Raw genomic sequence first — 57671 nt, forward strand, 5'->3', positions numbered from 1 at the left:
TTCACCAAGGAGGACGACGAGGATGACTGACTCTCTGTTTGAAGCGGTGGCCCATGCCACCCGTGAGCTGACAAAGTATGGTTTCTCCACCCAGGAATTTGCAATGCTGATAAAAGAACTCATTTTTTCCATCCCCGCCCCTGATCTTGCCGAGGTGTATGCTGCCAAATACGATGACCTTTCCCCCGAGAAGAAAGGCCGGGTGGTGGATCAAGTCGCTGCCTTTATTGGCACGCTGAAAGATCGAAAGCCCAAAGACACCGGGCACCTGATCCTGGGCATCTCGTTCGTCGATGACAACGAAGACGAGGGCCGTCGTGAATTCCTGGACGCCTGCCTGTTCAAGAAGGATGACCTGGACGCCCAGTTTGACTGGGATTCGCCGCTATCCAAGGTCACCACCCTGGAGGGCCTCACCGACGACCAGGTTGAAGAGTTGGCACACACCCGTATCCTCCCTGACAGCTACGCTTATGATCTCTCCCCTTGGGAGGAGATCCTGGGGTATGAGGTAGATCCATACAACATCCTGGAGGTGGGGCCCATCCCTCTTGCCGTGGCCGTCCTATGGGAGATGACCTTTTTTGGTTTCGACGAGTCTCGTGTGGACGCTGAGCGGGAGGAGCTGCACCGGCGTGCTGAGGAGTTGGACGAGATCCTGAAGCTGCCCAAGGAGGAGCAGGAGAAGCACTTCATCCCTGCCGAGAAGGTCTTTGCGGAGCTTGGCATCCCGGAGCGCACCGAGGAGGAAAAGCTGGCTGACCACCGGCGGATGAGTCGGGAGATCGCCGAAAACGGGTTGCGGAAGTACCATGCCATGCGAGCATACTTAGAACGGAAAGTTGACTGAATGGAAAAGAGATGAGACTACGCATTGATGCGAGAGAAAACTCCCTGTGCGGCGGGTCGTGTTTATAGCTCCATCCATCATAAACTAACCAGAAAACAGTCCTGGGGCAATGATCCCTGGGGCTGTTTTTTCAGTTTGCCCGTCACATAGCTCCGCGGAGCAGGATTATGTATACTCCCCTATCCAATGCAATTACCATGTTCTTAGCCCAGGTGCTGCTACGGAATGGGCTGCCCTTTGTGGTTTCTCTGACAGCCGAGGATGATCAAGTGATCATGGATCAAGTCTATGAAACCCTGCACAGTGTCAATAACGATGGATACTATGAGATGGATCCGGCCGATGGACAGCTGAGCCTGGATGATGACCCGGAAGTCCCCTGGGACGAGGATGAGGACGAAGAGGGGGACGGTTGTGCTTTCTAATTTGGATGCGATCTTCCTGCCTGCGGTCTTCCGCCTGGCCGCAGCATTCAAGGATACAGAAAAGCTGTTTCTGAAGAAGCTGACCGCCAGCTGGATTGCCAGAGGAGTCTGCGAAAGATATTTGCAGGAAGGTGTTTTGGAAGACTTGGTTCGCATCATTTTAGAGAAGAAGCTGGCGCTGATTGCCAAAGCTAAGGCGGCGGATGAGGTAGAGCGTGCAATCCGGCAACCCCGGCCGCGGTACCGCTTCGGGACATGGGAGGATGACCCTTTCTGCTTGCCGGAGGAGGAACTGGTGATGTGGCTTATCGCCTCTGCGAACAATAAGCTACGGCCGGAGGCTGTGGAGCGTTGTATGGAGCTGTTTGACAATATGATGGGCGGTGGGAACCCCATCCATAGCTGATACGAAAAAAGAGGAGCGGGCAAATGCCACGCTCCTCTTGTGTTACGATCGCTGTCCTATGGAATCCGTAATTGGCATCATCAGACCGGCTTCCCTAACTTACACAGATAGACTTCCACATTCTCATACTTGACCCCATCGACTATCTTAGACTCTCCCCGGTACAGAACCGACTTTGCCATGATAGGACCAAACCGGTGTTCGGTCTCGGCGCACTTCTGTGGATCGACCAGATGCCGGTACTGGGCCGGCACGATCTCCGCACTGTGCTTGATTTCAAAAATCTCACAGTTTGCCGCAGCTGGGTCAAAGACAACCATGTCGAACTCGCCCACCGGGAACTGGAGGACGAACACCTGCTTGTTCGGATTGGCCAGCTTAGTTTCCAGGAGGACGATATCCTCCATCATCCGGCCCATGATCTCAGATAGGATACGCTCCTGTACCGCGTTGCGCTCAGGGAGAGACAGGGCGCTGAATGTTTCGTCCAACAGCAAACTCTGAATCAGGGCGGACGCCTGGGCGTACCGGAGACCGGGCTGGGCGATGGCTGTACGGGAACCCTTCTCGCCCACATGGGGCAGGTGGAGTACCTCAATGTCCTGGGTTAGGTCCAGTAGATCCAGGTATTCTTTGATCTCCGCGGCATGGATATCATCGAGCGGGACGGTCTGTTCCTCTTTATTCCGGATTTCCAGCAGGGCACGCAGGTTCTCCGTCACGGCGGCCACATCGACCCGGTCCAGGATGTCGGTGGGGTTGACCCGGTCACGCCGGAGGTTGCCGGCCGAGATGCTCAGGTCGTTGGATTTGAAGTTGCGGGTGAGCACCTCCAAGGTGAATCGGTGGTTGATATCCTCTACCACCCGGTTGATGGCGCTGGTCAGCTCACCGGTCTCATACAGATCCTGGAGGTGTCGGAAATGGCCCTCGTTCTGGTAGCAGCGCAGGGAGTGCTGGATATTCCGGGCGATGGCCGTATCTACATATTCGTCGGCCCGCTCTTTGGTGGCAAAGGAGGAGGCTTCGTTGTAGTGGACACCGCCCAGGCTCATGGTGCCTCCGTAGCGGATATATTCATCGATCCCACGGATGCCAAGCACAAACTCAAACTCCCGGTAGGGGATGAAGGTTGTGTGCAACAGAATGCAGCGGTCATAGAGCTGCTCATCCTCGGCGAAAAGAAATCCCAGGGAATCGGTGCCGGAGAGGACGATTTTCATGCCACAGGCGGCGAAGATATCGGAGAATAGGGCGGCGCCTTCAATGAAATCCTCAAGCAAGGTGACCTCGTCCAAGAACACATATCGGAAACCCTGTTCCTCCAGGCGGCGGAGATCTCGGTTCACCTCGGACAGGGTGTTTTGGGGAACTACCTGGATAAAAGCCGCCTTGGATAGCTCAGCGTCAGACATCTCAGCGAAGAGCTGACGGATTAGGGTGGTCTTCCCGGTACGGCGCAGTCCGTAGAGGATCAACACCTTGTCCTGGACAGGGCCATAGATGTAGTCGTGGAGCTGCTGGAAGCACTCACGCTTTCGGTACTGCCGGACGCCGGCGGCAAAGGCGAGGAGCTCCTTACCGGTGCGGATCATGGCCGCATACTCCTGAGAGACCGTAGGGGGCCGTTTGGGGAGCTGCTTCCGCAGGGCTCTCAGTTGCTTTTCCAGGCTCCTTCGCTGCTTGATCTGGTCCTGGAGGGCCGGGGCATCCTCGGCGGGGACATACTTCTCCTGACGCTTCCCAGCTTCGGATCGGCGGTGGTAGAAATATTCCTTGTCATTGACCTTTTTCTTAGTGATGGTACCTTTGGGTAACAGCGCAATCTGCTTTTCCAGACGAGCAATCTGCTCCTGGAGGTCGGCTGTGTCCATGGGATCACCCCCTTTGTGATTATTATACCCCTTTTGGCACGAAAAGAAAAGGGGATAATGGGGGGTAATTATATTTTTAGCGGTCGGGCACCCGGCGGGGCAATGAAGGGGTGTATCCAAACTGTGGCGCATCTTTGGGCAGCCGGGGTCTTTTCTACGGAGAAAAGGAGGGCGGATTTTGTTGGGCTCTCTGGCCCTGCGGCACGCACCACTCGCCCCGAGCACCCCCGCAGCCCAGCTCCGCCTGGCCTGCTCTGCACGATGCCCGGCGGATGGAAATCTATGTTGCCCACAACCCCCAGCTACCCCAGCGGTCAGCTACAACAAACAGTCTGGGGCTGCCAAACCCGGCGAGCCTGGCAACCCGTCCTATCCCTCCTCACTCCGACCCACCTGCACCGCCCATCCACATCTACGAGCCCTCTACTCTCCGCCATGCGCCCGCCATAAAACCCTCATATAAACATCATGTAAAACTCCAAAACCGTTCAATATTTCACCCGAAATCCGGAGTTGATATCGCAGTCACCCTCAATGTCCCCCGGCAATCCTCCAGTTTCCCTGGGGAAACCATGGTTTCTGACCCATCCAGTGGTGCAGCAGGTAGTTTTAGAGTAAAGCTACGGATGGCAGCCAGTCCCAGAGTAGAGCCAAGGCAGGCCCGCAGTTCCAAAGCGAAGCTAAGGCGGGCAAGCGTCCATAACGGTTGGTCTCCATGGTTGGAGCCAACATAGGAAGCTGGCCGCCTGGAGGTATAGGCCCAGCAGGGGAGAGGGGCACGGCGGGAGCTAAGGATCAAGCGCCATGCGGAGGCTGAGGCAGGCATTGGAGGCAGTGCAGGTGGATTGGCCGCGCTCATATGGGGCCCATGCATCAGCGATGCGGTGGAGAAGGGGCACAGGGCAAGCACAGTCACAGCCAAGCTAAGGCGCTAAGACGGCCCGGAGGCGGCTGTGCATACCAAGAAGCCAAGGGAGCTTTGAGTTGGCGGCCCAGGCCGCAGGGCCAAAAGGCGAAGAGCGAAGCAAAGATGCTCCTGTCTCACCGGCTGGGCATGGCATAGAGGGCTGGTAATCAGACGGCCCAAGATTCTTTTCGCTCTGTTTTAGGACAGCAGGGAAGGGAGCTTTTCTTCATCTCTATTTCTGACTATTATTTGACTATTATCGAAATATTCTCCGGGGAAGCCCACTGCCCGGGACAGCCGCTGGAGTCCCCGAATCCCAGGGAGCCCGGCTCAATAACCCGCCTGCATAGCCCGCCCCAGACGCTTCTGCCCCTGGGTCTTCCAGGTGTTCAGCTATTCTTCGCTCATTTGCGTATTATCCCCCTATTATCCGCCTATGGTATGGATATATTCTGCGCATGAGATGCACATGGAGGTATCTTGCTGTTATATAAAACGCATATTATTCGTATATTTTTCAAAGATTAGATGCGCAATAAATGAATGTTGGATGCTTATTGGAATTTGAGGAGTTGGAGCAGGTGGGAGCTGGTTGGCCTTGAGGGCCTGGGCGTGGCGCCGGGGCGGATGGGTGGCTCGGCCGGGGAGGTGCGGGCTGAGGGGCCTCGGAGTGGGGTGTTGCCGCCAGAGGCTTGGCTGTGCGCCTGGGGTTTCTGCGGTGGGCGGGGCAGTGCCGGAGCTGTTCTGGCTGGTTCCGTGCTTTGGCTGTTAGGCGCACCTTGGGCACCCCGCCCGGACTGGTGGGTGCATATGGGGGTGTTCAGGGGAGGGCGGGCCTGCGATGGGTTGGCTGCCGGCGTCGAGGCATATCCTGCTCCGCCCGGGCCAGAAGCCTGGGGTGTGGTGCGTGACCGGAGGGTCTTGGGCTGTGGGGCCGTACAGCTGGGGCCTGGTTGGCTGGAGCCGGGAGTCCGGTTGTCTGTCCAAGCGGGAACCACAGACGGGCGGCATCGAGCAAGGGGGCTCGGGACGAGTAGTGCGAGCCGCAGGGCCAGATACCGGGATGCCCCCGCCCCCTCCTTTTCTCCGTAGAAAAGACCCAAGAAGGCGTCACGCCACAGGCGCGGGCAGGGCAGGGATTCTTCGACACGAGCACATGCCAACAAAATGATGAACAGAAAAGCAGCAACAAGCCCCCTCGCCATGAAGGCAAAGGGGCCATGCTCGCTATTTCGCGGTTGAAGTATCATTTCCGGAGGTTTGTTCCTCCAACAGTCGCTGGAGATCTTCCTTGCTGGGCAGCACCGTCTGATACTTGCTGGCGAATATCTGCGCGTTATCCTCTGGCAGGGTCATCTCAACCACTGCATTGTTCTTGTCCTTGCAGAGGATAATCCCAATGGTCGGGTTCTCATCCGGCAGCTTGACCTTCCGGTCGTAATAGTTCACATACATCTGCATCTGGCCGATGTCCTGATGCTTCAGCTCTCCAATCTTCAGGTCGAACAGGACGAAGCAGCGGAGCAGGCGGTTATAAAAAACCAAGTCTACGATGAAGTGCTCCTCGTCGAAGGTGAAGCGCACCTGCCGGCCGATGAAGGCGAACCCGGTCCCCAGCTCCAGAAGAAACTGCTGCAGGTGGTCGATGATACGGCTCTCCAGCTCAGTCTCGGAGTAGGCGGGGAGTTCCGGGAGGCCCAGGAACTCCAGAACATAGGGGTCCTTGACCGCATCCTGTGGGGATTCGATGACCTGCCCTTCCAGGGCCAGGCGGTAGACCTTGTCTTTGTCAGTGCTGAGGGCGACCCGCTCGTAGAGGGAGCTATCGTACTGACGCTTCAGCTCGGCCAGGCTCCAATTGTTCTTGGCGGCTTCGATCTCATAGAAGTGCCGCTCGTCGATGTTGTCGATGCGCATCAGTTTTAAGTAGTGGGACCAACTCAGAAAGAATTTGCGGCCGGCGCCGACAGATGGTAGATTTTTGAATTGGTCAGACACTGTCTGACCAATTTGGTCCTGGCAGTATGTTAGGTAGAATTGACGCATCTGCTTTAGGTTTGTCACTGAGAAGCCCTTTCCAAATCGTTTATTCAGGTACTCAGAGAGCTTCTGGATCATATAGGCCCCGTAGTCAGATCGCCCATTTCCCCGCTGTTCCTCTTCGACGATTCTTTGCCCAATCGCGTAGTAGGCGTAGACCATGGAGAGGTTGACCGCGGTCTTAGCCCTCTGGCGGGCTTGCTCAAGAATATCTGAAACGCTATTCAGAAATTCCTGGTCGATATTTTTGGCTGGCGTATCCATTGCCTGCGCCTCCCTGGTGATTGGTTGCCTATATTATACTGTACAGCCGAAGGCCGCGTCAACGCAAATGCTCCGACAAACTTTGCGCTTTCCGGATCAAAGTGGATGATCCACGCTTTGGTGCTATCTTGGGTTTGCCGGGTCTTTTCTACGGAAAAAAGGAGGGAAGAGATTCTCTGGCTGGATTGCGCTGCTGTCCGCGCCACCCGCCCCGAGCCCATCGCAGGCCGCTGCGCTTGGCCTGCTTGGCACGACACCTGTGCCATGAAGTTATTTGTTGCACACGACAATTAGCACAAATCCTGCCACGGAGGCATCCCGTAGTAGGTATTTTCTGCACCCGGCGCCAGGGCCCGGGCCGCCCCGGATCAGCAGCTCTCCAGCGGCGCCCGGGATGAGCTTGGAATCTTCCGTGCTGGCCCTGGGTAGCTCCATCCGCCGGGTGTCGTGCCCGGGGCTCGGAGCGTGTGCTACGGGCGGCAAGGCCAGCGGCCGAAAGAAACCTCCCCGCTCTTTTCTCCGTAGAAAAGACCGCGCCTTCGGTACTGAATAAACAGCAAGGACCCAGGCGGAATCTCGTCTGGAGCCGTCATCGGATAGGGCTTTCAGGGATTCCTGTATGCCGACAAGAAATACATCCGCAGTCCACGGTCAGCCTCGCCCACCTCATTTTGCATCTTGGCCGGCAAGCGGCGGTCGTGCAGGTAGCATTCCCATTCTTTGAACTTCTGCCCGCCCAGCACAAACAGTTCATAAGCGCTGCACAGGCTGCGCCTCAGTTGTTCGGCTGGCATGGAAAGATCATGCGCAATCTGGATGGGCGCTGTTGGATCTCTGGAAGCCAAGCTGTCTACAAAGCGGATCAGGTCAAACGCCGCTCCGTCCAAGTCTTCTCTCCGCTTTTCCTGGACCTCATCCAGCACAGTCAGCAGATTGCGGTACCGGAGGGGTAAAAGGAACAGAGCCGCTTCTCCAGCCCGCAGCCAAGTGTACAGTTCCCGGGGCCCATCCTCATAGCGCATACGATCCGTGCAAGGCTGCCGGCCGAATACCGCATCCATGTTCAACAGCCCCAGATCCATGGCCTGGATGAGGATTGCCGCTGTCTCGTACAGATTCAGATGTCCCCGCACTGCGGGATAAGCATCCTCCTGGGCGTACAGCTTCTCCAGCAAGGTACTGATGGAGTGCGCATCTCCCCAGTTCGACATGGCGGCGTCGGAGAAGAACAACCCGGATCCGTATAGAGTATAGGCATTCCGCTCCGCCTCCAGGCTGATTTTGGCAAGCGAGTCCTCCAAGCATTGGACCATCGGTGAGTTCTCGGTCAGTTCAGCATCGCCGACCGGTGGGGGCACATCCATCCAGGAGGCCGAAATGGGCTGCCCATTGGCGGCGTAGGCGGCCAGGTACTCCCCCAGCGTTCCGGCGGGTTCCCAGTCCCAGAGTTCCTGCAGCGCAGAGAGAATGTCCGCCTTGGCCTGATCCGCTGGGCCAAAAGCTCGAAAATTGCAGACCAGCGGCTCCAGGTCGATGCGGTCCCCATAGGCGGCCGCAATTTGCTCCGGGCTGATGCCCTTCACCTCCTGCAAAAATTGTTTCAGCAGCCATGTGCTGAGCACCAAATCCGTAGTTTGGCTGAGCCATGTTGCGAGCAGGGGAGCATCGCTGTTTGTTTCATCTGCGAGCACGGGATCCAGCCGCCCCAGGAGAGCTGCGAGTTCGTGCTTGCCGCCAGCCTGTGCCTCCTGCACGAGCCGGTTGTGCAGCTTCAGGAGACTCCCCCAGGAGATATGATCCAGAATCATATGGGGAACAACATACAGGGTCTGGCCGTCTTCTCTGTGGCCATGCTGGCAGCGCACTGCACTGATGATCTGCGGCTGGGCCGCGCTTGGGTAGGAATAGAGCCAGGTTTCCTGCTTGATGTTCTGCAGCTGCGTGCAGACCCGGGTAAATGTGGAGCTACCTGGGGCCTCGGCGGCATGATCCTGCGCCTCTGGAGCAGGGAAGCAAATAAACCGGCCGGTCAGATGAGCGCCATAGATGGAGGCATACTGAGTATAGGCAATAGAATAGTTTCTCCAGGCTTGGAGCGGAAGCTCAGTGCTAGACGGATTGTCCCGGTTCAAGATTTTCTGATACCTGGGGAGCAGCACGCTAGAGCCGGCAAGCCGATGGATGACGCGGATGTGCAGCTTCCCAAGGAAGGCGTTTTGGATGGGCGCACGGGACTGGGCCACAGTTCCAACCTTCTCCGCATAGAGGGCCTCCGCGTGCAACAGTCGCTTTTCCAGACCATACAGGAAGCCGTTGAGCGCCCGGCCGTGGAGAGGCAGTTCATCCACGACGATCAGACGAGGGAAAATACCGGTCTCCAGATAGTGCTGGGCCACATCGTACGCCATTGCCCAGGCGGCGGCGCCCGTGATAACGCAGTCGTGGAAGATCTCTGCGAGGTTCTGAAGCTCCTTGGGTGTGCAGCTTTTCCAGGGGGCGGGGCGGTTGGTATCAGGGTCATGGGCGCATTGGCGAAGTATATTCAGGTATGCAAAGAACATGGCCAGACCGCGGTTAGATACAACCACGATATACGCAGGACATGCCTGATCCTCCCGGCGGCTTTGATTTGCTTGCCGGAGGACATCCAGGAAAAACCGGGCGAACTCATCAGAAATTGCTTTGGAGAGCATCTGGTCTGGAAGCTGTTTTTGGTTTTGTGGCATAGTTTGGACACCTCCGGGTTATGATGTCCGGATTATATGAGGGCTCGCGGTGCGATATCGGCCGGTGGTGGCCGTAGGAAGCTCTCCGGAGGACCTGGGTCTTTTCTACGGAAGAAAGGCGGGGAGGAAGTGTTCCTCTTAGAGGGCGGCGGCACACACCACCTGCTCCAAGCCGCCGGGCCCGATGCCAAGGGGCTTGGCCGCCAGATTCGTTTCATGTTTTGCGCAACAATTAGCAGGCTTGGCCAAGCTGGTCCCAGGGGCGGCGCGTGGAGTGGCCCGATATCTGGTACTGGTAGCCGGCGCCGGGGCCTATGCTGTGCCGCCCGGGCCAGCAGCTCTCCGGCGACTCCAGCGGCGCCCGGGGAGAATCTGGGGACCTACCGAGCTGGCCCTGGGAGGGCCCCATTCGCCGGGTGTCGTGCCCGGGGGATCGGAACGGGAGACACAGACCGCGAGGCCGGCAGCCTAAAAAACCTCCCCGCTCTTTTCTCTGTAGAAAAGATTTGGGCCGTAATACACACCAGTTGTAGCTCAAAAATAGATAAAATGAGGTACAAAACAGGGCCACGAGGGCACAACAGGCCGGATGAAACTGCACAGGGGTCGATTTAGTTTGAATATAGAACTATTCCAGACGATGGCAATTAGAGAGTCCCTGCACCTGCATAAAAGGCTCAGGATATATACCACTAACCGAAAGGAGGCGCGGGCGGCCGCACACACAAGCAGCCGCCCCAAAAGAATGGACGAAAAGAAGGCCAGGGAAGACCACTCCCAAGAGGAGCCCAAGCCCAAGAAACACAAGAAGCTCCGCTACATCATCATCGGTGTGATTATCCTGTTGCTCCTGCTGCTGCTCCACTGCTGCGGGCAGAAGGAGAGCTATGGGGATGTCCTCCTGGGCGAGATCGACTGGGATGAGCCAGCCAGCCTCCAGGAACAGGTCGATGCGGCCGTAGCCGCCGGCATGACCAATGTGTTCATGAACACCAACATCTATCTGGAGGACGGGAACTCTGAGGCCAACCTGCTGATTCAGAACGCGGAAACCAACCCCGCCCCGATCCAGGTGGACCTGATCCGGGACGACACTGGGGAGACCCTGTACGAGTCTGAGGTTATCCCGGTTGGCTACAAAATCGAAGAGGGCAAGCTCCTGCAAGACCTGGATCCCGGTGAATATGGTTGTACTGCTGTATTCAGCATCCTGAACCCAGATGATGCCTCCGAAGTCATAAACCAGGTGAAGCTGAATGTCACTGTCACAGTGAAAAATTGATCCTGGCAAATGGCGCCGACTCAGCCAAACGGGCTGTGGCTGCGCTTTTGCATATATATTTTCTCTACGAGGAGGAATGGTACCTATGAAAACCCATAGATCCATAGCTGCTATGGCTTTGGCTGCAACGATGCTGGCCAGCTCGATTATGCCGGCGGCAGCGGCTGTGCAGCCTGTTCAGGTGGACAACGACCTGCACATCACGGACGAGGACTGGGTCCAGGAAGCTGACGGCTACCAGGGCAAGACCTCGGTGACCTTCGAGGTCGTGAACGAAGGCGGCGGGGGAGAGGGCCCCGGTCCTGGCCCTGGTGGAGATGAAGACCCAACCATCTTCTCGGCCTATGTACCCACCGTGCTGCCCATCCTGATGGACCTGGATGGTAATGTGGTTGCCCCCACCAACGCCAAGGTGATCAACGGCGTGGAGGACCGGGCGATCCAGGTGGAGGGCATGGAGGCCACGGAGGCTGCCCCCGACGAGAAAGTCTTCGGTTTCTCCCTGGCCGGTGAAGATATGACCGGCGATATGGCCAGCCTGCCCATCCGCATCGAGGCAGATGGTGAGCTGGACCTGGACATGCAGGCCGAGATTCCTGCCCAGTCTGAAGTGCGGGCCGAGTCTGAGATCGCCACTGTCCTATTCGCCCTGGACTGGGCGGATGGGTCCGGTGAAGATGTGAGTAGCTCCCTGACCGTGGATTGGGAGAATGGACTGCTGATCCCTGGCTCCAACAAGGAGGCCGTGTTCAAGTGGTCTTCCACCGACTCCAACGATAAGCTGGTGAGTGTGGAGTCCAGCAACCCAGAGATCGCCGATGTGGCCGATATCATGACCCTCTCCGCCGGGGAGTACACTGGCCAGCTGCCGGTTACCGTTAACGCCAAGAGCCGCGGCACCACCACAATCACTGGCGAGCTGCAGAGCGGCGAAACGGCCAGCTTCAAGGTGGAGGTGTCCGAGTACAACGCCAGTGGCGAGCCCTCGGTGGATATTGACGGCGAGCTCAATGAAGGCGATACTCTGGAGCCCGGCGACATCACCGTGAATGTCCCCATCATCACCCCGGACGGCGAGGAGGACACCATGCCGGTAACCCCGGATGAGCTGCCCAGCACCGAGCTGAAGCCCGGCGACAATGAGATTGAGCTGGAGGTGGATGTGAATGGCCAGACGATCACCATTATCATCCACATCAATATCGTCTCCAGCAATCCCTCCAATGGCCTGACCCAGAGCATCCAGGAAGCCCAGGCAATGGGGTTTACTTTCAGCTCCTATGAGGATGGCCTGCAGATTGACTCGTTTGAGAACCTGCAGTTCAAGAGCGAGATCAATGTGCCAGAACAGATCGGGGACTTTAAGGTTCTGAAGATCGGGGACGATGTATTCAAAGACGAAACAAATCTAACTAAGATTACATTGCCTGATACGGTTACTATTATTGGGAGCTTTGCATTTGGTGGATGCACAAACATAAAAGAAATAAAGTTGCCTGACGGGGTAACATCTATCGGATCTCTTGCGTTCTCAGATATGCCAAACCTTAAATATGTGAATATCCCAGAAAGCTGTACAACATTCGGGTCTCTTGCATGGAGCGAAGAAGCTGCACCTGGTAATGAGTCAAGCGTGCTGGATATTCAATCTATTTCACTTGTCGAAAAAGACTACTCTATCAGAGATAAATCTCCATTTTCTTCTTGGAAAGGGACAATCATTATCCCAGAAGGTGTAACAAAAATAGGGGAGGACTTCCTTTACAACTACAGCTCTGCTGGATCCCCTGTTACAAGCGTCATTCTACCATCTACAGTAAATTCAATCGGAAACAGCGCTTTTAGAAGTTGTTATGGGGCTACAATCAATCTTCCGGAATCCGTGCAAGAGGTTGAACCCATGTCTTTTACTGGGGTACCTTGCTTAGAGATGTCCCGTGAACAATATGATAAATGGGGCTTTTGTGGTGCAGATGGCGTTACTATTGATGGCGCAAAGGGTATTGAGTTGACCGCGGATAATATGAATTTGATTGGGCTTACTGGGGAAGAAACTACACTTGACTTGACTGCGCGTTTTAATGGCACAGATGGACATGACTATTATGTGGTTAATATTGGAGATGATGCCTTCAAAAATAATAATTATTTGGAGACATTAAAAATTGGGGGAACAGTGTTATATACCGGTGAAAGTAGCTTTGAAGAGTGCCAAAAGTTGAAGTCTGTAACAATTGTTGACGGGTTAGCTACCTTGGGGAATTATTCATTTATGAACTGTTCATCATTGCAAGAGGTTTCTTTGCCAAATAGTCTAACTTGGATTTGGAATGGTGTGTTTCACGGATGTACCAGTCTTGCTGACTTGGTCATCCCTGATAGTGTCACAACTATTTATTCGAGAGCCTTCTATGGAATACCACATATAACATATCACGGAGCAGCAGAAGGTTCCCCATGGGGAGCACTGTCCATCAACTAATTTTTCCACACAAAAACTTCAGCGGCTCTGGTCTTTGACCAGGGCCGCTTTTTATTGTGATCCGGTCGGCGTGATACCCCACAATCACCGCCCACAGCATTTCTTATACTTCTTCCCGCTCCCGCACGGGCACGGATCATTCCGCCCTACCTTTTTGTTCTTCCCAGGCCCAGTCGCCGCCGCGATCTCACCCAGCAGGCTGGCCCGCAGATCCTCGCTGGGCAAATCCATGGCCAGTACACCCTCCCGCAGCTCCGCCGCATTCATGGCTCCGGAGGCCAGCGCACCGCGAAGGTTGGGCCCAAAGGACATCGAGCGGGGGATGCGCTGCTCCAGCGGCTGCATATCCGTCATCTCATTGGGGGTATAGCCCCGGTTGCAATGCATCCGCGTACTGTTATGAAATTCCTGATACAGCTCCGCGAATTTTTCAACATCCCTGGCAGTCCGGAACCGAATTCCAAACTTTTCCAGATGCTGCATCAAATCCTGAAAGCCGGCGCCCACGCAGCGAGCGTTATACAGCAGCCCCTGGAAGACCTCCTCGGTTTTCTCCGCGTTGAGGCGCAGGCCGGTAGCCAGGAACTTTTTCAGAGCCATGACCGCCGGTGTCTCCTTGCAATAGAGGGCGTCATCGTAGAGCAAGAGTTCTTTCTTGGAAGGGGCATAGTAGGGCTTGCCGCGCTGGATCTCCTTCGTCTGAGTATACTGTTCCATGTTGCCTTCGACCAGCAGGGTGTCTATGATCTCCCGGCGCATGGGCTCCACGGGAGCCCGGTTGGTATAGATGTCCTCAGCCCCCAGGATATAGTAGTCCTCGACCTCATGCCGGGCGATCTCCGCGAATGCCAGGAACTCCTGTTCGGTTACCAGGGTCGGATTCTGCTCAGAGATGATCTCGTAGGCCTTTTTCAGGGGAATGATGCCGTAGAGGTTGGCCATGGCGTTAAAATACTTCCGGAGCAGGCGGGAGGTGGTGTCCTTGAGGGGGATCTCCCGGTAAAGGGCGTTCAGTTGGCGGCGGGTATAGGACTCGGGGATGGCAACATATCCAGCATCATTTCTTTTTCCCATGAAGATGTGGGACTCCTTTCGGGTTCGGCCTTTGGGGTGGGGATGTGGGGAGGGTTTCCCTGCCTTTTCTACGGAGAAAAGGGAGGGGAAGAGATTTTGGGTTGTGTTGGGCTGCGGCCGGGGCTACCCGCTCTGAGTCCCGGGCTCGATGACAGGGGGAATGGCTGTCGGTCGGGCCACTGATGGAGGCGCCGGGTGGGGGCTTGTGCGGCGCTTGCCAGGCGGTGGGGCGCGGTCTACTCAGCGTTGGATACAACATCGAGCCGTAGACTCAAACCGTATGTCGGCATCCTACACTTGAGCCGCCCATGGAGTAGCCCCAGAGGATGGATGTAGCCGCTGCACCTGGTTGGGAGCCAGACTTGATCCGAATGGCCGGCTGTGGTAAACTGAGACCACAGTAGCTTTGCAATATCTTGGAATCTGAGCGGTTAGGAGGTATCGAGCATGGGGTACAGGTTTGGCTGGGCTTTCCTCAGCGAAGTGGAAGAAGATCCAGATTTGGTTAGCCTGAAACTAAAAAGGGGCGGCCCCATGGCGCTCATTGCAAACGACAAGGTCTTGGCCGTCATGCTCTCGGAAAACGGATACCAGGCCCTGCTGGAGAAAGAACGCCCCCAATGGACCCCGGCCGCGAGGTGTGCAAGGTTGGCAATTTTGTCCGCAGCAGGATTGAGAACCTGATTTCTTCCGGTCGGCTTCCGGAGGATGAGACCGAGCGGCTCTGCGACCGTGCCTATTGCCGGGCCGTATTTCAGATAAGTTATCCCGTGCTGCAAGAGGTTTCGGACGCCTGTGCCCAGGAAACAAAGAAACTCCGATACTGTTGTCGTGATGCAAACGGACACCTGCGATACTATGTCAAGGCGTACCAAATCCACGGGAAATCGTTCATCCTCAGCAACGGTTGGAGAGAACATCCCCATCGCAATAATTTCCAGAAATGGCTCCAGAAATTCTATGAGAACTGAGCAGAAATGCCCTCGCTGTGCGGCGGGGGCATTTTTCTTTGCATGAGCAGCGCCCCAGGCGGACGGCCTGTCAGCCCAGACGGCAGGCCTTCTCTGAAGGCTTTCTGGTGGCGCAAGTGGCGCTGGATTGAGCGCCTGGATCGCCTTCTCATCCGGGCGCCGTGCCAGGGGAGTATGAGCAGCCGGGCGTGCTGCAGGGAAGATATGGTGTGGCGGCCTATGCGCTGCTTGGTTGTACATAGGGGCGCGATGAGCTCTCCGTTGGACATAACAGCGATCCTCAGCTCCGGGCAGCATACCAGGCGTCCAGCTCGTTGCCCGGCTAGGGTGGACCGCTGGAGCTTCCCGCTGAGCCTGTGCGGCAGCCGACGGAGGACATGGAGGGTGTCGTGGCTGCCCCTCAACAGCCTGGCCGCTTAGGCCAATCGGGCGAACGGGAAGCCGTGCTATGATTCCGGGCAGCGCAGAGGACTCATCCGGGCCGTCCATGGGAACTTCATCACCCGCCGGGCATCGGGCACAGGGGCTCGGAACGGGTGTGCGTGCCGCCGGGCCAGAGAGCAAAGCAAAATCTGCCCCGCCTTTTCTCCGTAAAAAAGACAAATTGGCCACGATTACAGCGCTCAGGAGCAAAAAGCCCCATATAGGGAGCCGACACACAAATTGGCGATTCGTGTACTATGGTGGAAAGCCAATAGCGCATCTCCTATATGGTAACTATGAGCACAGGACAAGCCAATCTGCTGCGTCAACAAAGAGAAAACTCACAATGCAGATCAGATAGGCAGAGGGAAACGAAGGGAGCATATCAGCAAATCGGCGCCGCCTGCGGGAGAACTCGTGATTCCGCCTAAGCTACTGCAGAGAAGGGAGCCCGCCCACCCATCTCAGTTCCAGTATCCGGCTGCTCCTGAACCGCCCGGGTGCTCGTCCTGGTCGTCCCACCCGACACATACACCTTCCCGCACTCTGGGCATATAGCCGTATGATAGGTCACCGACTGGGAAACCACCTCCCGGCCCTCCCGCCGGGCCTCAGCCTGCTCTCGGACAACATGCTCCTGCTCGTGCCCCCGGACCGCCAAGGCCGCCAGCTCCGGCGCCACATTGGTCGGGGTCTTGAAGGACACGCCAGGGTCATCCGAACCGTCCTGGTATTTCCGCTCCTTGCAGGTCTGGCATTCAGCCTCTGCCATGATCTCCTGGGCGGACTTGGAGTTGACGATTTCCGCCTCCAGCTCCTCCGGGCTGAGATATTGGATACGGCTGCGTACGGACAGCTCCACCGGGTCAGTGCCGGGCTGGTACCGGAACCCGGACAGTCGGACGGCGCTGGGCTGATTCCGGTCTATTACAGGTGCGGCCGATACCGGCGCCACCGGTTGGTCTGCCGCTTTGGGCAGAGTCCGGGATACCATGGCAAACCGGTTGGCAGCAACTGGCCTCCAATATTGGCCGGGCCCGCCCAAGCTAACCCCGTATATTCCAATCATCTACCTCGCCTCCCATCCAGTACAGGGTCCCCGGCTGTCTCGGTACCCTCAGAGGAATCCTGTCCAAGCCGGGGCACCGGGGTCACCATCGCCGCGGCCTCCAGAACAGCAACCCAATCCTGCCCATATGCCTCTGCATCTAAACAGTCCGCCTGCCCGGGGACATGAACAGATTTCCCGCTGGAAAACAGATAGGCATCATACTCGGAGGGAGCCAGCTCCAGAAACGCCTCCTTGGACAGATATCTCTTCCCAAGAGTAAGTTCCGGCAGCTCCTGGAACTTGCCCTCGAAGTACCACCGGGGCAAATACAGAGAAGTCGCACCCAGTATGGCTTCAACCATCCCCCGCCGGCTCTCCCGCCAATCCACGATCTCCCCGGCCCCGACCCGAGCAACTAGGGACGCGCATTCGCCGCCGTCGTCGCAGAGCTCTAGGTCGTAAACGACGCCCTGGTAGGCGTGGGCCTCCCGGGATATCGCCTTCCCGAATGCCTCTCCCATGCCATATCCCCTCCTGCACGCAGAATTCTAAACCCAATTATACCACGGCAACCACCCCCGTCAACCATATCTATCCAATAGGCATTTATTATTCTTTTAATTGCCGAACAATATCTGAATAATATGCGTTTTATATACCCCCAGAAAGTTCTCATGTGCATCTCATACGCAGACCATAGCCGAAACATAGGCAGATAATACGCAGAGAATATGCAAATTGGGATTGAAAAGCTGGATGGACTGGAGACAGGGGAGATGGGCAGCTTTACCTGGGGGCAGGGCGGTGGAGGAGTGCCCAAATAATAGGCAAATAATATTTTCGAGTGAGGCAATAAAGTCCTTCAGACTTTGATGGACTGGAGGGCGGGGTGGATGATTGGGTGGCCAGTGATTGGCTTGCTGGGAAGGCTGCCGCATGCAGCTCATGATGGGGTTTCTGAAGTCTTTTCTACGGAGAAAAGAGAGGGCGTAGCAGCTTCGGGCTGTTTGGCTCTGCGACACGCACCACCCGTTCCGAGCCCCCGTGCTCGATGCCCTGAATAAAAAGGCGTATCTTAGCCATACATGGGCTGCTCGGCGGCTGACTGCGACTGCTTGCAAAACGGCTTTTGCTCTCCAAATATCACCCCTGAGCCCATCTCTCCCATGCTTGATCCGCTGCTCTGCACTGATGCTGCGGGGCAGCTTGAATAATTGTCCCCTGCGGGGCCTGAAACGGCCCATGGAGGGCGCTTGCCCGCCTTAGCTCTTCTTTGCGGCCCCTTGCATCTTAGCATTCGCTGTCTGGGTTGCCGCATCCCATGATGCCCTGGGTGTAAACTGCGGGCAATCCTTAGCTTTGACGGGGATACACCAGCCGGCAGCTCCAAATCACTGTGTTTGGCGGCAGCGTATAAAGCCTGGATGGATGATTTCGCCGCGGCTGAAGCTGGGACATATGGACTGGGCGGCCGTCGTATGGGGGTTGCCGGTGGCATCAGCACAGCTTGGAGAAGCAGGCGGATACTTTGGCTGGATACTGAAATATGGAAAACGGTTTGGGAGTAATTTTGACTATTATCTGATGGTTTTATGATGGATGCTGGCCGCGGGGCAGACGGCTCGGAGATGAGAATTGGCAGGGCAGAAGGGCTGGAGAGAGGAGGGATGGGCCGAGGTGGCGGGCTTTGGGGCGGGACGGGCTGTGTCATCTATTTGTTGGAGATAACGGCGGGCCGGGCCTAACTTGGCGTTGTGTGCAACGCTGGGCAAAATCCCGGCCTCTGGTGGGAGTGCGGGCTGCATATCATGATCCTATATTGCAACGGGAAGCGGGCCCCTGTATAATGATATCTAAGAAGGCGAACCTCATGGGACAAACAAACCCTGAGCGGCTCCCCATCTTCCTGAGCTATCTGATCCGCCACGCTCCCCAGGCGGCCGGCCTGGACATGGACTCCCACGGCTGGGTTTCCGTAGCCCAGCTGATCCAGGGCGTCAACGCTACCGGGAAGTATCACCTCGACCGGGCCGCCTTGGAGGATATCGTTGTCACCGACGACAAGGGCCGGTTCCGCTTCAGCGAGGATGGCCAGCGCATCAAGGCCTGCCAGGGGCATACGATTCCTTGGGTGCAGCCGGAGTTGGAGATATTGCCGCCACCGCGATTCCTGTACCACGGCACCACCACTGCGGCTCTGGAGAAGATCATGGCGAGCGGGGAGATCAGCAAGATGTCCCGCCACGCCGTTCACCTGCAGGCGGACGCCCGGAAGGCCTGGCAGTCGGCAGTGCGCTGGAAGGGGAGGACTCCGGTGGTGCTGAAAATCGACGCTTCGGCCCTGGCGGAAAATGGAGTCGAGTTTGGGAGGACGGAGAATGGTGTGTGGTGCTGCGAGGCGGTGCCGGTTGGGTACATCGTGGAGCGTATATATACGGAACCGGAATGATGGCAGAGGGCTTGCCCATATGGGGGCGAGTCCTTTGCTATTTGTTGAATCCAACATAGGAGCTTTCCGAGCGGGTGTCGTGCTGAGCAGGCCGGTGGGCCCGATGCCACCCTGATGAGGCTGCAGGCGCGGCGGGGCCGCCCGGCTCAGTGTTGAATACAACAAATAGCTTGGCATCTTACGCCGCCCCGCCGGGCAGGAATCCAAATCCGCCGGGTGTCGTGCCGAGCAGGCCGGCGGCCTGCGGGGGTGCTCGGGATGGGTGGTGCGTGCCGCCGTGTCTGAGAGCTTAGGCAAAATCTCCCCTCCTTTTCTCCGTAGAAAAGACTCCTAGTGCCAATCATCGGCCTGAACGCCCGCCAATCGTCGGATTCGGCTTGCCCCTACTGCTTGCAGAGATCCCCAACAGCCAAGACTACGATGCATTTTACAGAAATATGTCGATTAAAATTGATATACTTCGGATGGATATTGACATTCTTCCGAATGGCATTCATAATACAATCAGAGAACCAGATCGGAAGGAGGTCAACACAATGGTAAACTATATGAGCACCAAAGAAGCTGCTGCGCTCTGGGGTATCGGGGACCGCCAAGTGGCTAACCTTTGCAAAAATGGGGATATCCCAGGGGCTGTCAAGCAGGGGCGCAGTTGGATGATTCCAGCCGATGCCAAAAAACCGGCTGACAAGCGCATTAAGACGGGTGAGTATATTCAGTCTGCGAAGCCGGCGACCCTTCCGCTGCCCATTGGGATTAGCGATTACCGCCTGGCCTCCTCCAGCTACTATTACATTGACAAGACCTTGATGATCAAGAATTTCCTGGATGAACGCCCCATGGTTTCCCTGTTCACTCGCCCCCGCCGGTTTGGCAAAACACTGAACATGGACATGCTGCGGGTTTTCTTTGAAAAGTCGGAGGAGGACACCTCTGTTTATTTCAAAAACAAGAAAATCTGGACCTGCGGGAAGTATTATCGAGATTTTCAGGGGAAGTATCCCGTGATCTATGTGACCTTTAAGGATGTAAAATGCGACTCTTGGGAGGATACCTACGACCTGGTCTGTCAGATCCTCCGCAATGAAGTTCAGCGCCACCGGGAATTGCTGAACAGCGACCGGATCTCCACCTATGATAAAAAGTATTTAGAGGAAGTCCTGGAGGGATCGGCCAGCGAATCGGATATGGCCATGGTATTTCTGAATTTGTCCCGTATACTCCATGCCCATTACGAGACCGCCCCTATCATCATCATCGACGAGTACGACACGCCGATCCAGCAGGGCCATACGCTCGGCTACTACGACAAGGTCATCGGATTCATGCGCAACCTGTTTTCCGGCGGCCTGAAGGATAACCCGCATCTCTCCTTTGGTTTCCTCACCGGCATCCTCCGTGTTGCCAAGGAGAGTATCTTCAGCGGTCTCAATAACATCACGATCAACTCCATCCTGGATAATAAGTACAGCTCCTACTTCGGATTCACTCCGGACGAAGTGAAGGAGATGGCATCGTACTACGGGGTGCCAGAGAAGTATGATGAAATCTGCGAGTGGTACGACGGCTACCGGTTCGGCAAATCTGAGATTTTCAACCCCTGGTCCGTGATCAACTACTTCAACTCCGGCTGCGAGCCCAAGGCATTCTGGCTGTCTACCGGTAGCAACGAGATCATCGGCGAGGTCATTGCTCAGGCAGACCAGGATATTTATGAGAAGCTGACATCCCTGGTCTCCGGCAAAACCATTGTCTCCTATGTTGACACCAGCGTGATCTATCCTCAAATAAAGCAGAACCCGTCAGCGATTTACAGCTTTCTTCTGGTCGCCGGTTATCTGAACGCCGTCAAGGTCGATTCTTCCTTCGGTGACGACTACATGTGCGAGCTGGCGCTGCCCAACAAGGAGATTTCCTTTGTCTACCGCAAGGAGATCCTGCAGAAACTCAACAACATTATCCCACAGTCCACCGTGATTGCCGTCCAGGAGGCTATCTATTCTGGGGACGGGCAACGGATCCAGAAGCTGATCCATGATCTGCTGCTCCAGTCGGTCAGCTGCTTCGATACGGTCGGAGAAAACTTTTATCACGGCTTTATGTTGGGGCTCTGCACCATGTTGAGCGGCTCCTATACCACATCTAACCGGGAAGCGGGGGAGGGGAGGTATGATATTCAGATCATGCCGAAGACGCCGGCACTGCCAGGGATATTGATCGAGTTGAAGGCCGAAAAGCAATGCTCACAGGAAAAGCTGGAGCAGCTTGCGAAGGCGGCGTTGGAGCAGATCAATGAGCGGAAGTATGAGGTGGACATGGTGGCCAGGGGAGTTTCGGTTATCTTCAAGTACGGGGTAGCGTTCAGTGGGAAAAATGTCGCGGTAGCGGTAGGCTAAGGCTCTATGACCGATGGCCGCGTCACTGGGTCTTTTCTACGGAGATAAGGAGGGCTTGGATTTCTTCTGGTTGTCGCCCCTGCGGCTGGTGCCACCCGCCCCGAGTCCCCACGCAGACCGCTCCGCTAGGTCTGCAGTGCCCGATGCCGCCATGATGAGGCTGTTGGCGCGGCGGGGCCACCCGGCTCAGCGTTAGATACAACAAAGAGCGCTGGTCCTTGCGGCGTCCGCCGGGCAGGGGCCCAAATCCGCCGAGTATCGGGCTGAGCAGGCCAGGAGCAGCGGCCTGGTGCTGGCCTGCTGAAAATTTGCAAGGAATATTTTGTATTTCATGGAATATTTTTTGCGCACCAGTCATATAGTTGTTCAGTTCCCAATTAGGCTTTACATCATGCTGGATGGAGAGTATAATCGGAACGAATACGGGTTTTGTTTTGCAGACCGCCAGCCAAATGGGGGACTTCCTAATATTTAGGAAGGTTTGGCTGGCACCCCGAAGAGCCGTCTCATTATAGCGGTTCTCCTCTAAGGGCTCCTGGCTTAGCCAGGGGCTCTTTTTTACCCAAATCCACGAGGGGAGGGGCGGGAATTGATTCTTTGGGATTGGAGCGGCGGCATGCATCACCCGCCCCAAGCCCCCCCCGGCTCGATGCCGCCCGGATGAGGTTGCAAGCGCAGCGGGGCCGCCCTGCTCAGTGTTGGATACAACAAATAGCTTGGCATCTTGCGCAACCCCGCCGGGCAGGAATCCAAATCCGCCGGGTGTCGTGCTGAGCAGGCCAGCGGCCTGTGGGGGTGCTCGGAGCGGGTGGTGCGTGCCGCAGGGCCAGAGAACCGAGCAAAACCCGCCCTCCACTTTTCTCCGTAGAAAAGACAAAAAGAAGCCCAGCTCCTTGTGGACTCCAACTGTGGCGATGATCCCCCAAAAGACGGGCATAAGATATGTCCAGAACACTGACTGCTCCCACCTCTTACGAAGTGGGCTTTCCCGCAGCTACATCTGTAATGGGAGGTCACCCAAATGGTAACATCACCACAAAAAGAGATCGAAAGAATCCTGTCCCCATTTGTTGGCTCAGTCTCATACCGTCCCGGTCCGCCTGGAAGAGACGATGATGCCAAGAAGGCCCTGCTGGAGACCCTGAATATCCTTCAGCAATACGAGCCGCCCAAGGCCGAGTTCCGGGATGGTTGCCATAACCATGGCTACGGCCACTACCTGTTTCTGCAGAAGCTCCAGCACATCTTTCTTGAGCTCGCACGCGGGCGGTATGCCCCCGCCTGCAACGAGGTCGACACCTATATTTATGAGTACCCCATCGAGGAAAGGAGGATCCATCACGGCCTGGTCATGCTTCTGGAGAAAGTCCAAACTGGAGAGCTCTGATCGCATCAGCCTGTTTCCAGGGTACTATGCCGCTGATCTGCGAACCCTCTGCTCCAACCCCTATTTCAAAGAGGCGCCTGAATACACCAGGCGGCGTTTCCTGGACTTCGCCATTGAAGTCGTGAAGATGGATCTCCTGTGCCCGGTAGATCCCGCAATCTGCTGCCTGAAGGCAGAGCGGGCCTATCATGCCTCTTCTTGCCGCGTATTGCCAGAAGTGGTTCTATTCCAGGATGCTCGACGAAAAGCACCCCGATTGGTCTGTCACGCAGAAAAAGAATCAGGCCAAAGAAGACCTGGGCAGCCAGTTTTACTACTACACAGAGGAAGAGCGCATTACTGGGTCTGCCATGGTTCAGGCTGCCGCATGGCTGGCCGGCGCCGACAAGCTGAGTGACCTGTCCGATCACGACCAGCAGATGCTGATCGCCCATGAGCGGAACCTCACCATGAAGGCCGCCAATGGATTTGTTAATGAAACTGACGAGGAAGTAGCCCGGTGGGTAGCCAACTCGGTCGCCGCTTACGCCGAGGGCGAGTACGGCCAGTGGGAAGCGTATATTTACTACCCTGGTGGCAACCTTCAGCCTATCATTACCGTGCTCCCTCCTGGACCTATTGACGAGTTTGAGGGCTGGATCAAGATCAAAAAGACCGACCTCAGCGGCAACAACCTCGCCGGGGCGACCTTTGGGATCTATGTTGATTCTGGTTGTCAAAGTGGCACTGAAGTAATGACATTCACAACGACAGGCGATGAATGGACTTATGTAGATGTTAAAAACATCATGACCTCCAGCACTCAGACCTTCTACCTCAAGGAACTTTCCGCTCCTGAAGATTATGTGCCCAGCGGGAGCAGCTACAATGTTACCGTCAGCTCCACCAACAACTCCACCAAGGAAACCGCGGCGGCAGTCAACGGCGGCGTGGCCATTAAGAATGGTCTGCCCCAGCCTCCGGAGGGCGTGGTCAACAAGGTAGACCAGGATGGCAACGGCATTGGCCCCGCCACCTTCCATTTCAAGAGCCTGACCAACAGCGTGGACGCTGACTTCGAGACCGACGAGAACGGCGAGCTGCAGTTCCAGTGGACGGATCCGGACGGCGAGGACTATATCCAGCCGGGCGAGTACACCGTGACTGAGGAGATTGCCCCTCCGGGCTATGAGCATGGCCATAAGGATATGCCAGGTTGGTTGATTTTGACCAGCCAAGTACCCTGAGTTTCACACTGTCCACACCCAGCACGCCCGGGGCAAGGTTCTTCCGCACCAATTACTCAGACACTTCGCTTATCCCGTCAGAAACATAGATTGATTTTATAAAAGAATTGCAATATAATCGCTACAATAGGAGACAGGTATGATGGACATTAATGTAACTTTTCGTATAGACGCCGAGACCAAGGCCCAAATGGAGGACATCTGTGCTCAAATCGGAATGACTACATCCGATGCCTTTAACATTTTTGCCAAGGCATTCGTCCGCGCAAAGGGGATACCGTTTCCGGTTAATCTTTACGCACCACTTGAGGCGACTCCAAGTGAGCAGATGCTGGCCGATGCCAGGCAGACCATTTTTGACTCTGGCACGGATTGCCAGAGGATGGCGGAATAACTTTTCTACCTGTTGTCGTGCCAAGGGGGCTCGAGACGGGTGGCGCAAGCCGCCGTGCCAGACAGCCAAAGCAAATCCGACCGCCTGCTTCTTCTTGTAGAAAAGATAAAAGGACGGGCTGATATCTCCAAGAATCAGGAGCTTGCGGCTTTTCGGCGATGCTTTGCGGAGCTCGCTTTCAAGAGCACCTAAAAATGCTGAGCGAAACCAGAAGAAATAAACCAGCACAATAATAAAGGAGAACGGATTATGCCAGAACTTTGTAGGTTTTACGATATTGCGATTGAGATGGTTTACAGTGACGATGCCCAGTTACAGCGTCCACATTTCCTTGTGTACTACAAAGAATATGAGGCGTCAGTGGGGGTTGATGGAGAGCTCTTGTCCGGTAGCCTCCCCATCAAGCAGCTGAAGATGGTTCAGGCCTGGGCGGTAATCCATGAGGACGAGTTGTACAGAGCGTGGAACAATGCAGTCCGAAATATGCCTGCCGGCGAAATTGCCCCGCTGCAGTAAGGAGGAACTCTATGTATATCGTCGACGGTATCGCCTATGCCGGTGATCGGAAACCCGTTATTAGAATCAGAGGTGTGCGCCCACTAGAGGACTATAAGCTGTGGCTGCGATTCAACACTGGCGAGGCAAGGGTATTCGACTTTAAGCCGCTGCTGAACGAACCAGGATTTGTCCCGCTCCAGGATCCGAAGGTTTTCTGCGGGGTGTATATCGACTATGGCGTGACCGCTTGGAATAACGGCAATATCGATATTGCGCCGGAGTATTTATATGAAAATTCGACTCCTGCGGAGGATGTCGTATAGCGCAGAAGATGAATGCGAAGGAAATTAGGGGAAATAGAGCGGGTAGAAAGTAGCGGTTCAATCAGGATAACTTTCCAACATTTTTCCAACAAGGTATCGGAATGGGGTAAAGTGTAGAGGGATGAACAGGGACAAAACAGGAAATACATTCTATATAACCATTGCGGCGCAAGGACTACAAGGGATATAGAGGGATGAATGGGTATTCCGTAAAATAAGCCCTGGCGTATTGGTAAGGATGAGGTCGGCGGTTCAAATCCGCCCAGCAGCTCCAAAAATCCTCGAAAACTTCGGTTTTCGGGGATTTTTTGTTGCAGAAAGTTGTTTTACGGTGTGGCTCAAAAATTCCGACCCACACCGTGACCCACACGCCGAAACGGCCGGAAAGGACAAAAGAGCACCGGACGGGAAGATCTGCCTTCCCGCCCGGTTTTGCTGCTGTTTACTCGGTTATATAACCTGTCCCAGGACGATGCCCATGGTCTGGGCAGCCTCGTCCTGCTTCTGCCGCGTGGCGTGGGTGTAGGTGCGCAGGGTAAACCCGGCGTCGTAGTGCCCCAGCATGGAGGACACAGTTTTCACGTCCACGCCATTTTGCAGGGCTGTGGTGGCGAAGGTGTGCCGGAGATCATGGAACCTGATGTGCTCCAGCCCAGCGTCCTTCAGGATCTTCTTATGCAGGTTGACTACCGAGTCCGGGTGGTACATCTCTCCGGTAAGGGGCGAGGGGAACAGGTAGGGGCTGTCCGGATGCTTCTCATGCTCCTGGAGTAGCAGCTCTACCGCTGCCTGGGGGATAGACACCAGCCGCACTGAGTTTTCCGTCTTGGGCAGGGTCAGCTCCAGAGAACCGTCCGGGTTGCGGACGTACTGCCTGCTCACCGAGATCGTCCTGCTCTGGATGTCCACATCCTCCCACCGCAGAGCCACCAGTTCTCCCTTCCGAAGGCCGCTGGCCAGCTCCAGATAAAACATGGGCAGGAGCCCCCGCGCCCTGGCGGCCTCCAGGTAGGCGTGGATGTGCTCCGGTGGCAGGATCTTCATGTTCAGCTTCCGGGGCTTGGGTACGATGCAGTCCTCAGAGGGATTCCGTTGGATCAGCCGCTCCTTCACGGCCCGGTCCAGGGCACAGTGGAGCATCAGGTGGACGCTGCGGACGGTGGTGGTGCTCAGTCCCTTGTCCTGGTTCTTTCCGATGTGTATTCTGCCGCCCTCCAATAACTCTTTGTAGAGCTTCTGCAGGTGCCGGGTGGTCAGTTTCTTCAGCTTGACACTCCCGATGCGGGGAATAGTGTAGTGCTCAATGATCAGCTCGTAGCGGTTGGCCGTGGCAGTGCGGACATTGGGCTTGGCGTAGAGCTCATACCAGGTCCGCAGCCAGGTGGCCACGGTGTAGTCCTCAGAGCGGCCTACATCGATGCCCTTGACCTCCTCCAGTGCCGCCTTGAGCTTTTCTTTGACCTCCGCCTGGGTTTTGCCAAGTACATTTCGGATGATTCGCTTTCCGGTCTTGGCATCGTATCCGGCGGTGTAGCGCCCCTCCCAGCGGCCGTCCTTTCGCTTGCGGATGTTCCCTTCCCCGTTGGCCCGTTTCTTTGCCATGGTGATCGCCTCCTTTGCAGCAACACAACATACCACACCTTCCTGTGGATAGCCATACCCAGCGGCCAGAGTTATCAAACTGTTATCAATTTGCCCAAGAGGAGATCTCTTTGTCAACGGTGTATCACTTTCCACCCGGGGAGAAAGCCGTTCTCTTTGTTTTATAGCGGCGCAGAATTTGAGTGGGCAATCCCTAAAGAAGCCAGTCTCCGCACCGAATTTTAGTGCGGAGACTGGGCTTCCATCAACCCATCTGCTGACCCTGCTCGTGATCATCGGCCTTGTGGCCCATAGCAATCTTCTTTCTCTGCTCCCTGGCCAGGGTCTTCCGGTCGCCGTGCTGACGGCGCACGGTGGCGTCAACCACATCCTCGCCGGGATTACCCTCCAGCCTGGCCAGCAGGCGGAGGATGTCCTCGGTCACGTCAGCAGCCGACAGACCAGGATGCTGATCACCACGACCGCCGCCGCGGAACTCAGGATGGTGCGGGCAGCCCATCTCCGTAAGGTGTTCATCAACTCTGCGCCATCCCCTCGAAATTCCTTGGCCTGCTCGGAGAGCTGCTTCATAAATTCTTCGCGCCGATTCCCATCCTGTTTCTGCTGTTCTTTCATTTTTGTGAACGCCTCTTGCAGCGTCAGGCGGAACCTCTGATGAAGGCGGTTGGTCTCGCTCAGCCATCCAGTCAGTTGCTGCGAAGTAGCAAGTGACTTCAGGCTCTCCTTGGTGGCCAATAGCTCCATGTCTGCCCGGATCGTCTCCTGGAGCGCCAGGGTTTTCCGCAGGACATCCTCCAGCCGCTCCACAGTCTGGGGCGGCATGGTGTAGAGGATGTTGGGCTGCTGCTCCATCAAGGTGGGCGGCCCGGCGGAGATCTTCTGCCTCTGTTTCAGCATGTCTAGTGCACTGTTGTGCTGCATGCTGCCGGATTCGGAATTCATGCTCCATCTTCTCCTTTCTGAATTTTTCCTCGTGCAGCCGGTCGTCCCGGCACTTCATCCCGGTGGGAGTGGTGTAGGTGATACACTTCCGGGTGTCCTCCCAGCGCACCCGGTAACCCCGCCGCTCCATTTCCCGGATGAACTCCTCCCGGCTGCCGGCCAACTCCATGACCGCCTCCACGGTGGTGATGAGCCGGAACTTCCAGCTCTCTCCCCGCACCGCGGCCCGATACTCCCCGGTGCGGAGCCCCTTGGTGCGCCGGTTCTGCTGATATGGTTTCAAAGTGGACAGACCGTGCTCCAGACAGAGCTGGTCACTGACCGCCCTCATCTGCTCCAGGGTTTTGGGCGTGAAGTGGAGCTTTTTCCCCGTGTCCGGGTGGACGGAGTTGACCACGAAGTGGGAGTGGGGATGTTCCGCATCCACATGGGTGGCTACCAGCACCTCACAGCCGGGGAAGAACCGCTCCGCCAGCTCCAGGGCGATCTGGTGGGCTTGTGCCGGAGTCACGTTTTCCTGCGGAGAGAAGGACTGGACGTAGTGGTAGAAGAACGTGCCGCTGGCCTTGCCGTACAGATTCTTGGTGGCCATGAAGCTCTGCTGTGCCACCTCTGCCCCGCAGTTGACGCCGGAGAGATACTTCTGCCCGTCCAGATCTACCGTCTTTTTCTCCTGGGACACGTAGTGGAGTACCCGGCCCATGGCCCCGGCGGTCTGCTTATGTTCCCGGATGAAGCTGCACGTTGCCACAGGAGATCACCCCGTCTTTCTCTGTCAGCAGCCGGTTTACCGCCTCGTAGGTCTTGCCCAACACCTCCGTGCACTCGCGCAGATACACCGTCTGCACCCGGCCGGTGTGGGCCAGCACTGCCAGCTGGTTCAGGTTCCGGCCCCAGCCCCGCAGCTCCGCCAGGATGGGCCTGAGCTCCTCTACCACGCAGATGGGTTCCTCCAGGGCGGCCCGGAGCAGATATGCCTGTTGGCTCAGGCCGGACTTGCGCACCTTCCCTTCGATCTGCCGCCGTTCCGCTTTGGTCACCCGGAAGGCAACCACCTGGCTTCTTGTCCTCTCTGCCATGAATTTCACCTCCGTAAAAAGATCTGGTATGGCGTACCCCCATCACTGGGAAGCACACCATACCAGATCTTTTTGTGGATAGCCAGTGTAACCGGCCACTGTTATCAGATTGTTATCAATTAGCCCCGTGGGGGGCCCCCGACGGGAAAGTGGGTGCGGGCTTCTGCCCGCAAAAATGCGTTTGGCGGCCGCTTGCGGCAAGCCAAATGCTCTGCTTGCCCCACCCGAGGGTGGGTAAAATCTGCTCCCCAGGCCGTACAAGTACCGGTGACCCAGGCGTTCTCCGCACTGCGGGGAGATGTGTAATTAGGGGTTATCCTGCTTCGTCCTTTGCCCCTTGAGGGCTTCCGAAACCGGCCTGATCCGGCCTCAAAAACCTCGGGAGGGGGGGAGGCTCTGAGCTTCCCCAATCGAGGCACACAGGGCTTACAGCGGGGCACACGGGTCGCTTGCTGGCTGTTGCCTGATTCCACTACCGCGCGTCATCTGTTCCCCTCTGTGTGCTTCTCCACCCAACGATAGGACTCAGAACAGCCCGAGCGTATACGCGGCAGGACAAAGCGATCATATTGCGGTTTCTTTATCCGGGTGATAAAATATGGTAAATACGACAGGGGAGGCGGCCCGCCATGGAACAGAACCAACTCTATACGGCCATGCGATTTTATTTTCTCTATGTGGACCGCTATGTCTTTGGTGCGGGGTGGGTCTTTCCGGACAGCCACCTGCCCTACGCCATGGTGCGCTACATCCTGAGGGGCAGCGCGGAATTTGTGGTGGACGGCCGGTCCTTCCTGGTCCACGAGGGACAGGTTGTATACCTTCCCGACGGCTGCCGGCTGAGCTGCCACACCATGGACCAGACCTTTGAGTTCTATTCCATTCGCTTCAAGTCCGCCACCCAGCTGGGCGCGGAGGATCTGCTGCGGGATCATTTCCACATCCGGCTGGTCAACGACTGCGCCGGGGACGCCTCCATCCTCTCCTATTTTGACCAGGTGTACCGCAGCGCCACCTCCCAGAACCCGGGCAAGGCCTTCCGGGTCCGGGGCAATCTGGAGCTGATCATCGCCTGGCTGGTGGAGCAGGCCGGGGGGCAGCCGGCGCGGAGCAGCACCGTCCGGGAGGACACCCCCTTCACCCTCCGCTACGATCTGCACCTCAACCGCCTGCCCCAGCAGGATCCCCGCATCGGCGCCCTGGTGGACTACATCGTGGACCACCCTACCGAGCAGTTTACCACCGAGTCCCTGTGCCGAACCGCCAACCTGAGCCCCTCCTCCCTGCGCCGCCTGTTCAAGCGGTACACCGGCAAGTCCCCCGGCGCCTTTATCCAGGATCTGCGCCTGATGGTGGCGGCCCGGCGGCTGCTGGTGACCGACGCGCGGATCTCCGATATCGCCTATGAGGTGGGGTTCGAGGATCCCAACTACTTCTCCCGGATGTTCCGCCGGAACTTCGGCGCGTCCCCGCAGGAGTATCGGAGAAATGCACAATAATTTGTGAAAAATATCACAAAGCATAGACGGATTTCGCAAAATAAAACGCCCAAATTTTGGGCGTTTTATGCTATCAATGATCGCTTTACGTCCTTGTTTCCGATCAAACCCGGAAGTATACTTTAGATGTAGTCAAAACTACTAAAAAGTGAGGTAAGGAGGATCCCAAATATGAAAAAACTGCTGTCTCTGTCCCTTGCAGCGGCCCTCTCGGTCTCCCTTCTGGCAGGATGTGGAGGCGGAGGCGGAACGGCCGAAACCGACAATCCGCCCGCCAACACCAGCTTCCAGCCCGCCGGCGAGGCCGGCGAACTCTCCGGCGAGATCACTTTCTGGCACTCCTTCACCCAGGGCGCCCGCATGGAGGCCATCCAGGCGGCCGCCGACCAGTTTATGGCTGACAACCCCGGCGTGACCATCAACATCGAGACCATGGCTTGGGGCGACTTCAACACCAAGTGGAACGCCGGCATCACCACCGGCGATCTGCCTGACATCAGCACCGCCCAGAACACCGGCGAGGTGGTGGAGATGCTCAACGCCGGCGTGCTGGTCCCCATGGACTCCACCATCGACGCCATCGGTCGGGATCTCTTCTCCGAAAACGCCTTGGCCGACATGTCGATGGACGGCGCTACATACGGCATCCCCTATTACTCCCACGCGCAGGTCATGTGGTACCGTACCGATCTGTTGGAGCAGGCCGGGCTGGAGGTACCCACCACCTGGGACGAGTTCTATGACGCAGCGGTGGCGCTGACCAACCCCGACGAGGGCCTGTACGGCTGCGCCGTCTCCTGCAGCCCCAACGACCTGCTGTGCACCCGCTACCTGAACTACTACGTCCGCTCCGGAGGCGGCAGCCTGCTCAACGACGATCTCACCGCCAACCTGACCAGCGACCTGGCCATCGAGGGCATCAACTACTGGGTGAACATGTACAAGAACTGCTCACCCGCCGAGACCATCAACTACACCGTCAACGACCACGCCACCCTGTACTATCAGGGCACTACAGCCTTTGACTTCAACTCCGGCTTCCAGATCAGCGGCGTGGAGTCCAACCGCCCCGACCTGCTGGACTACATCTCCTGCGCGCCTCTGCCCAAGATGAACGAGGACGACCCCTACTACAGTGCCGAGGCCACCCACATCCCGTTGGTGACCTGGGCCAACTCCGAGCACCCCGAGATCTGCCAGGCCTTCATCGAGTATCTGTATCAGACCGACAATTACCTGGACTTCCTGGCCGCCGTACCCGTGGGCATGCTGCCCTCCATCAAGGGCATCGACCAGAATGAGGAGTATCTGTCCAACCCCACTGTACAGCAGTTCTCTGACGAGGCCGCCATCATCACCCAGGCTGTGGAGGAGGGCACCGCCATCGGCTTCGAGCACGGGCCCAGCGCCCAGGCCGGCCTGCTGACCAGCCAGGGTGTCATTGAGGAGATGTTCCAGGACATCATCACCAACGGCACCGATGTGGAGACCGCCGCCAAGGCCGCCGAGGACGAACTGAACGAGATCTTTGCAACCATGGTCGCCTGACGGCTGAACCACCTGGGGGCGGAAGGGTTCCTTCCGCCCCCTCCACATGAGACGAAAAGGAAAGGGAGGGTTGGCATTGAAAATTCCCAAGCGTACCCTGCGCTCCGGAGGGATCCAGGGAAGCCGGGCGACGCGCTGGATCTTTGTGGGACCGGCCATGCTGGTGGTCATCTGCCTGCTGATCTATCCGCTGCTGTCCACACTGATGTACAGCTTCACCAACAAGACCATGATCCGGAACGACTTCGATGTGGTCGGCCTGCAAAACTACATTGATATCCTGACAGACGGGGATTTCTACTCCGCCTTCGGCCACACACTCCTGTGGACCCTGTTCAGCGTGCTGGGGCAGTTGATCGTGGGCTTTATCGGGGCCCTGGCTCTGAACCGGGTGCAGAACAAGGTGGCCAAGAACCTGTTCCGCATCTTCGCCATCATCCCCTGGGCATTCCCGGCCATCGCCACAGCCATGACCTGGAAGTGGCTCCTCAACGGCATCCATGGATTTGTCCCCACCCTGCTGCGGGATCTGGGCATCACGCCGGAGTTGATTCAGTTCCTCAGCGACAAGAATCTGGTTCTGCCCACGCTAATTTTCATCAACATCTGGTTTGGCGCTCCGCTGATCATGGTTAATGTGTACGCCGCCCTCCAGACCATCCCCCAGGATCAGTACGAGGCGGCCCAAATCGACGGGGCCAGCAGCTGGCAGTCCTTCCGATACGTCACCGCCCCCCACATCCGGACGGTGGTGGGTCTGCTGGTGGTGCTGCGCACCGTGTGGGTATTCAACAACTTCGACATCATCTACATGATCACTGGCGGCGGCCCGGCGGGGGCCAGTACCACCATGCCCATCTTCATCTACGACACCGGCTGGACCGGCCGGCTGGTAGGCAAGGCGTCGGCGGCCTCCATTCTGCTGCTGCTCTTCCTGGTGATCCTGTGTGTGCTCTACTTCACGGTGATCAACCGCTGGGAGAAGGAGGACAAGTGAGATGAAAAAACTAAGACGCTTCTCCCCTGGCGGGTGCTTCTCCTATGTCTATCTTATTGTGCTGTCGGTGCTGTGCATATTCCCCCTGATCTGGCTGCTGGTCTCCGCCTTCAAGTCCAGCGGGGAGATGCTGGCCAATCCAACCAAAATCCTGCCCATGGAATGGACCCTGGAGAACTTCCACACGGTGCTGGTCACCCTGGGCTTTACCACCAACATCAAAAACAGCCTGATCGTGGCCCTGTGCACCACGGTGATCGCCACCTTTATCTCCGCCCTGGCGGCCTATGGCATCATCCGGTTCTTCCCCAAACTGGGCAACATCATGACCAAGATCCTCATCACAACCTACATGTTCCCCTCCATCATGCTGGTCATCCCCTACGCGGTGGTGATGAACGTCCTGCACCTGACCAACACCCGCATTGCCCTGGTGCTGGTGTACATGTCCTTCAGCGTGCCCTACGCGGTGTGGATGCTGGTGGGCTTCTTCAAAACGGTGCCCATCGATATTGAGGAGTCGGGGCGCATTGACGGCGCCAACCGCTTCCAGGTATTCACCCGCATTGTGCTTCCCCTGGTACGGCCGGGCATCGTCTCCACCGCCATCTATGTGTTCATCAACGCGTGGAACGAATTCCTGTACGCCCTGCTGCTGGTGAGCAGCTCGGAAAAGACTACCCTGTCCGTGGCGGTCAAGACCCTGGAGGGCGCGGACATCCTAAACTGGGGTTCCATGATGGCTGCCAGCGCCATTGTGGTTCTGCCCTCCATCATCTTCTTCTGCATCATCCAAAATAAGATCGCCGGCGGTCTGGCGGACGGCGCGGTGAAATAAGGGAAAGGAAGGATTGGAACGATGAAGACCATCGGATATGCAATTGTAGGTACTGGTTATTTCGGCGCCGAGCTGGGCCGGATTCTCAACGAGCAGGAAGGGGCCAAGGTGGTGGCCGTCCTGGATCCCGAGAACGGCGAAACCATCGCCAAAGAGTACGGCTGCGATGTGGAGACCGACCTGGACGTGCTGTGCGGCCGTCCGGACGTGGACGCGGTGATCGTGGCCACCCCCAACTACCTCCACAAGGGCCCGGTGCTGGCTGCGGCCAGGCACAAAAAGCATGTGTTCTGTGAGAAACCCATGGCCCTCTCCTACGCCGACTGCGACGAGATGGTGCGCACGGCCCAGGAGAACGGCGTGATCCTCATGGCCGGCCACGTGATGAACTTCTTCCACGGCGTGCGCAAGGCCAAGCAGCTTATCGCCGAGGGCGCCATCGGCCGGGTGCTCTATGCCCACTCCGCCCGCAACGGCTGGGAGGAGCCCCAGCCGGAGATCAGCTGGAAAAAGGTGCGGGCCCAGTCCGGCGGCCACCTGTACCACCACATCCACGAGGTGGACTGCATCCAGTTCATCATGGGCCCAGCCACTGAGGTGACCATGACCGGCGGCAACGTGGCCCACAAGGGTAAGCAGTTCGGCGACGAGGACGACATGCTCTTCCTCAACATGGAGTTCGGCAACAACACCTACGCGGTGGTGGAGTACGGCTCCGCCTTCCACTGGCCGGAGCACTATGTGCTCATCGAGGGCACCGAGGGCGCCATCCGCATCGACATGTGCAACGTGGGTATGACCGTCAAGACCAAGGACGGCAGGGAAGAGCACTACCTGGTTCACGAGACTCAGGAGGAGGACGACGACCGTACCCGGATCTACCACTCCACCGAGATGGACGGCGCCATCCAGTACGGCCATCCGGGCAAGAAGCCCCCCCTGTGGCTGCATAGCATCATGAAGAACGAGATGAAGTTCTTCAACGGGGTTCTCCACGGCGAGAGCGTCCCCGACGAGTTCAAGCCCCTCATGACCGGCCAGGCCGCCCGGGCGGCCATCGCCGCCGCCGATGCGGCCACCCTCTCCCTGAGGGAGGATCGCAAGGTCCGGGTGGAGGAGATCACAGGAGGCCATGCAGGCCAATAAACTGATTGTTTATCCCCGATGATCAGAATTGCGAGTGAGTACCCGGTGAGCAGACTGACAAACCGCAGTCCGCCCACCGGGTATTACCCTTTGGGACCCGTGGAGCCTTTTTATTGTTTATACCGGCGCAATTCCTGAGCAAGCGATTTAAAATCGTAGCCGAGTACATTGCATAACCTTATATTGTTGTAAAAGCTCGATGAATATAGCATACTCAATATAGGAAAGCATCAAGGACAGTGGTGGTATGGCACGGTTTGTACTCCATATTTGGGATGTGGATCGAGCAAGGGCGCCTATATTCATCGCCAAAGCCGAGAAGCGGGATCTGGAGGCAGCGATGGCCGATCCATGGCAGATGGATTGGACCAGCAATATATCACTACGAGCGCTTTGATCTGTATGCGCTCAAGACTATGGAGGGCGCGCTGGTGGCTCTTAGCGCCTATGAGGTTAGGGAAGAAAATCTGGCCGTCCATATCATCTATATGGAGAGCGAGCCGGAGAGCAACCCAACCCGCACCGCCGTATCCAAATATCGGGGTGTCGGGCAGACGATGGTAGCTTATGGCATCCAGTTGTCTGTGGACGCCGGATTTAACGGTGATGTAACCCTGAATGCGAAGACGCCGGAGCTGGCGAGACACTACGAGCGGGATTTCGGAGCATTCCGGGTGCCTGGAAGAGCGACGGGATGCGGCACCCAGATATCTGATTTGTAATGAAGCCGCACAGATGATATTTACAGCCTACTTGGAGGAGAGCTGACTATGGACGAAGCCAGGTGGTACTTTACCCGCGAGAGCGAAGAAGACCGGCTGTGGTATCAGACGTTCTTCTCCATGTGCAGAAAGTTTGGCGTATCCTGGCCCAAGACCACTCCGGCACAGGGGGGTGTTTATTGAGGAGATTACCCGCATCAACTACGAGCGGGAAATGGTGAAACGGGAACTTCAGGCGTAGCCAGTCCGTTTTTTCGACGATGAGGTTTCCAACTGACCCACACCGTGACCCACACGCCGAAAAAAGCGGACGGAATCAACGGACACAAGAGTACCGGATAGCACGGCGCTCCGGACAAAAAAAGAGTAAAAAGGCCCCAAAAGCAGCCGACCTCACCCTCCCAATCAGTTGGTAAGGATGAGGTCTCCGGTTCAAATCCGGATAGCAGCTCCAAAAAACCGCTTTTTTCGTTTGAAAAGGGCGGTTTTTGTCTTGCTTTTGTGACTTTCTAACGGTGTAACATTGTGTGGTCAAAGAGTTGACCACACAACAAGCCACAGACAGAAAAAATCAGGCCTCCGGAGTGTGTGCTCCAGAGGCCTGATACTTTTTAGCTGGCTTTCTCTGTTGCGATTTCCGACTTCATCTGCCTGATGAGTTCCGCCAGCTTTTTCTCGCATTCTGCCTCAGTTTTGGCATAGATGTTCCGGGCCATGCGCCTGCCGTTGACGACGGGGGAGTATCGGCCCTCCCAAAGGTGGTCGTTAATTTGGCTGATGCAGCCGGTACCGGGTTTGCGTCGTTGTCCTTTGTAGGGCTGAAAGGTGCTGGGGGCAGGTCTCCGGGGAGTATTTTCTGCTTCTGCCGTTGGAGTTTTCTTACCAATGCCCTGATCAATCTTTGCTGCCGCAGTCCTCTGCATTTCGTTTGTGACATGGGCGTAGATATTCAGCGTGGTGCTGCTGGACACATGGCCGATGATGGTGGAGAGCGTCTTTACATCCATCCCGTGCTCCAGGGAGGCAGTGGCGAAGGTATGCCGCAGATCAGGAAGTTGTTCATAACCACCAAGACGAAAAGAAAGAAAAAACCAGGCAGTTACCGTAAAACCAAGACCTTGTGACAAAATTGAACATCCAGAAAAAAGCACGATTTGACAATCGTGCTTTTTTCTTTGCCCAAAAGGAGGAGCCGACCATGCCAGAGGCCGCAATATCGGAATATTTTTATGGCGACGAGGCGGAACAGTTTATCTATTTCCGCATCCCCCGCCAGCTTATCACAGACCCCCGTTTTAAGCACCTATCCACGGACGCCAAGCTGCTGTACGGTATGCTGTTAGACCGTATGAGCCTGTCCGTCAAGAACGGCTGGTACGACGAGGACGGGCGCGTGTATATCTACTACACCGTCGAGGAGATATGCGGGGACATGAACTGCGGCCGGGATAAGGCCATGAAGATGCTGGCAGACCTGGACACCAAGAAAGGCGTGGGCCTGATCCGCCGCGTCAGGCAGGGCCAGGGAAAGCCAACCAAGCTCTATGTAAAACGGTTCACCACCGGCGCTGTACCCTCACAGCCAGCCCCGCCGGAACAGCCTCCTTTTACGCCCTTTCCAGGGGTCGATTTTTCCGGCGTGCAGAAGTCGATTTCTCCGACGTCAGCAAGTCGGGAAAGCCGACGTGCAGGCGTCGAGAAAACCGACCCTAATTATACTAATCAGAATCAAACTGATTTTAGCTATCCTGATCCATCCATCTATCCCCCCAGCCCCCCAGCGGGGGGCGGATCGGAGATGGAGCGATACGAGCAGAGAGAGCAGATCAAAGCGAATATTGATTATGACTATTTGAGCCGTCAATGTCCCTATGACGATGTGGAAAGTCTTTTGGAGTTGATCGTGGACGTGGTGAGCAGTACCGCCTCCACCATTCGCATCGGCAAGGAGGTTTTACCAGCGGAGACCGTCAAGCGACGATTTTTACAGCTGGACAGCTCCCATATCGAGTATGTGATTGACTCCCTCAAGCAGACCACCACAAAAATCAATAATATCCGGGCCTATCTGCTCACGGCATTATATAACGCGCCGGTGACGATAGGCCCTTACTATTCCGCCGCTGTGCGGCATGACTTCGGCTAGAATTGAATCTCACCGTGAGACACAAATCCGGCATAAGGCAATTTTGGGGCCGGAAAAGAATCAAATCTCACGGTGAGACGCAATTTTAAGCAATTATTTTAAGGAGGAAACCCTATGGCAGATGAACCCAGCAAGACCCCCGGCACCCCCGCGGAGCGCCCGTCATCCCAAATCATCTCCCTGTCAAAAATCCATGACCTGCCCGGCGTATTTATCGCCAAGCAGCCGGACAAGAGCTACGGCGGGCTGGTGAGCAGCATCCAGGCCAGCGGCGTCAAAGAGCCGGTCATTCTCCGGCTGCGGGAGGACGGCGAATATCAGCTTGTGGCTGGATACCGCCGCCGCCGTGGGAGCGAACTTGCCAAGAAACAGGATATTCCGGCGTTTGTCTACGAAATGACCTTGCAGGAGGCAGTGGACTACCACCGGCGGGTCCAGAACCAGCCTGCTTTGCCAATCCCCGGCAAGCTGGTCAATCCCACCGCTGAGAAGAAAACGGAACAGCCCGCCCCTGCCACTGTGTCAATACCCAAGGAGCCAGCCATGGGTAAGACAGAGGGCAAACCAGACGGCAAGACTGCCGACGCCCCCAAGGAGACAACTCCCGCCAAGGACGGCCCTACCCCCAGGGAGAGCAAGGAGACACCAGCCACCCCCGCCGCCGGTACTCCCAAGCCCAAGGAGCAACCCGCCGAGGGCAAGACGGAGGCCAAGCCGGACGGCAAGGCCGCCGACACCCCCAAGGAGAGTAAGGAGGCGCCAGCCACCCCCGCCGCCAGTACTCCCAAGCCCAAGGAGCAGCCCACCGAGGGCAAGACGGAGGCCAAGCCGGACGGAAAGATCGCTGACACCCCCAAGGAAACCGCCCCCGCTAAGGATGGGCCCGCCCCTGCCTCTGATACTCCCAAATCCAAAGAACAGCCCGCCGTGGGCAAGACAGAGGCCAAACCGGACGGCAAGACCACCGGCATACCCAAGGAGACAGTCGCCACCAAGGATGCCCCTGCCGCTACACCCAAGCCCAAAGAGCCCGTGGAGAGCAAAATAGAGGTAAAGCCCATCGTGACCGGCCCCACCGCCAAGGGCCCCGCTGGGACACAGATCACCCAAGTATTCGAGGACAGACTGGCGCCCCCGGACGAAAAGGCGCTGAACGACCTGCCCAGCCCCAAGGAGGGGGAATCCTACTTTATCGTCCTCCACCCCGGCTATCTGGAGAAGTCCAAATACAACACGATCACGGTGGATCGAAACAGCGAGGACTACCGGGAGTTGAAGAAGTCCATCGAGTTCAACGGCGTCAAAGACCCGGTCCTGACCCGTATCAACCCAGAGGGCGGCGGTTTGGAAATCGTGTCCGGCCAGCGCCGCCACATGATCGCCAAGGAATTGAACTACCCTGTCCCCGCCATCATCCAGAAGCTCGACGACGCGGATGTAAAAATTCTGGTCAATGACGGCAACCTGCATCGCCCCCATATTTCAACCTATGACCTTGCCAGGGCCCTGCGCGGCAAGATGGAGGGCATGAAACAGAAGGCCGGGCGGAAGAAGAAAGGCGCTCCCACCGCCGAGGAGCTGAACAGCGACGAGAAGCTGGCCCAGGAGATGGGGATGTCTGTCAGTAAGCTCAACCGCATCATCCGTCTGTCCGAGGCGTCCAAGGATGTGTGCGACCGGGTGGATGACGGGAGCCTGCCCCTATCTGTCGCATCGGCCATCTCTTTCTTGAAACCAAAGAATCAGGACGAGGTGCTGCATCTCAACGACCTGGGCTATAAACTTTCTACCGAGCGAATTGAATACATGAAAAAGGTGGAAAAGGCGGGCAAGCTGGACGAGAACTCCATGCGGTTAGTGCTGGAGGGAGAAAATGTACTGGAACCGCCCAAAGTCGTCCCCATGCCCCAGCCCGCGCCGGGAGCTCCCGCCCAGAGCCAGGTCGGAACAAAACCCGACACCCAGGGGGAACCGCCCCTGCCGCCCTCCCCTGACCCGAAACCACAGCCGGAGCAGCCCAAGCCCGCTACCCAGGAATCGCCTACCCAGGCCGCTCCCGCACCGGCCCCGGTGGAATCAGGCAAAAAGCCAGAGCCAGTCAGCAAAGAGGCTGACGGGCGCAAGGGGGAACAGGACCGGCCTGAATACACCAAGGTCATCCTGGCCGGGGACCGGCTGCGGAAGTATTTCCCCGATGTGACCATGACGCCCCGCGAGATCGAGGAGAGCATCTACGACGCTCTTGAGGAACGCCGCCAACGTTTGGAGAAAAAAGAGCAGAAGAAAGATATTTTCAAGAAAGGCCCAACCAGGTGACAATATGGAATTTACTGCTGTAATCGCCAACCTGGGCAAACACGCCGCCGGGATCGTGGCAGAGACACCTCTCTCTTTTCCCACTACCACAGAGCAGGTGCAAGCGGCCCTGCGCGCCATCGGTGTAGACGGTGTACGCTATGAGGAAGTGATCGTCAAGGACTACTCCATCGGGATCGACGGGATCGCACCCCTCCTGGGTGAGTACGCCCACATTGACGAGCTGAACTATCTGGCCTGCCGCCTGGAGCGCCTTTCCCCGGAGGAATTGACAAAATTTATTGCCGCTGTCCGGCACGGAGACTACTGCAACGGCGTACAGGATTTAATCAATCTGAGTTATCCCTGCAATCTGGAACAATACACCCTGTTGCCGGAGGTCCAAACCTATGAGGACTACGGCCGGTATCTGGTGGACAGCCGGCGGGACTTCTCTCTGCCGAAAGAGGCGAGATTTTATTTTGACTATGCGGAGTATGGGGAGACTACCGCCATCAACGAAAACGGGGATCTGACGCCCCAGGGCTACATCTTCCACCACCGCTCCGCTACGTTCCAGGAAATCTACGACGGCAAGGAAATCCCGCGGGAATACAAAGTGTTCCAATATCCCCCGCGTGTCAAAGTCAAGCGCCTCAACCCAAAGCATGGCCGGGACAGCCCCCGGCACAAGCGCCAGTGAGGGCGCTTTTTTTGTATCTATTTTCGGAAAGGAGCGGATCGACCATGCGTGTCCTTATGGTGGAGCCTGGAATGGCCCCCTATGAAAAGGAGATCAACGGCCTGGAGGAAATGCAGGCGGCGGTAGGTGGACACATCAGCGCCATTTATCCCTTTAAGGAACCCGTTGCCCTGGTGAGCAACGATGAAAGCCTATTTCTGAGTATGCCTTTTAATCGGAGTGTGGAGGGCGGCTACGGCGGCATTTGGGGCCCGTTCTTTGTCTGCGGACTGGACAAGGATAATTTCTGTTCCCTGACGCCGGAGCAAATGGCCCGGTATAAGGCCAAATATCATCATGCGGAAATCCTGCTGGGTGCACGGGGCAACGAGCCGGTGACGATCAAGGTGGAGCCACAGCCTAAACGGGGCCCGGCCCCTCCGCAACGGAAAGGGCCCGGAAGGTAGGCCATCCCTTAAAACGGCCCTTAGAAACATCGGGAATGAGAACTACTTTATTCATAAGGAGGAGTGCCTTTGAGCGAGTATGAGGAACGAAAACAGGCCCGGATTGACCGCTACCGCGAAAAAGCGGAAAAGGCAAGACAGGAGCGCCGACAACTCTCCCATGAATCCATTTCCATGCTTGAGCATATCCCTCCCGGCCAACCCATTTTGGTAGGTCACCATTCAGAACAGGGACACCGAAATCTACTGAAACGGTCAGACCAGAAGATGGAGAAATCCATCGCCGCGTCGGAAAAGGCGGCCTACTACGAGCACAAGGCAGAGGCCGCAGAGCGCAATACCGCAATCTTTTCGGATGACCCGGAGGCCCTGACCAAGCTGACGGAGAAGCTGGAGAGCCTGCAAGTGGCCCAAACCCGGATGAAACAGATCAACGCCTACTACCGCAAACACGGCACCTGCCGCGGTTTTCACGGTCTGTCGGATGACCAAGCGGAGAAGCTGGACGACCGGGTGCGGAACGGTTACTCCTGGGAGAAAACTCCCTATCCACCCTATGCCCTCTCAAACAACAGCCAGGAAATCCGCCGACTGCAAGCGCGAATCAAACAGCTCACCGAGGCGCGGGAGCTGGGCTACCAGGGATGGGAGTTTGAGGGTGGCAAAGTCGTTGCCAACGCGGAAAACAACCGTCTGCAAGTTTTCTTTGACGAAATCCCCAGTGCGGAACTGCGCCAGGAAATGAAAAGCCGTGGTTTTCACTGGGCCCGGAGCGAGGGGGCGTGGCAGCGCCAGCTCACCGATAACGCCATCTATTCCGCCAGCCGGATTACAGCCATCCAACCTAAGGACGGCACCGATCCCCTGAAAATCCAACCCAAGCGAAAGCCCAAAACGGGCCCGACACGATAGGAGTGATTGAAAATGGAACACAACACCAATCAGGAGCGTATGCGGGAGATCGAGATTTTTGGCATCCCGGCCCTGTTCAGCCCTAACCGTATTGCCACCGAGAACGTCTACCCCGGCCTCCACCACTACGAGCTTATGTCCGGCCCCACGTTCCCGGACAGCCCCCGGTGCCTCACCGCTGACGCCGGAGAGAAGTTTCTGGGCACAGTGCTCTCCCCAGTGAAGATCCACCTGACGACGGACGGCCAGCGGGAGATCGAGCCGGGCGACCTGTTCCTGGACATTGAGGCTGGGAGCTACACCCCCGCCGAGTTTGAGGAAAAGTACCTGTCCCCGGACTATGGCCCCCAGGCAGACCGCTATGGAAAACACGATTGATCTGATCCCTTTTCTGGCCCGCGTGATGGAGGCAAACACAAAAGCCTACCGCTCCGACTTCTCCTACGATGTGGAAAAACTGACCAAAGCTGTCCAGGAGCCCAACATGGAGGACCGTGTTTTCTACTGGATGAGCCGACCCACCGGGACATGGTGTGTCAAGGAAAGGGAGGCGTTCCTGTATGGGACAGGCGCCTACTCCATTTGGACCTACTACGCGAACGAGCCAGATGAAATCAAGGCGTACCGCATCACCGTAACAGGCCGGGAGAATGGCCGGGTCGTGGGGCGCGTGATCCCTCTAAACTACCGGGAGCAGGTGCGGCGTGTGCAGAGACACGCCCTGATTGCCTCTACTATGACCATCCAATATGAGAGCGGTCACACCATCACAGTCCCCTACCAAGAGAATCCACACCAGATTGCCACCATTTTGCCGGGACACGGCGGCGTCCGCCGCATCCGCTACGCACCAGAAAATGAGGCGGAACTGGCCCGTATTATTATGGAGGAACACCGCTGGCAGACTGGGAAAGTAAAAAAGCCCACGGCAAAGCGTCGCCCCCATCCGGGGCGATAACAATTCTCCCCAACCGCGCACAGCGCCGCCTTTGGCGGCGCTGTCTTAGCAAGTATGTCATTTGGTAGCACAAATGACCCTTGTTAGGGGGCATGGCCCCCTAATACCCCACGAAATCGCGTCTCACGGTGAGACGTGAAACAGCGGCGGCCACCCGGCCGCCTCATCCCGAAATAAATCCCACCGTGAGACACAAAATCTGCTTGAACTGGAGGAATGAAATGCAGGAAGATTTTTCCCCCTGGGGGCAAATCCAGTATAGTGAGACCCTGATCCCCGGCATGGAACTTGTCACCACAGCCAGACATGGCGGTATTCAGGTCACGCGGGAGGCGGCGATGCTCCTATCCCCGGCGGCCAGAAAATGCGGTTTCCGGGAGGGCGGCTATCTATGGTTCGAGGAGGACTGCCAGGAACCCGTTGTCCTCCGGGAACTGATGGACAAGAAACTGTGGAGCCCGCCCAGCCATGTCAAAGACCCGGACGCATTTGAACGGGATATTGACCGCAATATCCAGCAGTACAATCCCGCCTACTGGCAGGCGCGGGAACGGGCACGGTCCAGGCCACCCAGGAAACCCGCCCGTTCTGGGCCGGGCCGGTAGTTCGCCATGCGGAGACGAAACCGCCATGTCAGCGTGTGGATGAACGAGCAGGAATACCAACACCTGAAAGCCCAGGCGAAGAAAGCCGGCCTGGGAATCGACCCCTTTATCCGCAATCTGGTGGCCGGCATCCAGCTCCGCCCCCGGCCGCCCGACGAGGTGGCCGCCCTGGTGCGGGAGCTCCACGCCATCGGCAACAACGCCAATCAAATCGCGTACTGGGCCAACGCCCAAAAGAGCGCCGCCGAGCCGGAGCTGCGGCGGGCGGCAGCCCTGGTCTATGAGGCGGCCCGTCTGGTCAAGGAGCAGTTCTAAATGGCCTACGACAAGATCATCCCCCTGCGCGCCCGCCTGGATCACTGTCTGGACTATGTGCTCAATGAGGAAAAGAGCAGTCTGTCCTATGCCCTTACCTATGCAGAAAACCCGGAAAAATCCCGCCAGCTCGTCACCGGCGTCAACTGCCAGGCCCGCACCGCATTTCAGGAAATGCAGGCCACCAAGCGCCGCTGGGACAAAAAAGGCGGCATCCTGGGCTACCACATCATCCACTCCTACGCCCCCGGCGAGGTGACGCCGGAACAGGCCCACGCCGCCGGGGTAGAGTTTGCCCGCCGACTGCTGGGGGACCGCTATGAGGCCGTGGTGTCCACCCACCTGGACCGGGAGCACTATCACTGTCACATCGTATTCAACTCCGTCTCCTTTATGGACGGGAAGAAGTACCGGAGCGACTTTGAGAGCTACTTCGGCCAGGTGCGGGGCACCTCCAACGCCGTGAGCCGGGACTATGGCCTGTCCATCATCCACCCCCAGGGCCAGGGCAAGCACTATGCTCAATGGGACGCGGAGAGCCGGGGCGGGGCCACCGTCACCGGCCTGATCCGCCAAGACATAGACGCCGCTATCCAAGAGGGCTTTACCTTTGACACCTTCCTGGCCGCCCTTCGGCGGCAGGGATATGCGGTGAAGTATGGGGCCGACGTGAAACACACCGCCGTCCGCCCACCGGGGGCCCAGCGGTTTTTCCGCCTGGACAGCCTGGGGGACGGCTATACCGAGGCGGACGTCCGGGCCCGGCTGACCGCCATCCGCCGGGGCGAGGCCCAGGAACAGCCCCAGCCGGTGCAAAGGCCCATACCCAGGAGACAACGGCGATACACCGTTCAGGGCGGACGTCTCCCGGAGCGCCGCCCACAAAAATTACACGGTTTCCGGGCCCTCTATGTGTCCTACCTATATCTTCTAGGTGTCCGCCGCCCCAGGGGGAAACGGCAATACCCCTTTCCCATCCGGGCGGAAGTGACCAAGCTCCACCGCTACCAGCGGCAGATGAAACTATTGCAGACCTACCGCATCGACACAGAGCAGCAGCTCGCCATGCTGGAATCGGCGTTTCAGGCCGAAATCGACGCCCTGACCGAGCAGAGGAAGGAGCTCTATCAGCAAAAGCGGGCGGGGGAAGATGTGACAAGCGAGATCGAGAGTATCAATCAGGAATTACGGCGGCTCCGGGGCCAGCTGAAAACCTGCGGCCAGATCGCGGCGGATATTCCCCGCATCCGGGCCCAGGCGGAAACCTGCCACGCCCAGGCCCGCCGGGAAAAGGAGGATCGGGAAAAGAACCTTGCTGCAAATCGTGAAAGCCGACCTGACCGGCATTTTGGCCCTGTTCGCTGACTACCGCCCCCAGCTTGACCCGGACAGCCTTGCGCTGGATATTCGGAAACTGGAGCGGCAGGAGGACAAGGACTATTTATTCCTGTCCCGCCGAGAAAAGAGCTATCTGTTCCCTGTGGAGGACGTCTATCTGGCGGAGAGCTACGCTAACCTCTGCTGGACGGCCTACCTGGGCTTTCCCGGCCCCCATGTGGACGCGCTGTATCTCCATGTCTCCCGCGCCGTCCACGGGCATCCCTTTGGGAGCGTTACCGTGCTGGACTACGCCGCCTCCGCCCAGGACGCGGAGCGGTTTGCCGCCCGCACCCGGCGGGAGGCCGTTCCCTATGTGCGCCGGGTGGTCAGGCACTACCGCACCCATGTTCAAATTGGCAGTACATTGGATTTTATCAAAATTTTGCGTGAAAGCAGGTGATGAATGATGGATGTCAGTGCGGAGACCGCTGATCTGGTGGTCAAGGAGAGCCTTCAGGCAACGGAGAGCGCCGCCAAGCTGCTGGGGAGCGGCGTCAAGAATGTGGCCGCCCTCCTCCTTGCCATTGCCAAGGACAATTATAAGGTGGTGGGCAAGACCAACTCCAAACGCCTGGCTCGTGACCCCGCCCCGGCGGAGGTCATCCGCATCAAAAAGGAGGATATGGGGCAATTCCAAAAACTAGCAAAGGAGTTCGGCGTGCTGTTCTTTTTCGCCCAGAAAAAGGGAAATAAAAGCGGGTATGTCAATGTGGTGTCCACCCAGAACTACGCCGCCCAGCTCAACGCCGTCATGGAGGCCATGGGCTATCCCATTCCCCAGCAGACCCAGGCCCAGGAGGAAGAAACACCAAAAAAAGTGAACACCCGCGTTCCACAAGAGAAGTCCTCGAAAGAGCGCGGGACTGGCTCGACTCCCTCGGAGACGGAGACTGCTGAACAAAAGCCCTCTGTCCGCAAGCGCCTGGAATATCTGAAATCCGTGTCGGAGCAGACACGCTCCGGGCCGGAGAAAATCAAGGAAAAAGCACGGTAAAAGGAGGAATTGATTTGAGTATCAGCGATCTAATTAAGAGCAAATCTGTCAGCGACCAAGCCCGCGTGGAATCTCTGCGGGCCGAGCGCGGCAACCTGTCCGACCTGCGGGACGCGGCTCTGGAGGAAATCACCACCCGGCCGGAGCTGTACCAGAAGTTTCTGGACTTGCAGGCGGACAACATCTCATGCAGCGCCGGGAATGTGGCCCTAACCATGTTCCAGATGGACGGGGCCACCAAGATCGGCACTATCAGCTTTTGGCACGAGCAGGGGCGCTATGTTCGGGAGGAATCCATGAAGGACGGGGCCAAGGTATTTGTCCCCGCCCGGAACAGCCAGCGCAGGGGCTACCTCATGGGGGACTACTACGACGTCAGCCAGACCACCGGCAAACCGATGAAGGAGCCCGTACCCCTGGCGGAGAACACCGCCCGCATGGAATCGGCTCTAGGCGCCCTGATGAACTATTCCCCTGTACCCATCACCGAGGGGCAGGAGTTGGGCGCCCCCGCCCGCTATGATGAGCGGAATCTTTGTATCACCATCGACCCCAGCTATGGGGAGGCGGAAGTGTTCTCTGCCCTGGCTACCGAGATCGGTTACGCCAGGGGCCACGACAAGGGACGGAACATGGACTTTGACCGCCGGGACTACCAGCTGGACGCGGAAAGCATCGGCTACATGCTGTGCCGCCGGTTCGGAGTGGACTGCAAGGCCCCCCAGACTGGAGAAGCCGCCCGGCTCTATGAGGGCTACGAGCCCACCGACCGGGGCGAGGCACTGGAGGCCCTGCGGAAAGCGGCCCGGAATATGGGGGACGGCATTGAACGGAGCATCCAGCCCCGCCAGCAGGAACGGGGCCGCCGCCGTCAGGGAATCAGATAACCGGGGGCGTGCCCCCCTGGGGGGAAGATACGCCACCTGCCCCCGCCCGTCAAGGCCGCAAAATTGCTGGCGCAATTTTGCGCGAGCCGGCCAGTCTGCGGACTGGCCGGACCTTGACAGGCGGAGCCCGGCGGCGTTCTCAGTCACCAAGGGGGAGCACACCCCAAAAGCCGGCAGGAGCCGGCTTTTGCCATCGTGGGAGGTTTTTCCTCTCCCGGTGAGTTTCATTTTTATCGGAGGTTTTTTGGAGTATGAAGTACAGACGCCGAATATTCCCCGCCATGGCCGCCCTGCTGCTGGCTCTCTCCCTCTGCCCCTGCTCCGCTCTGGCCGCTGGGGACGGGGCGGCGGAAAACACGGAAACGGCCCCCGCCCAGGCAGAGCCTCCCGCACTCTACCCCACGGAGGTTTTGGAGTACACAGCGGGAGACCTGGACGAGCCACGTATCAGCAAAACTTATGAACTGTCCCCCACAGACGACCCGGCACTCATACCAACAGAAGATTTCGAGCGGTCCGGCCGCATTTACACCCTGCTGGACATTATCAAGGAGGACCAGACGGAGATCGATACCAAGGAGCACATTGAGGTCATCACTCTGGAGACGGACACCAACGACATGGCCGAGATCCTCCAGCTCCTGGAGCCGGAGCTGGAGATCACCACGGAGGACGGCTACACCGGCGTGCTTACCCCGGACTATCCCAGTATCCAGGTGGAGGCGTCCGGCTACGGCACGTCCTCCCGCACCGTCTCCGCCACCCGTACCTATCCCAACCTGTCCAGCGCGGACGTCTCCCTCATTCCCAAGACCACGGAGGAGGGCGGGCGCACCCTGACCCTGGCGGACGTGGACTGGCAGGAGGCGGCCACCGACTACCAGGACGGCTACGACCTGGCGATCCGCTACACCGCCACGGCCACCTACACCGGCACCGCCACCAGCAAATATGCCACCGGCTACACGGTCACGGCGGACTACAAGGGGGATGTCACCAAGACCAGCTGCGACACCGTGACCTATACCGCCATATTCGCGTCCCACGGTGAGACGCAAAACGGAGACGGAGCGGCGGAGACAGCGGCGGAAAACGGCGGGAGCATCGACCCGCGCCTTGCCCTGATCCCCCTGGGGCTTATCGCCCTGGGCGGGGCCGGTTTCGGCGGCTGGAAGCTGGTCAAGTATCTGCGGGATAAGAAACGGGGGTATGTAAAGTAATGAAGAAAACCATCTATTCTCTGTGCGCCGCCTGCTGCCTGCTGGCGGCGCTTGCCACGCCCGCCTCCGCCCTAGACTACACCATGGACGCGCCGGAGGCCGGATTGTTCGGCACGCCCACTTCGGACGATACCCAATACATCACCAGGGACGAGCCGGTGAACATCGACCGGAGCAAGACGGCGGCGGTGATCCCGCCAGCATTTGGGAGCCCCACATCCTACACCCTGAACAGCGGGACGCTGCTGACCCCCAATCTGGTGGACAAGGACTGGGCGGCCCAGGTCACGGTGTCGGGCAACGGCACGGGGGCCGTGGTCATGCCGCCTGCCCTGTCTGGCAGCGCGTCCAGCTCCGGCGGCTCGTCCTTTGCCGTTACCCAATACACGGAAGTTACGGATGACCTCTATTATTCCGGCGGCTGCCTGGGAACCCTGAAAATCCCTGCTATCGGCCTGTCCGTCAAGGTTTACCAGGGCACAGACAGCGCCACGCTTGCCAAGGGCGCGGGGCACTTCCCGGATACCAGCATCTGGGCCGGAAATGTCTGCGTCGCGGGGCACAATCGAGGTGTCCGGGATGATTTTGGAGACCTCCACACCCTGGAGCTGGGGGATACCGTCACCTGGACTACCAAGCTGGGCACCCGTACCTATGAGGTGGTCAGCGTCCAGAAGGTGCTGGAGACCGACGACAGCGGCACCGCCGCCACCACAGACAACCGTATAACACTTTACACCTGCGTGATGAACCAGCGGGAATACCGCTGGCAGGTGCAGGCGGTGGAAATCAAATAAATCTCACGGTGGGATTTATTTTTTCGCTCTGAATTTTTGTAACAGTCTATTCTAATTGATCTTTGGCAGATGGAGGTGATGTAAAACAGAATACAGCGCCTCTTTCTACCTATTTTTAAGGAGGCGCCATGAAAAAACTGCTATCCCTGTTCCTGGCTTTTGTCATCGCCCTGGGCCTGCTGCCCACCGGAGCCTTTGCCGCCGACAGCGTAGAGGCCGCGCTGGGTGAGGTCAATATCTATAACGGCGACTACGAGCTGGGGTATCTCTCTATCAACGGCACGGTTCGCAAGCAGATTTATACCTATTTTCTTTACGAGGCCAACGACGGGACTACCAAGGAGGCGCCGGCGTACTGTGTGAATCCAAATCAGTACGGCGTGCCTCAGACCGTGGGCCCCGGTGAGAGCATCAAATATCTGGCCGAGGAAAAGTCCAGCGATCCCAAGGTGGTGGGCATCATTTCCAATGGCTACCCCCACCGCAGCCTGGGGGAACTGGGCCTGGATAACAAGTATCAAGCCTACTATGCCACTAAGATGGCCCTCTGGTGCTATCTGCTCCCCAACTGGTCCATCAATAACCTCAAGGTCGCCCCCGGCCTGACCGGGAGCGAGCTGGACATTGGCAACCGCATCCTGGCCGCCGCCAAGGACATCTACCAGCGGGGCACCACCTACAACTACATGCTGAACCCCCGCATGACCGTTACGGCGGACAAGTCCACCGCCTACCCCGTGACCATCGACGGCCAGGAGTACAAACAGCAGGTCTTTACCGTTTGGAGCGAGACCTGGGTATATGACTACGACGTGTCCGTGGCCTTTTCCGACCCCTCCCAAGTGCCGGAGGGCACGAAAATCGTGGACATGGACAACAACGAGATCACCGCCGTCACTACCGAGCCCACCGGCGACGGCTACTCCGGCCAGTTCAAAATCCTCTATCCCCTGGAGAGTGTGGCGGGCCAGACCGGGAGCGTACAGCTCTCCCTCTCCGCGCCTGTGGCCCAATATGCCGCCATGTACGCCGTCTGCCAGGAGAAAGACCAATACGGCAATCTGCAAAATTATATCTGCGACCTGGACAACAATGTGCAGCTGGACGTGGCCGCCATCAGCAATTACGCCGACAGCCCGGAGGACGAGCCCCCCGATACCGGCCTAAAAATCATTAAGCTGGAGGCGGGGACGGAAATTCCCCTGGAGGGCGCCATCTTCTCCGTGACCGGCCCGGACGGTGAGCCCATCGGCTCTTTCTCCACCAACGCCGAGGGGGAAATCCTGATCCCCCTGACCCTCAGCGGCCTCTATACCGTGACCGAGGAAATCCCCAGCCGGTATCACCTGCTCCCGGAGGAGGACACCCAGCAAGTGACCGTCCGCTACGGCGAGACAGCCGAGGTCACATTCTGGAACGAGCCCTACGGCGACCTGCGGGTGGTCAAGGTGGACGCGGACACCGGCGATGAACTGTACGGGGCCCGCATCCAAATCAAACATATTGAGAGCGGCGCCACCTACACCGGCACCACCGACACCGGCGGCTCCTATACTTTTACGGAGCTGAAGCCGGGGGCATACGAAATCGTGGAGCTCACCGCCCCGGAGGGCTGGGAGAGCGACCCCCAGACCTATACCACCACCGTCGTCACCGGGGACTGTGTGGAGTACACCATCAAGAATGAGGCCCTGCCCGGCTTGAAAATCATTAAGTATGACCGGGAGAGCCATGAAACCATGTCCGGCGTCACCTTCCGTATCTGGCGGGACGGGGAGCTGCTGGGGGACTATGAGACGGACGCCCTGGGCGAGATCACCCTGACCAACTGTGCGCCGGGCACCTATCTGGTCCAGGAGGTAGACGCCGGGGACAGCGGCCACCTGGTGGATTCCACGCCCCAGGAGATCGAGCTCTCCGCCGGGGATGGCGTCAAGCCCCTTTACTTCTTTAATGACCGCAAGCCCGGCATTTATCTGGTCAAGGTGGACAGCGCCAATCCGTCCAAGGTGATCCCCAATGCCAAGTTCAGTATTGAGGCCGTGGACGGCAGCTTTGGCCCGGCGGAGTTCACCACCGACCAAAACGGTGAAATTGACCTGTCCGAGCTGGAGCCGGGGGCCTATGTAGTGACAGAGCTGGAGTGCCCTGGCTATATCATCGACCAAGCCCAGCGCATCATTCAGCTGGAGGCCAACCAGACGGCGGAGTTTGTCTTTACCAACACCATCAAACCCTCCCTCCATCTGGTCAAGCTGAGTGCGGACGGCTCTCCCCTGGCCGGCGTGACCTTCCGCATCGCAAAGATTGAGGACGGCACCCACTACCTGGACCGTACCACCAATGAACAGGGGGAAATCCTGATCTCCGACCTGGAGCCGGGCGTATATTCGATCAAAGAGACCTCCACCGTGGCGAACCACCTCATTGACCCGGTGGAACATCATGTAGAGCTGTTCCCAGGCAAAACCTCCACTATCATCCTGGAGAACCAGAAACGGCCCAGCCTCACCATCCACAAAAGCGACGCCGATACCGGCGCGCCCGTGGCGGGAGCTGTGTTCACCGTTAAAGCGGCGGACGGCAGCACCATCAACGAGGTGACAACCGGGCCGGACGGCACGGCCACCCTGGAAAACCTGCTGCCTATCGTCTACGAGGTGACGGAAAAGAGCGTGCCGGAGCCCTACCTGCTGGACGCCCCCAGCCAGCTTATCACCCTATACCCCAACCGGGACTCCGATATTTTCTTTGAAAATCATAAGAAACCCACCCTCACCATCCACAAGGTGGACAGCATCACCGGCAATCCCATTGAGGGGGCCAAGTTCCAGGTGTGGTACGGCTCCAACAGCACCACCACCGGGGAGCTGAACGACCTGGGGACCCACTTCACCGACGAGCGCGGCGAGATCGTGCTGGAGGGCCTGCGGGACGGCTGGTACAAGGTGACGGAGCTGGAACCCGCCCACGGTTTCACCATCAAGGAGCCCGCCACCCAGGAGGTCTACATCACGGGCGGGGAGAGCAAATCTTTGACGTTTGAAAATGTCCCCCTCAACGCCATCGTGGTGCACAAAACGGACAGTGTCTCCGGTGAGGCCCTGGGCGGGGCCACCTTCCAGCTCCGCTACCTGGGCGGAGCCTCCGGCACCGGCGGCACCGTCATCGGGCAGAAAACCACCGGCGCCAACGGCATGGCCCTTTGGACGGGCCTGGAGCCGGGGGCATACATCGTGGAGGAAATTGACCCAGGGGATGGATACAGCATCCTCCAGAGCTCCGAGACCGTCTACCTGGCGGACAACGGGGAGCAGAGCGTCATCACCGTCCACTTTGAAAACCTCCCGGACGGCAATCTGCTGATCCGAAAAGTGTGCTCCGTCAACCCCAGCGTGACCCTGCCTGACGCCGAGTTCAAAATCACCTATGCGGACGGCAGTGTGATCGGGGACAGCAACGGAATCTTTGTCACCGACGAAAATGGCGAAATCCGCATCAACGGTCTGGAGCCGGGCAAAAGCGTCATTGTCACGGAGACACGGGCCCCGGACGGCTACGAGATCGACACCCAATCCCAAACCATCCAAATCCAGGCGGGCCGCACCGTCTCCCTTACCTTCAAAAATGAACCCCGCGGGGCCCTGATTATCCAGAAACGGGACCGCGTGACCGGCCAGCCTCTGGCCGGGGCCCAGTTCCGCGTCACCACAGCATCCGGGTGTGAAGTGGGCCTGGACGGGGTAATCGGTGACAGCACTCTGACCCAAGCCGGGATTTTCAAGACGGACGCCAACGGCGAAATCCGCATTTCCAACCTGACCCCCGGCGCCTATGTCCTGACGGAGCTCCAGGCCCCGGAGGGGTACACCATCGACAACCCCTCCACCAATGTAGTCATCGGGGAGGGCGGAGACACCCAAACGGTGGTCATCACCAATACCCCCAAGGGCGGCCTGCTCATTAAGAAGATGGACAGCGTGACCAAGGAGCCCCTGTCCGATGTGACCTTCAAGGTGACAACCGCGGACGGTGCGGTGGTAGGGACCTCCAACGGGGAGTACCGTACCGACAGCAACGGCTATATCTCCATCCCTGACCTGGAGCCGGGGACATATATCGTCCAGGAGGTGCAGGCCAAGAGCGGCTACCTGCTGGACGATACTCCCAAGACCATCACCGTGAAAGACCACCAGACCTACACCCTGGAGGTGTTCAACCAGCCCAAGGGCGGCCTTGTCATCAACAAGCTGGATTCCGTCACCCACGAGCCCCTGGAGGGGGTGGAGTTTACCATCACCGAGGCGGACGGTACGGTGGTGGACGATAACGGCGGCATGACCTCCAGCATGGGCCTCTACCGCACCGACGAAAACGGCCAGATCATCCTGGACGGTTTGGTGGGGACATTTATCATCACGGAGACCAAGACCATCGAGGGCTACACCATCCATGAGGAGACCCGCACCCAAACGGTGGTCATCAACCCCAACGACACCCAGACCATTACGGTGTATAACGACCCCATCGGCGGCGTGGAGCTGGTCAAGGTCAATTCCGCCGACAAGACCCAGCGCATCCCCAATGTGACCTTTGAAATCCGGGAGATAGACGGCGCTCTGGTGGACACCGTGACCACAGACCGAAACGGCAGGGTGTTCCTGCCTCTGGAGGACGGGGCCTACTACGCCGTGGAGATCGAGAGCGCGGAGGGCTTCAAGCTGGATGACACCCCCGCGTATTTCACGGTGGAGGACGGGAAAACCACCACCCTCCAGGTGGAAAATGAGGCGGTCAGCGGCATCCTGATCCACAAGACCTCCAGCACTACCGGCGAGGGCATCTACGGCGTGACGTTCCTGCTGTACGATGATACCAACACCCCCATCGGGCAGTACACTTCGGACAACGAGGGGTATGTCTGGATCGAGGACTTGCCGGCCGGCCGCTACTACCTGCGGGAGCTGGAGAACGAGGGGTATGTCCTGGACACGGAGAAAAAGACCGTCTATGTGAAGTCTGGGGAGACTACGGAGATCGAATGGCAGAACACCCCCATCCTGGGCCAAATCCAAATCATCAAAAAGTCCGCCAACGATAACCCCATCAACGGCCTGCCCGCGGGCACGCTCCTGGAGGGGGCCGTGTTTGAAATCTACGACAAGGCTGGGAATGTGGTAGATACTATCCGCTCCGACAGCCGGGGCCGGGCCGTGTCCAAGCTGCTCCCCCTGGGCCGCTATACCGTCCGGGAGGTCACAGCGCCGGACTATTACGCCGTCAATCCCGCAGTGATGAACGCCTACCTGGAATATGAGGGGCAGATCGTCACCTTTGAGGTGGAGAACGACAGCGTTGCCACCGGCGTCAACATCAAAAAGACCGGCCCCGCCCAGGTCGTCTCCGGCCAGCCCATCCAGTACACCCTCACCGGCATCGGCAACACCTCCACCGTCCCTCTCACCTCGTTCTACTGGAGAGACGCGCTACCCGCGCAGGTGACTTTGACCCGGATCGTCACCGGCACCTATAACCAGCAGCTCTCCTACAAGATCGTCTACAAGACCAACCTTTCCGGCGACACCTATCGGACCCTGGCCGACAACCTCTCCACCACACAGAACTATGTGCTGGACGCCTCTCCCACCGCCCTGGGCCTCGCCGCCAACGAAAAAGTGACGGAGTTCATGGTGGTGTTCGGCGCGGTGAAAGCCGGCTTTGCCCAAGTGGAGACGCCCTATGTCCACGGAACTGTCGCCCAGGGCCTTGCCAATAATTCCAGTTTTGTGAACGTGGCCGATGTGGGTGGGCTCTACAACGGCCAGTGGATCATGGGGGTGTCCCGCTGGGTGACTTCCGTGTATGCCAAGCCGGAGCCCCTGCCCCGAACTGGCTATTAAATCTCACCGTGAGACACATTTCGACAGCAGGTGAGACCGGCCGATGAAACCACAACCTCACACCAGCGGCGCCCTCCCCTGGGCGCTGCTGGTCGTCCCCGTCCTCTATCTGGCGGCGCTCCTGGCCTCCGGCTATGAGGACGGCATGACGGTGTTTGACCTCATGGGGCGTTTCAGCAACTTGCTGGAACGCCCCTTTGCTATCCAATGGACGCCCCACACCCCCAAATTTCTGCTGGGGGCCCTGGTGCTCTACGCCTTTTCCGTGGTACTGTTCCAATCCACCCGTCAGAACCGGCGGCCGGGAGAGGAACACGGCTCCGCCCACTGGGGCGACGCCAAACAGCTTTGCCGCAAATACCAGGATAAAAACCCGGAGAACAATGTCATCCTCACCCAGCATATCCGCATGAGCCTGAACAGCCGGAAACACCAGAGGAATCTTTTGCAGATTGTGGTGGGCGGCAGCGGCTCCGGCAAGACCCGGTATGTGGTCAAGCCCAACGTCTACCTCGCCAACGCCTCCTATATCTGCACCGATCCAAAAGGAGAACTGGCCCGGAACACCATCCCCCTGCTACTCCGCAAGGGATATGTGGTCAAAGTTTTTGACCTGGTGGATCTGGAACGCTCCGACTGCTACAACCCATTCCGCTATATCCGCAGCGACGCCGACGTGCTGAAACTCATCAGCAACTTTATCCGCAACACCACGCCAAAGAACGCCCACTCCAATGACCCGTTCTGGGAGAAAAGCGAGACGGCCCTGGACTGCGCCCTCATGCTGTACCTGCTCCATGAGGCGCCCCCGGAGGAACAGACCATGGAGATGATGCTGACCATGCTGGAGTACGGCGCAGCCAAGGAGGGGGACGGGGACTACCAATCACCCCTGGACCTGCTGTTTGAGGGGCTGGCCGAGGAGAACCCCAACCACATCGCCCTGCGGCAGTACCGGGTATTCAAGCAGGCCCCCAGCGAGACGGCCATGAGCATTTTAATTACTGCCTCTGTCCGTCTGGCCCCATTCACTTTGCCGGAGGTCCAGCGGATCACCGCCACCGACAACATGGAGCTGGAGAAGCTGGGGGAGCGGAAACAGGCCATCTTCTGCATCATCCCGGACAGCAACGACGTGTCCCTCAATTTCCTGGTGGGGATGCTCTACACCCAAGCCTTCCAGGAGCTCTACTACCAGGCGGACAAGGTGCATGGCGGGAGCCTGCCCGTCCCTGTCCGGCTCATGTTCGACGAGTTTGCCAATGTTGCCCTGCCAGATGGATATGCCCGGCTCCAGGCCACCATGCGCTCCCGGAATGTGATGGCGACCATCATCCTGCAAAATATCTCCCAGCTCAAGGAACTTTTTAAGGACTCCTGGGAGGGGATCATCGGCAATGCGGACGCCTTTATCTATTTGGGAGGCAACGAGCAATCCACCCACAAGTATGTGTCCGAGCTACTGGGCAAGGAGACCATCGAGACGCGGACCTCCAGCCAGAGTAAGGGGCGCAACGGCTCCTACTCCCAAAACTTCCAGCAGGCGGGCCGGGAGCTGATGACCCCGGACGAGGTGCGGATGCTGGACAACCGCTATGCCCTTGTCCTGGTGCGGGGCGAGGCCCCGGTCATCGACGAGAAATACGACCTCATGCGCCACCCCAATATCAAGCTGACCGGGGACGGCGGGGCCGCCCCCTATATCCACGCCAGCCGGTGCCTTTACAGCACCGGCGACCTGGATTTCATCTTTACCTCTTTAGACGAGGTAGAGATCATTGACGAATTATAAGGAGGAATTTGGAACATGAAAAGACCCGTATCTGACCAGAAACGGGGGCGGAGCGCCATGCGCTTTTGGGCGGCGCTGGTGATTGCCCTCTCCGTGCTCACCGTCCCGGCCCTGGCCGCCCCCAGCGGCAGCGGCGGTGGGAGCGATCCGCTGACCATCGTAAACAATCTGTCGGATTTTATCTTCTCCATCATCCGGGCCCTGGGCATTATCATCCTGGGCTGGGGCGTGGTGCAGGTGGGTATGTCCATCCAGTCCCACGACGCCAGCCAGCGCACCCAGGGCTTTCTCTGTCTGTTTGGCGGCCTAATGATCGCATTTGCCAAGGAGATCCTGACCGCCATCGGTGTGGTATGACGGAGCGGAAATACAACCGCATCCTCTGGTGCGACCTGACGCCCAACGGGTGGAGCGTGTGCTTTGAGACCCCAAACGGGGCCCTGTTCAACCGGCTCTACATCGGGTACAGCAAGACCGAGGCCATGCGAAGGGCACGGACG

General features: G+C 57.8%; 49 protein-coding genes (1 of these 49 running past the window's edge). 39 read left to right on the forward strand and 10 right to left on the reverse strand.

What is annotated here, in order from left to right:
* Nucleotides 1-22 precede the first annotated feature (22 nt).
* The 3 genes from B5F88_RS02270 to B5F88_RS02280 all read left to right on the forward strand — a co-directional run bounded on the left by B5F88_RS02270 (nt 23) and on the right by B5F88_RS02280 (nt 1681).
* Nucleotides 23-850, forward strand: coding sequence for a DUF6557 family protein (locus B5F88_RS02270; RefSeq protein ID WP_087341370.1), 828 nt, complete (start codon nt 23-25; stop codon nt 848-850).
* Nucleotides 851-1125: 275 nt separating this feature from the next.
* Nucleotides 1126-1275, forward strand: a complete 150-nt coding sequence (locus B5F88_RS20580) for a hypothetical protein (protein ID WP_162612096.1) — start codon at nt 1126-1128, stop codon at nt 1273-1275.
* Nucleotides 1265-1681, forward strand: a complete 417-nt coding sequence (locus tag B5F88_RS02280) for a hypothetical protein (protein WP_140402039.1) — start codon at nt 1265-1267, stop codon at nt 1679-1681. The genes B5F88_RS20580 and B5F88_RS02280 overlap by 11 nt, the downstream gene beginning before the upstream one ends.
* Nucleotides 1682-1761: 80 nt before the next feature.
* Here B5F88_RS02280 and B5F88_RS02285 read toward each other — a convergent pair whose 3' ends face one another.
* From B5F88_RS02285 to B5F88_RS02295, 3 genes are all read right to left on the reverse strand, one after another.
* Complete coding sequence (locus tag B5F88_RS02285; RefSeq protein WP_087341373.1) at nt 1762-3555, reverse strand: AAA family ATPase; 1794 nt, start codon at nt 3553-3555, stop codon at nt 1762-1764.
* A 2134-nt stretch (nt 3556-5689) separates the two neighbouring features.
* Nucleotides 5690-6766, reverse strand: a complete 1077-nt coding sequence (locus tag B5F88_RS02290; RefSeq protein WP_087341374.1) for a PDDEXK nuclease domain-containing protein — start codon at nt 6764-6766, stop codon at nt 5690-5692.
* 605 nt (nt 6767-7371) lie between these two features.
* Nucleotides 7372-9492: a hypothetical protein gene (locus B5F88_RS02295; RefSeq protein WP_087341375.1), complete on the reverse strand. Its 2121-nt coding sequence runs from the start codon at nt 9490-9492 to the stop codon at nt 7372-7374.
* A gap of 745 nt (nt 9493-10237) precedes the next feature.
* On the opposite strand from B5F88_RS02295, the gene B5F88_RS02300 reads away from it, so the two are divergent.
* Both B5F88_RS02300 and B5F88_RS02305 read left to right on the forward strand, forming a co-directional pair.
* On the forward strand, nt 10238-10774 hold the full coding sequence (locus tag B5F88_RS02300; protein WP_087341376.1) for a hypothetical protein: 537 nt from the start codon (nt 10238-10240) through the stop codon (nt 10772-10774).
* An 85-nt stretch (nt 10775-10859) separates the two neighbouring features.
* Nucleotides 10860-13256, forward strand: coding sequence for a leucine-rich repeat domain-containing protein (locus B5F88_RS02305; protein WP_162612097.1), 2397 nt, complete (start codon nt 10860-10862; stop codon nt 13254-13256).
* An 84-nt stretch (nt 13257-13340) separates the two neighbouring features.
* Here B5F88_RS02305 and B5F88_RS21260 read toward each other — a convergent pair whose 3' ends face one another.
* On the reverse strand, nt 13341-14330 hold the full coding sequence (locus B5F88_RS21260; protein WP_087341378.1) for an SEC-C metal-binding domain-containing protein: 990 nt from the start codon (nt 14328-14330) through the stop codon (nt 13341-13343).
* A 447-nt stretch (nt 14331-14777) separates the two neighbouring features.
* Here B5F88_RS21260 and B5F88_RS02315 point away from each other — a divergent pair, with 447 nt between their 5' ends.
* Entirely contained in the window at nt 14778-15014 is a 237-nt protein-coding gene (locus B5F88_RS02315; protein WP_087341379.1) for a hypothetical protein, read from the forward strand.
* Nucleotides 15015-16151: 1137 nt separating this feature from the next.
* On the opposite strand, the gene B5F88_RS02320 is transcribed toward B5F88_RS02315, so the two are convergent.
* Nucleotides 16152-16793, reverse strand: coding sequence for a hypothetical protein (locus B5F88_RS02320; RefSeq protein WP_087341380.1), 642 nt, complete (start codon nt 16791-16793; stop codon nt 16152-16154).
* Complete coding sequence (locus B5F88_RS02325) at nt 16790-17296, reverse strand: hypothetical protein (protein WP_087341381.1); 507 nt, start codon at nt 17294-17296, stop codon at nt 16790-16792. Before B5F88_RS02325 ends, B5F88_RS02320 begins: the two co-directional genes overlap by 4 nt.
* A 1349-nt stretch (nt 17297-18645) precedes the next feature.
* Here B5F88_RS02325 and B5F88_RS02330 point away from each other — a divergent pair.
* From B5F88_RS02330 to B5F88_RS02365, 7 genes are all read left to right on the forward strand, one after another.
* On the forward strand, nt 18646-19224 hold the full coding sequence (locus B5F88_RS02330; RefSeq protein ID WP_087341382.1) for an RNA 2'-phosphotransferase: 579 nt from the start codon (nt 18646-18648) through the stop codon (nt 19222-19224).
* A 548-nt stretch (nt 19225-19772) separates the two neighbouring features.
* On the forward strand, nt 19773-21620 hold the full coding sequence (locus B5F88_RS02335; protein ID WP_343286449.1) for an AAA family ATPase: 1848 nt from the start codon (nt 19773-19775) through the stop codon (nt 21618-21620).
* Nucleotides 21621-22641: 1021 nt separating this feature from the next.
* Nucleotides 22642-23007 (forward strand): hypothetical protein, encoded by a 366-nt coding sequence (locus B5F88_RS20145; protein ID WP_140402040.1) that lies wholly within the window; start codon nt 22642-22644, stop codon nt 23005-23007.
* Nucleotides 23008-23240: 233 nt separating this feature from the next.
* Nucleotides 23241-24233, forward strand: a complete 993-nt coding sequence (locus B5F88_RS02350) for a prealbumin-like fold domain-containing protein (RefSeq protein WP_140402041.1) — start codon at nt 23241-23243, stop codon at nt 24231-24233.
* 139 nt (nt 24234-24372) lie between these two features.
* Nucleotides 24373-24627: a type II toxin-antitoxin system RelB/DinJ family antitoxin gene (locus tag B5F88_RS02355; RefSeq protein ID WP_087341387.1), complete on the forward strand. Its 255-nt coding sequence runs from the start codon at nt 24373-24375 to the stop codon at nt 24625-24627.
* 249 nt (nt 24628-24876) lie between these two features.
* Nucleotides 24877-25143 (forward strand): DUF4160 domain-containing protein, encoded by a 267-nt coding sequence (locus B5F88_RS02360; RefSeq protein ID WP_087341388.1) that lies wholly within the window; start codon nt 24877-24879, stop codon nt 25141-25143.
* Nucleotides 25144-25154: 11 nt separating this feature from the next.
* Complete coding sequence (locus B5F88_RS02365; RefSeq protein WP_087341389.1) at nt 25155-25448, forward strand: DUF2442 domain-containing protein; 294 nt, start codon at nt 25155-25157, stop codon at nt 25446-25448.
* A gap of 450 nt (nt 25449-25898) precedes the next feature.
* Here B5F88_RS02365 and B5F88_RS02370 read toward each other — a convergent pair whose 3' ends face one another.
* From B5F88_RS02370 to mobC (B5F88_RS02380), 3 genes are all read right to left on the reverse strand, one after another.
* Nucleotides 25899-27050: a site-specific integrase gene (locus B5F88_RS02370; RefSeq protein ID WP_087341390.1), complete on the reverse strand. Its 1152-nt coding sequence runs from the start codon at nt 27048-27050 to the stop codon at nt 25899-25901.
* A 244-nt stretch (nt 27051-27294) separates the two neighbouring features.
* On the reverse strand, nt 27295-28743 hold the full coding sequence (locus B5F88_RS02375) for a relaxase/mobilization nuclease domain-containing protein (protein ID WP_140402042.1): 1449 nt from the start codon (nt 28741-28743) through the stop codon (nt 27295-27297).
* Entirely contained in the window at nt 28712-29071 is a 360-nt protein-coding gene (mobC, locus tag B5F88_RS02380; protein WP_087341392.1) for a plasmid mobilization relaxosome protein MobC, read from the reverse strand. The genes B5F88_RS02375 and mobC (B5F88_RS02380) overlap by 32 nt, the downstream gene beginning before the upstream one ends.
* A 629-nt stretch (nt 29072-29700) precedes the next feature.
* Between mobC (B5F88_RS02380) and B5F88_RS02385 the strand changes: the two genes are divergently transcribed.
* The 7 genes from B5F88_RS02385 to B5F88_RS21705 all read left to right on the forward strand — a co-directional run bounded on the left by B5F88_RS02385 (nt 29701) and on the right by B5F88_RS21705 (nt 36004).
* Nucleotides 29701-30570, forward strand: a complete 870-nt coding sequence (locus B5F88_RS02385; RefSeq protein ID WP_087341393.1) for an AraC family transcriptional regulator — start codon at nt 29701-29703, stop codon at nt 30568-30570.
* A gap of 171 nt (nt 30571-30741) precedes the next feature.
* A complete protein-coding gene (locus B5F88_RS02390; protein WP_087341394.1) occupies nt 30742-32118 on the forward strand; it encodes a sugar ABC transporter substrate-binding protein in 1377 nt (458 codons plus the stop codon).
* A gap of 76 nt (nt 32119-32194) precedes the next feature.
* Entirely contained in the window at nt 32195-33115 is a 921-nt protein-coding gene (locus B5F88_RS02395) for a sugar ABC transporter permease (protein WP_343286447.1), read from the forward strand.
* Between the two features lies 1 nt (nt 33116).
* Nucleotides 33117-33953, forward strand: coding sequence for a carbohydrate ABC transporter permease (locus B5F88_RS02400; RefSeq protein WP_087341396.1), 837 nt, complete (start codon nt 33117-33119; stop codon nt 33951-33953).
* A 21-nt stretch (nt 33954-33974) separates the two neighbouring features.
* Nucleotides 33975-35099, forward strand: a complete 1125-nt coding sequence (locus tag B5F88_RS02405; protein WP_087341397.1) for a Gfo/Idh/MocA family oxidoreductase — start codon at nt 33975-33977, stop codon at nt 35097-35099.
* Between the two features lie 416 nt (nt 35100-35515).
* Nucleotides 35516-35821 carry a hypothetical protein gene (locus B5F88_RS20150; protein WP_140402043.1) on the forward strand — a complete coding sequence of 102 codons (306 nt, stop codon included), beginning with the start codon at nt 35516-35518 and terminating at the stop codon, nt 35819-35821.
* A 48-nt stretch (nt 35822-35869) separates the two neighbouring features.
* Nucleotides 35870-36004, forward strand: coding sequence for a hypothetical protein (locus B5F88_RS21705; protein WP_275532901.1), 135 nt, complete (start codon nt 35870-35872; stop codon nt 36002-36004).
* A 428-nt stretch (nt 36005-36432) separates the two neighbouring features.
* Here the strand turns inward: B5F88_RS21705 and B5F88_RS02415 are convergent, their stop codons facing one another.
* A complete protein-coding gene (locus B5F88_RS02415) occupies nt 36433-36948 on the reverse strand; it encodes a tyrosine-type recombinase/integrase (RefSeq protein WP_242959598.1) in 516 nt (171 codons plus the stop codon).
* 71 nt (nt 36949-37019) lie between these two features.
* Here B5F88_RS02415 and B5F88_RS02420 point away from each other — a divergent pair, with 71 nt between their 5' ends.
* The 19 genes from B5F88_RS02420 to B5F88_RS02510 all read left to right on the forward strand — a co-directional run.
* Nucleotides 37020-37967, forward strand: coding sequence for a DUF6017 domain-containing protein (locus B5F88_RS02420; RefSeq protein WP_087341400.1), 948 nt, complete (start codon nt 37020-37022; stop codon nt 37965-37967).
* A 114-nt stretch (nt 37968-38081) separates the two neighbouring features.
* Nucleotides 38082-40283 (forward strand): ParB N-terminal domain-containing protein, encoded by a 2202-nt coding sequence (locus B5F88_RS02425; protein ID WP_087341401.1) that lies wholly within the window; start codon nt 38082-38084, stop codon nt 40281-40283.
* 4 nt (nt 40284-40287) lie between these two features.
* The gene (locus B5F88_RS02430) at nt 40288-40965 is read left to right on the forward strand and encodes an antirestriction protein ArdA (RefSeq protein ID WP_087341402.1); all 678 of its coding nucleotides are present in this window, start codon (nt 40288-40290) and stop codon (nt 40963-40965) included.
* A 44-nt stretch (nt 40966-41009) separates the two neighbouring features.
* Nucleotides 41010-41411, forward strand: a complete 402-nt coding sequence (locus tag B5F88_RS02435; protein WP_087341403.1) for a DUF3846 domain-containing protein — start codon at nt 41010-41012, stop codon at nt 41409-41411.
* Between the two features lie 69 nt (nt 41412-41480).
* Entirely contained in the window at nt 41481-42323 is an 843-nt protein-coding gene (locus B5F88_RS02440) for a DUF3560 domain-containing protein (protein WP_162612098.1), read from the forward strand.
* 12 nt (nt 42324-42335) lie between these two features.
* On the forward strand, nt 42336-42701 hold the full coding sequence (locus tag B5F88_RS02445; protein WP_087341405.1) for an LPD28 domain-containing protein: 366 nt from the start codon (nt 42336-42338) through the stop codon (nt 42699-42701).
* Entirely contained in the window at nt 42685-43281 is a 597-nt protein-coding gene (locus B5F88_RS02450) for a hypothetical protein (RefSeq protein ID WP_087341406.1), read from the forward strand. The genes B5F88_RS02445 and B5F88_RS02450 overlap by 17 nt, the downstream gene beginning before the upstream one ends.
* 221 nt (nt 43282-43502) lie before the next feature.
* Entirely contained in the window at nt 43503-43886 is a 384-nt protein-coding gene (locus B5F88_RS02455) for a hypothetical protein (protein WP_087341407.1), read from the forward strand.
* Nucleotides 43887-43892: 6 nt separating this feature from the next.
* Nucleotides 43893-44201, forward strand: coding sequence for a plasmid mobilization relaxosome protein MobC (gene mobC / locus B5F88_RS02460; protein ID WP_087341408.1), 309 nt, complete (start codon nt 43893-43895; stop codon nt 44199-44201).
* A complete protein-coding gene (locus B5F88_RS02465; RefSeq protein ID WP_087341409.1) occupies nt 44202-45566 on the forward strand; it encodes a relaxase/mobilization nuclease domain-containing protein in 1365 nt (454 codons plus the stop codon). It abuts the gene before it with no gap.
* Nucleotides 45514-45981, forward strand: coding sequence for a hypothetical protein (locus B5F88_RS02470; RefSeq protein ID WP_140402044.1), 468 nt, complete (start codon nt 45514-45516; stop codon nt 45979-45981). The genes B5F88_RS02465 and B5F88_RS02470 overlap by 53 nt, the downstream gene beginning before the upstream one ends.
* A 3-nt stretch (nt 45982-45984) precedes the next feature.
* Nucleotides 45985-46575 carry a PcfB family protein gene (locus tag B5F88_RS02475; RefSeq protein WP_087341411.1) on the forward strand — a complete coding sequence of 197 codons (591 nt, stop codon included), beginning with the start codon at nt 45985-45987 and terminating at the stop codon, nt 46573-46575.
* Between the two features lie 14 nt (nt 46576-46589).
* Entirely contained in the window at nt 46590-47462 is an 873-nt protein-coding gene (locus B5F88_RS02480) for a hypothetical protein (protein WP_087341412.1), read from the forward strand.
* A 251-nt stretch (nt 47463-47713) separates the two neighbouring features.
* Nucleotides 47714-48682: a hypothetical protein gene (locus tag B5F88_RS02485; RefSeq protein ID WP_140402045.1), complete on the forward strand. Its 969-nt coding sequence runs from the start codon at nt 47714-47716 to the stop codon at nt 48680-48682.
* Nucleotides 48682-49479 carry a class D sortase gene (locus B5F88_RS02490; protein ID WP_087341414.1) on the forward strand — a complete coding sequence of 266 codons (798 nt, stop codon included), beginning with the start codon at nt 48682-48684 and terminating at the stop codon, nt 49477-49479. The genes B5F88_RS02485 and B5F88_RS02490 overlap by 1 nt, the downstream gene beginning before the upstream one ends.
* A 128-nt stretch (nt 49480-49607) precedes the next feature.
* Nucleotides 49608-55379: a SpaA isopeptide-forming pilin-related protein gene (locus B5F88_RS02495; RefSeq protein WP_162612099.1), complete on the forward strand. Its 5772-nt coding sequence runs from the start codon at nt 49608-49610 to the stop codon at nt 55377-55379.
* A 43-nt stretch (nt 55380-55422) separates the two neighbouring features.
* Entirely contained in the window at nt 55423-57171 is a 1749-nt protein-coding gene (locus B5F88_RS02500; protein WP_087341415.1) for a type IV secretory system conjugative DNA transfer family protein, read from the forward strand.
* 15 nt (nt 57172-57186) lie between these two features.
* The gene (locus B5F88_RS02505) at nt 57187-57528 is read left to right on the forward strand and encodes a glutamyl-tRNA amidotransferase (protein ID WP_087341416.1); all 342 of its coding nucleotides are present in this window, start codon (nt 57187-57189) and stop codon (nt 57526-57528) included.
* Nucleotides 57525-57671 carry the 5' portion of a hypothetical protein gene (locus B5F88_RS02510; RefSeq protein WP_087341417.1) on the forward strand. It continues 66 nt past the right edge of the window, so only the first 147 of its 213 coding nucleotides appear in the window; the start codon lies at nt 57525-57527; its stop codon lies off the right edge, out of view. The genes B5F88_RS02505 and B5F88_RS02510 overlap by 4 nt, the downstream gene beginning before the upstream one ends.

It is taken from the genome of Flavonifractor sp. An306 (genome assembly GCF_002159455.1).
Lineage (GTDB): Bacteria > Bacillota > Clostridia > Oscillospirales > Oscillospiraceae > Flavonifractor.

What these genes read in the sequence shown, in the direction of transcription:
- B5F88_RS20580 (WP_162612096.1), top strand. Translation starts at nt 1,126, where the DNA reads ATGGATCAAGTCTATGAAACCCTGCACAGTGTCAATAACGATGGATAC.
- B5F88_RS02300 (WP_087341376.1), top strand. Translation starts at nt 10,238, where the DNA reads ATGGACGAAAAGAAGGCCAGGGAAGACCACTCCCAAGAGGAGCCCAAG.
- B5F88_RS02390 (WP_087341394.1), top strand. Translation starts at nt 30,742, where the DNA reads ATGAAAAAACTGCTGTCTCTGTCCCTTGCAGCGGCCCTCTCGGTCTCC.
- mobC (WP_087341392.1), bottom strand. Translation starts at nt 29,071, where the DNA reads ATGGCAGAGAGGACAAGAAGCCAGGTGGTTGCCTTCCGGGTGACCAAA.
- B5F88_RS20150 (WP_140402043.1), top strand. Translation starts at nt 35,516, where the DNA reads ATGGAGGGCGCGCTGGTGGCTCTTAGCGCCTATGAGGTTAGGGAAGAA.
- B5F88_RS02370 (WP_087341390.1), bottom strand. Translation starts at nt 27,050, where the DNA reads ATGGCAAAGAAACGGGCCAACGGGGAAGGGAACATCCGCAAGCGAAAG.
- B5F88_RS02400 (WP_087341396.1), top strand. Translation starts at nt 33,117, where the DNA reads ATGAAAAAACTAAGACGCTTCTCCCCTGGCGGGTGCTTCTCCTATGTC.
- B5F88_RS02435 (WP_087341403.1), top strand. Translation starts at nt 41,010, where the DNA reads ATGCGTGTCCTTATGGTGGAGCCTGGAATGGCCCCCTATGAAAAGGAG.
- B5F88_RS02365 (WP_087341389.1), top strand. Translation starts at nt 25,155, where the DNA reads ATGTATATCGTCGACGGTATCGCCTATGCCGGTGATCGGAAACCCGTT.
- B5F88_RS02290 (WP_087341374.1), bottom strand. Translation starts at nt 6,766, where the DNA reads ATGGATACGCCAGCCAAAAATATCGACCAGGAATTTCTGAATAGCGTT.
- B5F88_RS02405 (WP_087341397.1), top strand. Translation starts at nt 33,975, where the DNA reads ATGAAGACCATCGGATATGCAATTGTAGGTACTGGTTATTTCGGCGCC.
- B5F88_RS02445 (WP_087341405.1), top strand. Translation starts at nt 42,336, where the DNA reads ATGGAACACAACACCAATCAGGAGCGTATGCGGGAGATCGAGATTTTT.
- B5F88_RS02505 (WP_087341416.1), top strand. Translation starts at nt 57,187, where the DNA reads ATGAAAAGACCCGTATCTGACCAGAAACGGGGGCGGAGCGCCATGCGC.
- B5F88_RS02385 (WP_087341393.1), top strand. Translation starts at nt 29,701, where the DNA reads ATGGAACAGAACCAACTCTATACGGCCATGCGATTTTATTTTCTCTAT.
- B5F88_RS02500 (WP_087341415.1), top strand. Translation starts at nt 55,423, where the DNA reads ATGAAACCACAACCTCACACCAGCGGCGCCCTCCCCTGGGCGCTGCTG.
- B5F88_RS21705 (WP_275532901.1), top strand. Translation starts at nt 35,870, where the DNA reads ATGGACGAAGCCAGGTGGTACTTTACCCGCGAGAGCGAAGAAGACCGG.
- B5F88_RS02490 (WP_087341414.1), top strand. Translation starts at nt 48,682, where the DNA reads ATGAAGAAAACCATCTATTCTCTGTGCGCCGCCTGCTGCCTGCTGGCG.
- B5F88_RS02455 (WP_087341407.1), top strand. Translation starts at nt 43,503, where the DNA reads ATGCAGGAAGATTTTTCCCCCTGGGGGCAAATCCAGTATAGTGAGACC.
- B5F88_RS02325 (WP_087341381.1), bottom strand. Translation starts at nt 17,296, where the DNA reads ATGGGAGAGGCATTCGGGAAGGCGATATCCCGGGAGGCCCACGCCTAC.
- B5F88_RS02305 (WP_162612097.1), top strand. Translation starts at nt 10,860, where the DNA reads ATGAAAACCCATAGATCCATAGCTGCTATGGCTTTGGCTGCAACGATG.
- B5F88_RS02485 (WP_140402045.1), top strand. Translation starts at nt 47,714, where the DNA reads ATGAAGTACAGACGCCGAATATTCCCCGCCATGGCCGCCCTGCTGCTG.
- B5F88_RS02315 (WP_087341379.1), top strand. Translation starts at nt 14,778, where the DNA reads ATGGGGTACAGGTTTGGCTGGGCTTTCCTCAGCGAAGTGGAAGAAGAT.
- B5F88_RS02430 (WP_087341402.1), top strand. Translation starts at nt 40,288, where the DNA reads ATGGAATTTACTGCTGTAATCGCCAACCTGGGCAAACACGCCGCCGGG.
- B5F88_RS02420 (WP_087341400.1), top strand. Translation starts at nt 37,020, where the DNA reads ATGCCAGAGGCCGCAATATCGGAATATTTTTATGGCGACGAGGCGGAA.
- B5F88_RS02355 (WP_087341387.1), top strand. Translation starts at nt 24,373, where the DNA reads ATGATGGACATTAATGTAACTTTTCGTATAGACGCCGAGACCAAGGCC.
- B5F88_RS02425 (WP_087341401.1), top strand. Translation starts at nt 38,082, where the DNA reads ATGGCAGATGAACCCAGCAAGACCCCCGGCACCCCCGCGGAGCGCCCG.
- B5F88_RS20145 (WP_140402040.1), top strand. Translation starts at nt 22,642, where the DNA reads ATGGTAACATCACCACAAAAAGAGATCGAAAGAATCCTGTCCCCATTT.
- B5F88_RS02270 (WP_087341370.1), top strand. Translation starts at nt 23, where the DNA reads ATGACTGACTCTCTGTTTGAAGCGGTGGCCCATGCCACCCGTGAGCTG.
- B5F88_RS02335 (WP_343286449.1), top strand. Translation starts at nt 19,773, where the DNA reads ATGAGCACCAAAGAAGCTGCTGCGCTCTGGGGTATCGGGGACCGCCAA.
- B5F88_RS21260 (WP_087341378.1), bottom strand. Translation starts at nt 14,330, where the DNA reads ATGGGAAAAAGAAATGATGCTGGATATGTTGCCATCCCCGAGTCCTAT.
- B5F88_RS02475 (WP_087341411.1), top strand. Translation starts at nt 45,985, where the DNA reads ATGATGGATGTCAGTGCGGAGACCGCTGATCTGGTGGTCAAGGAGAGC.
- mobC (WP_087341408.1), top strand. Translation starts at nt 43,893, where the DNA reads ATGCGGAGACGAAACCGCCATGTCAGCGTGTGGATGAACGAGCAGGAA.
- B5F88_RS02360 (WP_087341388.1), top strand. Translation starts at nt 24,877, where the DNA reads ATGCCAGAACTTTGTAGGTTTTACGATATTGCGATTGAGATGGTTTAC.
- B5F88_RS02350 (WP_140402041.1), top strand. Translation starts at nt 23,241, where the DNA reads ATGCTCGACGAAAAGCACCCCGATTGGTCTGTCACGCAGAAAAAGAAT.
- B5F88_RS02285 (WP_087341373.1), bottom strand. Translation starts at nt 3,555, where the DNA reads ATGGACACAGCCGACCTCCAGGAGCAGATTGCTCGTCTGGAAAAGCAG.
- B5F88_RS02495 (WP_162612099.1), top strand. Translation starts at nt 49,608, where the DNA reads ATGAAAAAACTGCTATCCCTGTTCCTGGCTTTTGTCATCGCCCTGGGC.
- B5F88_RS02320 (WP_087341380.1), bottom strand. Translation starts at nt 16,793, where the DNA reads ATGATTGGAATATACGGGGTTAGCTTGGGCGGGCCCGGCCAATATTGG.
- B5F88_RS02450 (WP_087341406.1), top strand. Translation starts at nt 42,685, where the DNA reads ATGGAAAACACGATTGATCTGATCCCTTTTCTGGCCCGCGTGATGGAG.
- B5F88_RS02330 (WP_087341382.1), top strand. Translation starts at nt 18,646, where the DNA reads ATGGGACAAACAAACCCTGAGCGGCTCCCCATCTTCCTGAGCTATCTG.
- B5F88_RS02465 (WP_087341409.1), top strand. Translation starts at nt 44,202, where the DNA reads ATGGCCTACGACAAGATCATCCCCCTGCGCGCCCGCCTGGATCACTGT.
- B5F88_RS02295 (WP_087341375.1), bottom strand. Translation starts at nt 9,492, where the DNA reads ATGCCACAAAACCAAAAACAGCTTCCAGACCAGATGCTCTCCAAAGCA.